The sequence below is a fragment of the Streptomyces corynorhini genome (genome assembly GCF_003346515.1).
Lineage (GTDB): Bacteria > Actinomycetota > Actinomycetes > Streptomycetales > Streptomycetaceae > Streptomyces > Streptomyces corynorhini.
This window is the reverse complement of the sequence record NZ_QQNA01000009.1, coordinates 1-57,671: the sequence shown is the minus strand read 5'-3', so window position 1 is coordinate 57,671 and position 57,671 is coordinate 1. Positions and strand designations below refer to the sequence as shown.

26 protein-coding genes and 1 pseudogene (1 of these 27 running past the window's edge) are annotated in these 57,671 nt (G+C 72.3%); 22 read left to right on the top strand and 5 right to left on the bottom strand.

The features are described 5' to 3' along the window. The 5 genes in view from DVH02_RS01855 to nadC are tightly spaced (at most 27 nt apart) and all read left to right on the top strand, a layout consistent with a single transcriptional unit that may run on beyond the window. Positions 1–375, top strand: the 3' portion of a protein-coding gene (locus tag DVH02_RS01855; RefSeq protein WP_114621888.1) for a hypothetical protein. It extends 684 nt beyond the left edge of the window; only the last 375 of its 1,059 coding nucleotides appear in the window; the start codon falls outside the window, past its left edge; it ends in the stop codon at positions 373–375. Beyond that, complete coding sequence (locus tag DVH02_RS01850) at positions 372–1,316, top strand: ABC transporter ATP-binding protein (RefSeq protein ID WP_114621887.1); 945 nt, start codon at positions 372–374, stop codon at positions 1,314–1,316. Before DVH02_RS01855 ends, DVH02_RS01850 begins: the two co-directional genes overlap by 4 nt. Continuing rightward, positions 1,313–2,125 carry an ABC transporter permease gene (locus tag DVH02_RS01845; protein ID WP_114621886.1) on the top strand — a complete coding sequence of 271 codons (813 nt, stop codon included), beginning with the start codon at positions 1,313–1,315 and terminating at the stop codon, positions 2,123–2,125. Before DVH02_RS01850 ends, DVH02_RS01845 begins: the two co-directional genes overlap by 4 nt. Next, complete coding sequence (locus tag DVH02_RS01840; RefSeq protein ID WP_114621885.1) at positions 2,091–2,984, top strand: ABC transporter permease; 894 nt, start codon at positions 2,091–2,093, stop codon at positions 2,982–2,984. The genes DVH02_RS01845 and DVH02_RS01840 overlap by 35 nt, the downstream gene beginning before the upstream one ends. A gap of 27 nt (positions 2,985–3,011) precedes the next feature. Beyond that, positions 3,012–3,893 carry a carboxylating nicotinate-nucleotide diphosphorylase gene (gene nadC, locus DVH02_RS01835; RefSeq protein ID WP_114621884.1) on the top strand — a complete coding sequence of 294 codons (882 nt, stop codon included), beginning with the start codon at positions 3,012–3,014 and terminating at the stop codon, positions 3,891–3,893. Between the two features lie 143 nt (positions 3,894–4,036). On the opposite strand, the gene DVH02_RS01830 is transcribed toward nadC, so the two are convergent. Together DVH02_RS01830 and DVH02_RS35010 are read right to left on the bottom strand one after the other, a co-directional pair. Beyond that, positions 4,037–4,444, bottom strand: coding sequence for a hotdog domain-containing protein (locus DVH02_RS01830; RefSeq protein ID WP_199566132.1), 408 nt, complete (start codon positions 4,442–4,444; stop codon positions 4,037–4,039). Beyond that, a complete protein-coding gene (locus tag DVH02_RS35010; RefSeq protein ID WP_158575824.1) occupies positions 4,441–4,860 on the bottom strand; it encodes a PaaI family thioesterase in 420 nt (139 codons plus the stop codon). Before DVH02_RS35010 ends, DVH02_RS01830 begins: the two co-directional genes overlap by 4 nt. A 309-nt stretch (positions 4,861–5,169) precedes the next feature. Between DVH02_RS35010 and DVH02_RS01820 the strand changes: the two genes are divergently transcribed. After that, positions 5,170–6,216, top strand: coding sequence for a beta-ketoacyl-ACP synthase III (locus DVH02_RS01820; RefSeq protein ID WP_325051317.1), 1,047 nt, complete (start codon positions 5,170–5,172; stop codon positions 6,214–6,216). Positions 6,217–6,248: 32 nt separating this feature from the next. On the opposite strand, the gene DVH02_RS01815 is transcribed toward DVH02_RS01820, so the two are convergent. Continuing rightward, positions 6,249–6,713: a helix-turn-helix domain-containing protein gene (locus tag DVH02_RS01815; RefSeq protein ID WP_233517983.1), complete on the bottom strand. Its 465-nt coding sequence runs from the start codon at positions 6,711–6,713 to the stop codon at positions 6,249–6,251. A 446-nt stretch (positions 6,714–7,159) separates the two neighbouring features. Here DVH02_RS01815 and DVH02_RS36900 point away from each other — a divergent pair, with 446 nt between their 5' ends. From DVH02_RS36900 to DVH02_RS01785, 5 genes are all read left to right on the top strand, one after another. Beyond that, on the top strand, positions 7,160–7,636 hold the full coding sequence (locus DVH02_RS36900) for a helix-turn-helix domain-containing protein (protein ID WP_325051316.1): 477 nt from the start codon (positions 7,160–7,162) through the stop codon (positions 7,634–7,636). A gap of 75 nt (positions 7,637–7,711) precedes the next feature. After that, on the top strand, positions 7,712–8,242 hold the full coding sequence (locus DVH02_RS01800) for a hypothetical protein (RefSeq protein WP_114621881.1): 531 nt from the start codon (positions 7,712–7,714) through the stop codon (positions 8,240–8,242). Beyond that, complete coding sequence (locus tag DVH02_RS01795; RefSeq protein ID WP_114621880.1) at positions 8,242–9,477, top strand: MAB_1171c family putative transporter; 1,236 nt, start codon at positions 8,242–8,244, stop codon at positions 9,475–9,477. Before DVH02_RS01800 ends, DVH02_RS01795 begins: the two co-directional genes overlap by 1 nt. Positions 9,478–9,637: 160 nt before the next feature. Beyond that, positions 9,638–10,645 carry an NADP-dependent oxidoreductase gene (locus DVH02_RS01790; protein ID WP_114621879.1) on the top strand — a complete coding sequence of 336 codons (1,008 nt, stop codon included), beginning with the start codon at positions 9,638–9,640 and terminating at the stop codon, positions 10,643–10,645. A gap of 523 nt (positions 10,646–11,168) precedes the next feature. Continuing rightward, positions 11,169–12,158 carry a LysR family transcriptional regulator gene (locus DVH02_RS01785; protein WP_114621878.1) on the top strand — a complete coding sequence of 330 codons (990 nt, stop codon included), beginning with the start codon at positions 11,169–11,171 and terminating at the stop codon, positions 12,156–12,158. 342 nt (positions 12,159–12,500) lie between these two features. Here the strand turns inward: DVH02_RS01785 and DVH02_RS01780 are convergent, their stop codons facing one another. Beyond that, positions 12,501–13,328, bottom strand: a complete 828-nt coding sequence (locus tag DVH02_RS01780; RefSeq protein ID WP_114621877.1) for an SAM-dependent methyltransferase — start codon at positions 13,326–13,328, stop codon at positions 12,501–12,503. A gap of 438 nt (positions 13,329–13,766) precedes the next feature. Between DVH02_RS01780 and DVH02_RS01775 the strand changes: the two genes are divergently transcribed. The 11 genes and pseudogenes from DVH02_RS01775 to DVH02_RS01725 all read left to right on the top strand — a co-directional run bounded on the left by DVH02_RS01775 (position 13,767) and on the right by DVH02_RS01725 (position 56,077). Continuing rightward, entirely contained in the window at positions 13,767–21,614 is a 7,848-nt protein-coding gene (locus tag DVH02_RS01775; RefSeq protein ID WP_114621876.1) for a type I polyketide synthase, read from the top strand. Between the two features lie 50 nt (positions 21,615–21,664). Then, on the top strand, positions 21,665–33,496 hold the full coding sequence (locus tag DVH02_RS01770; RefSeq protein ID WP_114621875.1) for a type I polyketide synthase: 11,832 nt from the start codon (positions 21,665–21,667) through the stop codon (positions 33,494–33,496). Between the two features lie 2 nt (positions 33,497–33,498). After that, positions 33,499–38,256, top strand: coding sequence for a type I polyketide synthase (locus tag DVH02_RS01765; RefSeq protein WP_407697579.1), 4,758 nt, complete (start codon positions 33,499–33,501; stop codon positions 38,254–38,256). Then, positions 38,253–43,925, top strand: a complete 5,673-nt coding sequence (locus tag DVH02_RS01760; protein ID WP_114621873.1) for a type I polyketide synthase — start codon at positions 38,253–38,255, stop codon at positions 43,923–43,925. The genes DVH02_RS01765 and DVH02_RS01760 overlap by 4 nt, the downstream gene beginning before the upstream one ends. Before the next feature lie 51 nt (positions 43,926–43,976). After that, positions 43,977–50,210 (top strand): annotated as a pseudogene (locus DVH02_RS01755) (type I polyketide synthase); the annotation flags it as partial. Between the two features lie 10 nt (positions 50,211–50,220). Then, positions 50,221–51,438 carry a cytochrome P450 gene (locus DVH02_RS01750; RefSeq protein WP_233517981.1) on the top strand — a complete coding sequence of 406 codons (1,218 nt, stop codon included), beginning with the start codon at positions 50,221–50,223 and terminating at the stop codon, positions 51,436–51,438. A gap of 49 nt (positions 51,439–51,487) precedes the next feature. Further along, positions 51,488–51,952 (top strand): nuclear transport factor 2 family protein, encoded by a 465-nt coding sequence (locus tag DVH02_RS01745; protein WP_114621871.1) that lies wholly within the window; start codon positions 51,488–51,490, stop codon positions 51,950–51,952. Positions 51,953–52,092: 140 nt separating this feature from the next. Then, a complete protein-coding gene (locus tag DVH02_RS01740) occupies positions 52,093–52,893 on the top strand; it encodes an oxidoreductase (protein WP_114621870.1) in 801 nt (266 codons plus the stop codon). A gap of 204 nt (positions 52,894–53,097) precedes the next feature. Continuing rightward, a complete protein-coding gene (locus tag DVH02_RS01735) occupies positions 53,098–53,646 on the top strand; it encodes a ricin-type beta-trefoil lectin domain protein (protein ID WP_114621869.1) in 549 nt (182 codons plus the stop codon). A 409-nt stretch (positions 53,647–54,055) separates the two neighbouring features. Further along, on the top strand, positions 54,056–54,244 hold the full coding sequence (locus DVH02_RS34680) for a hypothetical protein (RefSeq protein WP_147285982.1): 189 nt from the start codon (positions 54,056–54,058) through the stop codon (positions 54,242–54,244). A gap of 150 nt (positions 54,245–54,394) precedes the next feature. Then, entirely contained in the window at positions 54,395–56,077 is a 1,683-nt protein-coding gene (locus DVH02_RS01725; RefSeq protein WP_233517980.1) for an alpha/beta hydrolase, read from the top strand. Positions 56,078–56,241: 164 nt separating this feature from the next. On the opposite strand, the gene DVH02_RS35005 is transcribed toward DVH02_RS01725, so the two are convergent. After that, positions 56,242–57,671: hypothetical protein (locus DVH02_RS35005; protein WP_158575822.1), on the bottom strand; the 1,430-nt coding region annotated here is incomplete at its 5' end.

Here is a 57,671-nt window from a genome sequence, read left to right as displayed (position 1 = left end):
GAGCGCGCGGAGGCGGTGGTCAGGCGCAGGGCGTCGCTGGCCGTCGCGCTGGTCGCCGTGGCGACGACGGACGGCTGGGACGGCGCCGCGGACATCGAGAGGCTGCGGCCGCGGCGCCTGGGCGGCGGCCCGCTCCAGGATCCCTTCCACAGCCTGATCCGGTTCGCCGACGGATTCGTCCTGGCCGGACCCAACGTCGCCTACGACCTCAACGAGCACATGGCCCGGCTGTGGAGCATGTGCACCGGGGCCACCGTGACGGAGATCCACGGGGAGTTCGCCCAGTGGGTCGACGGCGAGGTGACTCCGCACGAGGTGGGCGAGGCACTGGAGGCGCTCGCCGCCATGGGCGTCGTCGAAACGCCGGGCCGATGAAGGCCGTCGAGGTGGCCGGCCTCGGCCGCGACTTCGTCTCCTCGGGCCACCGTGTCACCGCCCTGGACCGGGTGGACTTCACCGTCGACGAGGGGGAGATCGTCGCGCTGCTGGGCGAGAACGGAGCGGGGAAGACCACCCTGACCAAGATTCTGGCCACCCTGCTCCTGCCCAGCAGAGGCACCGCCCGGGTCTTCGGCATCGACGTCACCGCGCGGCCGGAGGAGGTCCGCCGCCGGCAGTCGGTCGTCTTCGGCGGCGAGCGCGGTTTCTACAACCGGCTCTCCGCACGCGAGAACCTGCGCTTCTTCGCGATGCTCAACGGCGCCTCGCCCCGGGGCCTGCGCAAGGTGGTCGAACGGTCGCTGGAGAGCGTGGGCCTGTCGGACGCCGCCGACCGGGCGGTGCAGACGTACTCCCGCGGCATGCGCCAACGCCTCCACCTCGCGATCGGTTTCGCCACCGACCCCAGCCTCGTACTGCTCGACGAGCCCACCATCGGTCTCGACCCGGTGGAGGCGGCCCGGCTGCGCGCGCAGATCTCCGCACTCCGGGATCGCGGAGTCACCATCCTGCTGACCAGCCATCAGCTGCTGGACGTCGAGGAGCTGGCGGACCGGGTCGTCGCGCTCGACAAGGGCCGCGTCGCGGAGGATCTGCGCCTCGCGGACTTCGCCCGCAAGGCAGGCTTCGCCGCCACGATCAAGGTGAGCGGCAGCGGCGCCCCGCCCGGTCCCGGCACCTACCGGGCGATCAGCCTGCGGAGCCGGGAACACACCGAGGGGGTGTGGACCGTGGAACTCGCGGTCGAGGAGTGGAGCACCACCTCACTGGGGGAGATCGGCGCCCTCCTGGACGGCTGCGCCGTGACCACGTTCGAAGTGACACCCGCCCGCCTGGAGGACTCCTTCCAGCGCCTGTACGGCGTCGGCCGGCCATGAGGAAGGGACCGCGCGACGCCCCGTCGGAGTACCTCGACCGGCTGCGTACGGTGCTGGCGGTGCTCTACGAATCCGCCCGCGTCCAGGCCGTCCTGACCCGCGGCAGCCCGGCTGTGGTCGTCCTCGCCGGGGTGCAGCCCGCGGCCCTGCTGCTGCTCGCCCTGCCGCACGGCGCGCCGCGGAGCGACGCCTCCACGCGCGTCCTCATCTCCGTCCTGGTCACCTGTCTGTGGGGCGGACTCGTCTGGATGGCCGGAGGCATCATCCGGCGGGACATCGTCCAGGGCACCATGTCCCGCAGTGTGGTGGGGGTCCGGGACCCCCGGCTGGTCCTGATCGGCAAGTGCGCGGGCGCGGTGACGTTCACCTGCTGCGTGCTCGCCGTCGTCGGAACGGCGGTGTCCCTGCTGCTCGGGGTGCGCCCGCGGGTGGCCGATCCCGGGCTGCTGCTGGTCGGTCTCGTCGCGGTGGTCTGCTCGGCGATCTCGATGGGCACCCTCCTCAGCTGTGTGTTCGTCCTGACCCGGCACGGCGTGCACATGGGCAACGCGCTGCTGTATCCCGTGTACATCCTCGGCGGCACGCTGATCCCCGGCGAGCTGCTCCCGGCCTGGCTGCGCTGGGTCGCCCTGCTGGTGCCCCTGCGCTGGGCCAAGGAGTACATGGTGGCCGCCGCGCTCGGGTCACCCACCGGAGCGGCCCTGTGGGCCACCGCGGCGCTGACGGCCGTCCACCTCCTCGCGGGTCTGATGCTGTTCCGGAAGGTGGTGGACCGTGCCCGAGCACGCGGCACACTCGAATTCACCTAGGGCCTTCCGTCCGGACCGGGCCGGACCCCGCGAGCCCGGCACGATCCAACCGGAAGGCCCCCGGCGCGACGGCGTGGACCGGCTCCCCGAGGCGCGGGAACTGCTGCGGTTCTCCTGGCAGTTGTACCGGGTCGAGGACACTCCCCGGGTACTCGTGTTCTCCAAAATCCCCAGAGCCGTGCTCCAGGCGGTGTTCTACGTCCTGCTGGGCGGTCTCGCGTCGGGGAGCGCCGGCCTCGGCACGCGGGCGAGTTTCGTCGGAGTGTCGGCCTTCGTCATGTGTCTGTCCACCGTGGTCGGCGCGAGCGGTGCCCCGCCGCTGGACCGGGACGAGCGCACCCTCACTCCGCTGCTCGCGGGCCGTATCCCGCCCCTGCGGGTCTTCCTCGCCAAGTGCTGGCCGTACGCGGCCGAGGGATGGCTCATCTCCCTGTTCACCATCGTCGTCGTGGGGTTCCTCTTCACCGGGCCGGGCACGGTGGCCGAACTGCTCGCGCGGTCGTGGATGTACGCGGTCATGGCGCTCACCAGCACCTGCGCGGGCGCCGCCGTCGGCGTGATGGCCATCATGGGCAGGTCGGAGCTGCTGCTCGGCAACGCCATGCTCTACCTGATCCTCGTGCTCAGCGGGGCGGTGCCGACCGGGGCCGCCGACCTGGAGTGGGCGCACTGGGCGGGCCGGCTGCTGCCCCTGACCAACGGCATCGAGGCCCTGCGCCGCTCGCTCTCCGGACAGCCCTTCCTCTGGCAGCTGCTGGCCGAACTCGGTGTCGGGCTGGCGTGGTTGGCGCTCACGGCCGTTCTCGCGCGGATCTGGGCACGTCGCACACGCACGCACGGTCACACCGAGAGCGGCTGACCGGGACCCCGAGTGGAGGAAGACAGCATGCCTACGACATGGGACAAGGACGTGGCCGCCAGGGCCGTCGCGGCCGCGCTGGCCGAGGACGCCACCGGCGACGACATCACCACACGCTGGAGCGTTCCCGAGAACCGGTGGCTGCGCGCCGAGATCTTCACCAGGCGGCGCGGAGTGGCCGCCGGAGTGCCGCTGGTGGCCGAGGTCTACGCGCAGGTCGATCCCCGGGTACAGGTGACACCGCGGGTCCCGGACGGCGCGCGTCTCCTCTCCGGTGATGTGCTGCTCAGCCTCGAAGGACCGGCCAGGAGCCTGATCAGCGGGGAGCGCACCGCGCTGAACTTCCTCCAGCGCATGTCGGGGATCGCCACCCTGACCGCCGCGTACGTCGAGGCCCTGGGCGGGGCGCCGGTACGCGTCCTCGACAGCCGCAAGACGGCCCCCGGGCTGCGCGCCCTGGACAAGTACGCCGTCACCGCGGGCGGCGGGCACAACCACCGGCTCGACCTGTCCGCCATGGTGCTGCTGAAGGAGAACCACATCGCCGCCGCCGGTGGGCTCGGCGCCGCGGTACGCGCCGTACGCGCGGGCGCGGCCGAGGAAGGCAGGGACGTCGTCATCGAGACCGAGGTGCGCGACGTGCGGGAAGCGAAGGAAGCCCTGGAGAACGCCGTTCCCTGGATCATGCTCGACAACATGTCACCGCAGGAGGTCGCCGAGGTCGTGCGTATGCGCGCGGAACACGGCGATGCCGGGGACACTCTGCTGGAGGCGTCGGGCACCATCACTCTCGCCCGGGTGAGCACGTACGCGCGCACCGGCGTCGACGCGATCTCGGTCGGGGCGCTCACCCACAGCGCACCGGCGCTGGACCTGAGCATGCTCGTCCGGGAAGTGCTGACGCCGTGAGCGGAGAGGACGGAACCCGGCGGTCCACCGGCCCGCTCCGCGGCGGGATCGCCGCCAGGGCCGGGTGTCCTGGACCCTCCCGTAGGACCGGGGCCGCCGACGAGGTCCTCGGCGCAGCCGCCGCACCGCCGGTTCCGGCGCGGTCACCGGTGCCGGATCAGTCCCGTACTGTCCCCCCGAAGGACCGTCTCGCCGTCCTGGTTGCGGATCTCGATGTCGAATTCGACGCCGGTACCGGACCGGGCCTCGTACAGGGCCCGCACGGTCACTTCGGCCGTGATGGTGTCCCCCGACCAGACCGGCCTGAGGAACTCCCATCCCATACGCCGGGCGATGAAGTCCAGCCGGCCGCCGACCTTGGTGGCCAGGGAGGCGGTGAGCAGGCCGTGGGCCATCGCCCGGCCGCCGCCCGGCAGGTGGTGTCGTCCCCGGTCACCGGCGAGTTCGGCGAACGCGGAGATGTCCTCGTCGGTGATGGTGCGCCGCTCACGCATCACCTGGCCGACCGTCAGGCTCGTGGGTGTCTCCTGGTCACCGGTCGTCCAGGTCATCGCCGCGACTCCGCACCGTCCAGGAGGCCGGTCCCGGGCGTCGCCGGCCGCTGCTTGCTCCGCACCAGACAGCTGCTCTTCCCGACCGCGCAGAGCTTGCCCTCCGAGTCCACGACCCGGCAGCTCGCCAGACCGCGGTTGCGCCCCAGGTGCACGACCTCCGCGTCGACGGTCACCAGCCCCGAGGCATCCCGCACCGGACGGAGGAAGTCCACGTTCAGATCGAGGGTCACGATGTCCTTGTCCTCCGGGACGGCGGACAGGATCGAACAGCCGAGCGCCGTATCGATGAGGGTCGACAGGATGCCACCGGCCAGAAGTCCGAGATGGTTCGTGAAGAAGTTCTTGACCGGCATCGTGAACTGGACGGTGCCGGGGTCCGCTTTGACGACCTCGATACCCAGCACTTGAGCCACGGGCGGTGCGATGATATCGCCGGAGATCAGCCCACGCAGATAGGTCAAGCCGGTCGCTTCGGCCTGAGTGGCAAAAAGTGGTCCCTGGTCCTGCCATTCGATGTGAGCAGTATGTGTGCCAGAGACTTGGGCTTCTGACATTTTTCTCCTCGATGCGAGTGCCCGACGTGAGGGCGTCAGTCTTACAGCACCCTCGCAGTGGCGCAACAGACCTCCAGGCAGGGAGCGTTGCACTGCGGTGCCGTAAATAGGCCAAAGGTCCCGGTAGTCACATCCTTGACAGCGAGCGGCCGCGGCGCGTTTCATGAAATGACACCCGGGCGAGTCTATTACGCGATTGGATTGATGGCGTCAATGGCCACTGAAATTCGATCCACCCCCAGCCGGTTCGCCCGCCCTCTCGGGATCGGCTCGTATCGCCCGGGGCGCGTGGTGAGCAATGACGAGATATGCAGACTCATCGACTCCGACAGCAAGTGGATCGAGACGAGATCGGGCATTGTCACCCGCCACTTCGCCGACGAGGACGAGTCCATTCCCGTGATGGGGGCGAGGGCGGCGGAAAAGGCGCTCAGCGCGGCGGGCCTGACGCCCGCGGACGTCTCCTGCGTCATTCTCGCCACGATGTCCTATCTCCACCAGGCCCCGCCCGCCGCGGCGGTCTGCGCCTTCGAACTGGGCGCGAACCGGGCCGCCACCTTCGACCTCGGCGCGGCCTGCGCCGGCTTCTCCCACGGCCTGGCGCTCGCCAGCGGACTGGTGGCCTCGCGGCAGGCGGAACACGTCCTGGTGATCGGGGCGGAGCGGATGAGCGACATCGTCAACCCGCGCGACCGCTCGACGGCCTTCATATTCGGGGACGGAGCCGGGGCGGCCGTCGTGGGACCTTCGGAGGAGCCCGGCATCGGGCGCGCGGTCTGGGGAACCGACACCGGACATCTGCACGCCATCGAGCAGAGCACGTCCTTCGCCGAGCTGCGACGTGATCCCCAAGCTCCCTGGCCCTACCTGGAGATGGCCGGGCCCGAGGTCTTCAGGTGGGCCATCGGCACGATCGCCGACGTGTGCGACCGCGCGCTGCGGGCGGCGGGGGTCACGGCGCGGGACATCGAGGCGTTCGTCCCCCATCAGGCCAATATGCGCATCATCGACGCCGCGGTGAAGGCGATGAACCTGCCGTCATCGGTCGAGGTGGCTCGGACCGTCGCGCAGGACGGCAACGTGTCCGCCGCCTCGATCCCGCTGGCGCTCGACTCCCTGATCTCGGCCGGCCGCGTCAGGCGCGGGGCACTGGTGCTGACCGCCGGCTTCGGCTCGGGTCTCAGCTACTCCGCCCAGGTGATCACGGCTCCCTGACCTCCTGGGCGGACGCACGAGCCGAGGCGCGGTCAGCCGTCCCGCTCCGGAGCGCCGTCGGGGGACTCCCCCGGGCCGAGACCTTCCATCTCCCTGAGCTGATCCAGTATGGCCTGCGCGAATTCGAGCCCCTTCGGGGAAAGGCCCACCGCTCTCATCGCCACGCTGGTCACTCCCGCGCGCTCCAGGGACTTCAGGTCCTGCTGGGTCAGACCGGCATCACGCCACGCGGCCAGCTCTACGAGTTTCTTATCGGTGAGTTCCGCCGACTCGTCGTCCAGAAAATAAGCGACCTGGACGCCGAAGAATCGGGCGAGGGCCTCAAGGTGATGGACCCGCGGGTTCGCGCGCTCGCCTTTGCGCAGATAAGCGATGTATTGTTTCGAGATGTCTCCGCCCGAATCCCTGACAGAACGGGCGACTTCCTCGTTGCTGAACGGGCCACGACCACGCGGGTGGACAGTCTCGAACAAGCGGTTCAGCCGCTCAGCCAGCACCCCTGGTGGATTTATCCCCATTTAGCCCTACTCCCCTGGACTCTCCACCGACAACTGGCGTTGCACCGTTGGACGTTGGTGACCACAGCAGTTGACGGCACTATCGTGACGATGTAATATTCCTGAGGGCTGACACGAGCCTTTCAATGGCGCTTGACAGGTAACCCTCCCAAAGGTTACTACAAAGCCTCTGCCCCCCTCAATGCCAATGACGGCATATTTCCATAAGCACCCACGGAAGCTCCACGGTTCGACCGGAGATTCGAGCACCACCCCGGGGCCGCGCGGCCAATGGCCTGCTCTCACGCCGTACGCGCGGGAATATTTCACCCTGCCTTCCCGTTCCTGACCGTCCGACAAATGCCGGTCAGGAGTCAAAGGAGAGGTGTTTGAGAGCGGACACGGTGCAGAGACAGACCACGGACAGCACGGCGGAGGATCGTCACGTGATTCCGGAAACGCTCGAAGATGGATGGATAACGAAACTTACCGTCAGGGAAATGGGCGTTCTGCGCCTACTGGCGGAAGGATTGAGCAACCGCCACTTAGCCCGCAGTCTCGGGATCTCCGAGAAGACGGTCAAGAACCACCTCAGCGGCATCTACCTCAAGATCGGCGCGGCCGACCGGACCCAGGCCGCCCTCTACGCCCAGCGCCTCGGCCTGACCCGCGGACGCGACGCTCCCCCGCCCGTGAAGCCTAGTCTCACGGCGCGAGAAATGGGCGTACTTCGCTTACTCACCGGCGGATTGAGCAACCGCCGCATCGCCCGCAGTCTCGGGATCTCCGAGAAGACGGTGAAGAACCACCTCAGCGGCATCTACCTCAAGATCGGCGCGGCCGACCGGACCCAGGCCGCCCTCTACGCCCAGCGCCTCGGCCTGAGTGCCCGACCCACGCGGGCTCCGGAACCGTGCCTGTAGATATGCGATCTTCCTAAGATGCGTTTCCCTGACACATGATGGGCTCACGGGGGTGTGTCTCGCGGGAGGGTAACGATGAAAAAACGCCAGATACGTCGAGAATGCACCGATCTGATCGAGAGCCTGAACCTGACGGTCCCCTTCTCCCTGGAGGCCCTTTGCCAGCAGATCTCAGAGCGCCGAGGTCGACAAATCCGTATGGCGCCTCTGGCGTTTCCCGCCAGCGGGCCGGCCGGACTGCTCGTCTCCACTGCCGCGACGGACTTTGTCTTCTATGAGGCGAACACCACGACGACCCATCAAACCCACGTGATCGTCCATGAATTCGGGCACCTCCTCTGGGGGCACTTATCCGGACCCGGCGCCGACGACCCGAGCAGCGCACTCGTACCGGACGAGATCACCCCGGCCCTCATCCAGCACATGCTCGGGCGCACCCAGTACGGCCAGCCCGAGGAGTACGCGGCCGAGTACTTCGCCACCCAAGTCCTCCGTCTGGTCAGCGGTTCGGAGTTCAACGCCCCCTCCGTCCCCCCCGACATGAGCGACCTCGTGAAGAGGCTTGAGCGTTCGCTCCATCCCGGCGCCGGGAAGCGGAGGTGGTAATGACCCTCCATCAGGTCTTCAGTGTCACCCACACACTGTCGGGTGCACTCTGTCTGATCGCGTTCGCCTACAAGTGGGGCGATCTCAAGAGGGACCCGGGCAATCTGGCGCTGCGCGCGCTGTGTTCCGCACGCCTGTTCAACGGGCTCGCCTATCTGATGCTGGCGCCCGCGACCTACGTGCGCATCGGCGAGTTCACCGGGAGCGCCAACCTGGGCACACTGCTGGGACAGGGGCTCATCGTGCTGGCCGCGCTGTCCTCACACATCATGGTGCTCAGCTGGTTCTGCTCGCCCGAGAAGGCCAGGCAGCGCCTCCCGTATGTGGCCCTGTTCTACCTCGTGGCGCTCACCGCCATGGTCGCCCTCTTCTTCTCCGCCTCCCTGCCCGGTTCGCACCCCATCGACTTCGAGGTCCATTTCACCAATCAGGGCGCCTCTGATGCCTACTTGGTCGTCTTTCTCGTCACCTATGGTCTGAATCTCGCGAACACGGCACTGCACACCTGGCCGTCCTCGCTCGCCATCGACCGGCCCTGGCTGTCCCAGTCCCTGCGCCTGTCCGCGCTCGGGTCCGTCTTCGTCCTGGGCTTCATCCTGGGCAAGCTCGTCGGCATCGTGGGGCGCTGGTCGGGGACGACCGCCCTGGACTCGGCGGCCACCCTGTGGAGCCCGCTGATGGCCAGCGCCGGCTCCCTGGTGCTGGTCACCGGGTACACCCTGCCGGAGTGGGGTGCCGCCGCCTCCTCGTGGCGGGGGCGCTACCGGTCCTACCGCACCCTGTATCCCCTGTGGTTCGCGCTCTGCCGGGCCGTCCCCGGTATCGCCCTGTTCGAGCCCCGGTCCCCGCGCAGGTCCCTGTGGCTCAGGGAGCCCGAGACCCGGCTCTACCGCATGGTCATCGAGATCCGCGACGGCCAGCGGGTGCTGCGGCCCTACGTGTGTGACCGGTGCGAGGAGAGGCTGCGTCGCGAACTCCAGGGGCGCGGGTACGGCGCGAACACCGACCCCCTCATGGAGGCGTACGTCCTGTCGCTGGCGATGGAGCGCAAGAAGGCGGGGCTGGAGCCCTCCGACTACACCGCCGGTTCCGGCTCGCGCCAGTCGGGAACCGAGTTCACGGACGAGCTGGCGTGGCTCGAAAGAGTCGCGGAGGTCTACGCCTGTCTGCCGTCCGGCCGATTACCCTCCCCGGCGCCCTGCTCGTGCACGGCACCGGTCCCCTCGCCCGGGTGAGGCGGCGCACGCCGCGCGGGTACGCCCCGGCCGTGTCGCCGGCCCCTCCCTCCGGACGTCTGGCATGATCAAAAATCGGTTCGGCCGTGGTGTGGAAACGGCTCCGAAGCCGCTTCCACACCACGGACGTATGTCACGTGCACAAGGAGAACGGCAGCGCATGACCCGCACCGCGCAGGAATGGCATCTGGCCGCACGTCCGGTGGGTCGCCCGGTGACAGGAGACTTCCGGCTCGTGGACGGTGAACTGCCGGCTCCCGGCGAGGGCGAGGTGCTGGTCCGCAACACCTTCCTCTCCCTGGACCCGTACATGCGGGCCCTGATGGGCTCGGACCTGCCCGACATGCCGGTCTACCGGCTGGGCCGCGCGATGACCGGTGGGGCCGTCGGCGAGGTGGCGGAGTCCAGGGCGGCGGGGCTGGCACCGGGGGACCTGGTCCTCAGCGATCTCGGGTGGCGCACCGCCGCGGTCGCGCCCGGCTCCGCCTTCACCAAGCTGCGGCGCGTCGGTGGGGTACCGGACTCCGCGTTCCTGGGCGTTCTCGGTATGCCGGGGCTGAGCGCCTACGCGGGTCTGACCGACGTCGCGAAGCTGCGCGAGGGCCAGACCGTGTTCGTCTCCGGTGCGGCCGGTGCCGTGGGCAGTCTCGCCGGTCAGATCGCCGGGCTGCTCGGCGCGAAGGCGGTCATCGGCAGTGCCGGGTCGGCGGAGAAGGTGGAGTACCTGGTCGACGAGCTGGGATTCACCTCCGCCTTCAACTACAAGGACGGTGAGGTGCGCACCTTGCTCCGACGAGCCGCGCCGACCGGCATCGAGGTGTACTTCGACAACGTCGGCGGCGAACACCTGGAAGCCGCCATCCACGCGCTGAACAACGGCGGGCGCGCGGCGCTCTGCGGGGCCGTCTCCGGATACAACGACCAACTGTCCGCGCCGGGACCGCGCAACATGATCGAACTGATCAGGAAGCGGCTGACACTGCGCGGGTTCGAGGTGGCCGATCACGCGCATCTGCGGCCGCGCTTCGCCGACGAGGTGGGCCGGTGGCTGGCCGAGGGCAAGATCCGCTTCCGGGAGACCGTCGGGGAGGGCATCGGCAACGCGGTGGACTCCTTCGTGGGTCTGCTCGACGGCCGGAACATCGGAAAGATGGTGGTCCGTGTCTGACGGTCGCGCGGGGCGTCGCGGGGCGTGCCCCTGAGAGGGCCTCGGATAGTTTCACAAGATTTAACGTGCGATGAGAGGCACTCAAGCCAGACTGAAATGGCATAAAGCCGGGACGCGACGCCATGGGCCGGCTGTGAATGGGCGGGAGAATCGCGCTGCAATGGACGTACACATACGACTCCGACAAGGATGCCGGGAGAGCGGGACCGGGCCGCGCCACCCGGGTGGGTTTCGGCCGTCGGCCGAAACCAGCTTTTTCCGTACGGCCGAGAAGACCGAGGACACGTACGCCGCGCGCCGCTCGCCCGGCAGGGGACCGCGCCTCGCGCCGCATACGACCCGGTATCACCGCGAGATCGACGCGCCGCCGCTCTTCCGATGTATTCCTGACGAAAGATCCCGGGGCCCTGCTCACCGTGGACCGCGCTCCCCCACACCGGACTCGCGTCACCGCGAGCCGGAACGCTGAGATCCATCGGACCCTCCACATCCCATCGCTCCACTGACCCCACGGAGTCCTCGCATGCCCTCTTCAGACACGCAGGGAACGAACAGCACGGCACAGCGCGGACAGCAGGCGACGAACGACACCATGGACGAAGGGGGCCCCGGGCCGCTGAACCCGGTCTGGCTCCGCACCTTCGTCGAGGTCTACCGGGCGGGCTCGTTCGGAAAGGCGGCCCGCCGACTGCGGATCTCGCAGCCCGCGGTCACCCAGCAGATCCGGGTGCTGGAACAGAGGGCGGGCGTACGGCTGTTCGTGCGGCACGCCACGGGGTCCAAGCCGACACCGGCCGCCGACCAGCTCGCCCGCGACGCCGAAGGGCCGGTGGCCGCACTGGACTTCGTGCTGGAGCAGCACTTCGGCATCGGCGACCAGACCCGGCGGCTGCGGCTGGGCGCCCCGAGCGACCTGATCAGTGACCGGATCCTGCCCGTACTCGCGAGCATGCTCAAGGACCGGGTCGAGTTATGCACCACGCTCGCCCAGTCCGACAAGCTTCTTTCCCAACTCGTCTCGGGACAGCTGGACATCGTCGTCGCCCGGACCCGACCGCGTCTCAAGGGAATCACCGCGCTGCCCCTGTACGACGAGGAATGCAGCCTCGTCGCCTCCCCGGACCTCGCACGCACCATTCCCGAGGGCCTGCTCACCTACGACACTCCGCATGTGCTGGCCGATTATCCCCTCGTCGCCTTCTCGGAATCCCTGCCGCTCATCGACCACTACTGGTGGTCGGTGTTCCACGCCTCCTCGCCCGCGGCGCCCGATGTGGTGGTGCCCGACCATCGTGCGGTGCTCGCCGCTGTCAGAGCGTCGGTGGGCATCACCGTGGTTCCCACCTACCTCTGCGCCGACGACTTCGCGCGCGGCACACTGGTACACCTCCTGAAACCCGAGATACCACCGATCACCACCACCTACCTGGCGACGCGCGAGGGTGACATCACCCGTCCCCAGGTGTCCGCCGCGCACAGCAAGCTCCTTGAGTGCGGCCGTACCTGGAACTGACTCCCCGGTCCGGGTACGGCCCCCGCCGCCCGGACCGGCCCCCCACCGCTCCCGGACGGAGACCGTCGTCGCGCGCCGCGCGCCGACCGGGTCCGTCGGCTGAACGGCGCCGGCTCGACACCGGCCGGCGCTGTCCGGTGGAACTCGCGGTCCGTGGAGTGGCCACCGCTCGTGGTGTCCTCGTGGCGTCCTCGTGGTGTGGGTCCCTCGGGTGGCCCGTAGGTCGTCACCCGCCTCGTGGACTCCTTAGAGGCCCCGGGGTCGATCGGCGCGGGGTCGGGTTCCGGCCGCGGTGTGCCGTGCGCCGGCGCCGCGACCGGCTGCCGTTGTCTTCCGGCGGGCTCAGGGCCGACGGGCGGCGATCAGCCCGTATCCGATCTGCGGGAGGTCACCGAAGCGCTCGATGATGTCGGCCGCCTCGGACAGTTCCTCGCTGAAGGCGCCGTCGGCCGTGTCCTTCGTCCGCCGGATGACCTCGGCCGCCAGGGTGTGGCTGCGCCGGACGTTCTCGCCGATGTCGAGCGTCTCGACGATCTCCAGTCCGGCCTTGACCATGTGCGCGGTGTACTCCTCGGCGTCGCCGATGGGCGGAATCTGGAAGAGCCTGCGGTTGTCCGCGACGATCTGGGCTTCCCGCGGGCTCAGTTCACCGTGCTGGTAGGGGTTCGCGACCACCAGGAGGCCGCCGGGACGCAGGACGCGGGCCGCCTCGGCGACGGCGGTGGCGCGGTCGGACATGTGCAGGAAGGACTCGATGGCGTACACGCGGTCGAACCGCGCCTCGTCGAAGGGGAGGGCCATGCCGTCGGCCCGGCGGAACGCGACCTGCCCGTTGCCCTCGCCCACCTCGGGCAGCGCACCGGCCACCTCGACCTGCTGGGCGCTGATGGTGACACCGGTGACGTGCACGGACCACTTGCCCGCGATACGGGTCGCGGGTTTGCCGCTGCCGCAGCCGATGTCCAGCACCCGGTGGCCCGCGGACAGCGCGAGCCGCTCGGCGACCATATCGGTCAGCGTGTCGGTGGCCTCCTCGACCGAGGAATCGTCGTCGTTGTCGCGCCAATAGCCGAGGTGAATATTGCCCCCCATCACTTCGGAGAGGAGATCGGTCGACTGGTCATACATGTTCCCCACATCCGCCGAGGTGGGTATGTGCTGGTCGGCCATCTCTGATACACCCTTCCCAACTCCCTGCCGATGCCTCCGCACCGACCGAACCGGCACGCTACAAACCACCAACTCCCTTTGTCAACGGAGCACATAGAATTTCAGCGGCATCCGTTCTCGCGCCATGGTGAAAATCCACCGTATCTCGATCTCCTCATAGGCCAGGTTATCGGCCGCATGCCGAAAGATATTGGACAGTGCGGCAGGCATCAAGGTCTACTGACGTCGCGAGACCTCACCGACAACGACCGGTCCGCGCCCTGTCGGTCCCGGCCAGGTGGTCAGCGGGGGCCGCGCAGGGCCGGTGAATGGCCCGGATCTCGCACACAGCGACCCCTCACACATGGCGGTCTTGTTCTCGATATCGCAATGCAGTCACATTCTGACCTGCGACACGTACCTCGCTGCTCGTCCCGCCGTCGGCCGTTGGGGAGTTTCATGAGTACCGCCCGGACGTTCCCGCACGAATCAGCTCACATACCTGACGAACCGATCGCGGTGGTCGGCCTGTCCTGTCGTTTTCCCGGCGCCCCGAATCCGGCGGCATATTGGGGGCTCCTGCGCAACGGGGAAAGCGCCGTACGTGAAGCCCTGCCGGCACGGCGGCACCATTCCACCGGCTCGGCCGGATTCCTGGACCACGTCGACCTGTTCGATCCCGATTTCTTTGACATCTCGCCCCGCGAGGCGACCGCCATGGACCCGCAGCAGCGGCTGGCCCTCGAACTGAGCTGGGAGGCCCTGGAGGACGCCGGGACCGTCCCTGCCGACCTGAGGGACCGTGAGGTCGGCGTCTTCGTCGGCGCCATGTGGGACGACTACTCCGCGGTCACACACCGGCTCGGGGCCGGATCGGCGGGGCGGCACAGCATGACCGGCCTCCACCGCGGCGTCATCGCCAACCGCGTGTCGTACACCTTCGATCTGCGCGGCCCGAGCATGGTGCTCGACACCGGACAGTCCTCCTCGCTCGTGGCCGTCCACACGGCTGTCGAGAGCTTGCGGCGCGGCGAGTCGGCTCTCGCGCTGGCGGGCGGGGTGAACCTCATGCTCGCCCCCGAGAGCACGCTCCACTCGGAGCGGTTCGGCGGGCTCTCCCCGGACGGGCAGTGCTTCACCTTCGACGCCCGCGCCAACGGATACGTCCGTGGCGAGGGCGCCGGTTTCGTCGTCCTCAAGCCGCTCTCCCGGGCCCTCGGCGACGGCGACCACGTCTACTGCGTCATCGAGAGCACCGCGATGAACAACGACGGCGCGGGCGAGGGGCTGACCGTGCCGACCTCCCGCGGGCAGCAGGAGGTCCTGCGCTCGGCGTACGGGAGGGCCGGTGTCGATCCGGCCACCGTGCAGTACGTGGAGCTGCACGGCACCGGTACGAAGGCGGGTGACCCGATCGAGTCCGCCGCCCTCGGCGCGGTGCTCGGTGCCGACCGCCGGGCCGGGGACGCGCCGCTGCTGGTGGGGTCGGTGAAGACCAATATCGGGCACCTGGAGGCCGCCGCCGGTGTCGCCGGTCTCATCAAGACGGCGCTGAGCATCGAGCACCGGGAGATTCCGCCGAGCCTGAACTTCGTCACGCCGAACCCGCTCATCCCCTTGGCCGAGTGGAACCTGCGCGTGCAGACCGAGCCGGGCCCGTGGCCGCGTCCTGACGGCCTCCTCCTGGCCGGTGTCAGCGCTTTCGGCATGGGCGGCACGAACTGTCATGTGGTGCTCTCCGACGCTCACCGGGCGCCGGTCCCCGCGAGTGACGGGCCGCCGGCAGGGAGCCCGTCGGCGGGCAGCCCCGCGCTCCTGCCGTGGGTGGTCTCCGGTCGATCGCGCGCCGCGCTCCGCGCGCAGGCCGGACTCCTCCACGAGCGGCTCGCCGCCGACCCGGCGCAGGACCCGGCGAGTGTCGGGGTCTCGCTCTCCCGGCACCGCACCGCCTTCGAGGAACGCGCGGTCGTCCTGGGCGGTGACCGCGGTGCCCTCCTGGGCGGTCTTGAGGCGCTCGTCCGGGACGCGCCCGCCCCGAACCTGGTGCGCGGATCCGCCCGCGGGGCGGGTGGGACGGCCTTCCTGTTCACCGGGCAGGGCAGCCAGCGCCCGGGGATGGGGCGTCAACTGTACGCCCGCGTTCCGGTGTTCGCCGAGGCCCTGGACGAGGTGGCCGCCCAGTTCGAGGGCCGGCTCTCCCACCGGCTCCAGGATGTGATCTTCGCGGAGCCCGGTACGCCCGAGGCCGCGCTCCTGGACCGGACCGACTTCACCCAGGTCTCGCTCTTCGCGCTGGAGGTCGCGCTCTTCAGTCTGGTGCGGCGGTGCGGACCGCGCCCCGACTTCCTGCTCGGCCACTCCGTCGGCGAACTGGTGGCCGCCCAGGTGTCGGGGGTGCTGTCCCTGGCGGACGCCTGCACCCTGGTCGAGGCGCGCGGGCGGCTGATGCGGCGGGCCACCGGGGGCGGCGCCATGATCGCCCTCCAGGCCGACGAGCGCGAGGTGCGCGCGGCGCTGCCGGGCCCGGACGGCCCGGTCTCCGTCGCCGCCGTCAACGGACCGCTGGCCACCGTGATCTCCGGTGACCGGGAGGCCGCCGAGCGGGTCGCCGAGGAATTCGCGGCCCGGGGCCGCAAGACCAAGCGGCTCACGGTCAGCCACGCCTTCCACTCACCGCACATGGACGGCGTGCTGGAGGAGTTCCGCTCCGTCGCCGCCCGGCTGACCTACCACGCTCCCGCGATCCCGGTGGTCTCCAACGTCACGGGCGCGCTCGCCACGGCCGAGGAACTCGGCTCACCCGACTACTGGACCCGGCACATCCGTACCGCCGTACGGTTCCTCGACGGGGTCCGCCTGCTGCGGGCCGAAGGCGTCACCAGCTACCTGGAACTCGGCCCCGGCGGACTGGCCGCGATGGCCAGGGAAGGGCTCGCGGACGGGAACACGCCGACCGGCGCCGCGGTCGTCCCCCTGTTGCGGGACCGGCAGCCCGAGGACCGTACGGTCACCACCGCGCTCGCCGAGGTGTTCGTACGCGGGGCGCGGGTGGACTGGCAGGCGCTGACCGGTTGGACCGGCGAGCGGACCGGTCTGCCGACATACGCCTTCCAGCGTCGGCCGTTCTGGCTGGCGGACGCCGACGGGGCGGCCGGCACCGGAGCCGGGGAGCCGCGGACCACGGACGACGCCTCCCCCGCCGTGGAGGACGCCACGGACGACGCCTCCCCCGCCGTGGGGACGGCCGCTACGCCGCAGGCGCGCGTCCACGGAGCGGCGGCGGATCTCCACGAGGTGGTGGGGGCGAGCGTGGCGTCGGTGCTCGGGCACCTCTCGTCCGACACCGTCGAGATGGACCGCACGTTCAAGGAGCTGGGTTTCGACTCGCTCACCGCGGTGGAGTTCCGCGACCGGGTGGCCGAGGCCACCGGTCTGGAGCGCCTGGCGCCGACTCTGATCTACAACCACCCGACGCCCGAGGAGCTGGTGCGCTTCCTGCGGGGCGAACTGTCCGGCGAGCAGCCCGCCTCCGAGGGGCCCCGGCGGAGGGCGGCGGCGGGGGACGAGCCGATCGCGATCGTGGGCATGGGCTGCCGTTTCCCCGGGGGCGTGAGTTCACCGGAGGACCTGTGGCGCCTCGTCTCCGAGGGCCGGGACGCCATTTCCGGGTTCCCCTCCGACCGCGGCTGGAGCACGGAGGCGCTCAGCGACCCGGAGAACCCGGAGGTCCGGTACGCGCGGGAGGGCGGATTCCTCTACGACGCCGCCGCGTTCGACGCGGAGTTCTTCGGGATCAGTCCACGCGAGGCCCTCGCCATGGACCCGCAGCAGCGACTTCTGCTGGAGACCGGGTGGGAGGCGCTGGAGCGGGCGGGAATCGTCCCCACCTCCCTGCGGGGGCGCCAGGTAGGGGTGTTCGCGGGCGCGACGGCCCAGGACTACGGGCCCCGGCTGGGCGAGCCAGGACAGGGGGCCCAGGGCTATCTGCTGACCGGCAACACCGCCAGTGTCATCTCGGGCCGGCTGTCGTACACCCTCGGCCTGGAGGGACCGGCCGTCACCGTGGACACTGCCTGTTCCTCCTCGCTCACGGCGCTGCATCTCGCGTGCGGGTCCCTGCGGCGCGGCGAGTGCGCGATGGCGCTGGCCGGTGGCGTGACCGTGATGGCGACGCCCGGCATGTTCGTGGAGTTCGCCCGGCAGCGCGGGCTGGCGCCCGACGGCCGTTGCAAGCCCTTCGCCGGGGCCGCCGACGGGACCGGCTGGAGCGAGGGGGTGGGGATGGTGGTGCTGGAGCGTCTGTCGGACGCCCAGCGGCACGGACACCAGGTGCTGGCGGTCGTCCGCGGCTCCGCCGTCAACCAGGACGGGGCCAGCAACGGCCTGACCGCCCCGAACGGGCCCTCGCAGGAGCGGGTGATCCGGCAGGCGCTGAGCGACGCCGGGCTGTCCGCTCAGGACATCGACGCCGTGGAGGCACACGGCACGGGCACGAGGCTGGGCGATCCGATCGAGGCGCAGGCGCTCGTGGCCACGTACGGGCAGGGCCGGGACGGCGCGGCGCCGTTGTGGCTCGGCTCGGTCAAGTCGAACATCGGTCACACCCAGGCGGCGGCGGGGATCGCCGCGGTCATCAAGATGGTGATGGCGCTGCGGCACGGGCGGCTCCCCGCCAGCCTGCACATCGACGAGCCGACGCCGCATGTGGACTGGTCGGCGGGTTCGGTGGCGCTGCTGACCGACGCGGTGGAGTGGCCGGAGGGCGAGCGGGTACGCCGGGCGGGCGTCTCCTCGTTCGGCATCAGTGGGACGAACGTCCACGCCATCCTCGAACAGGCCCCGGCCGCCGGACCGGCCGCCGTCGCGACGCGGGAGCCGCAGGGCCCCGAGGACAGGGCCGCTCCGCGGGCGGCGGCCGTACCGTGGCTCCTGTCGGCGAAGACCCCCGAGGCCCTGCGCGACCAGGCGATGGGGCTGCGGGCGCGTCTCGACGGCCGCGACGGCCTCGCCCCGGCCGACGTGGGTCTGTCGCTGGCCACCACGCGGGCCGTCTTCGAGCACCGCGCCGTGCTGACGGGCGCGGACCGGAGCGAACTGCTGGCCGCCCTGGACGCGCTGGTGCGGGACGCCCCGTCCGACCGCGCGGTCCGCGGCCGGGCGGAGAGCGGCACCCGGACCGTGTTCGTCTTCCCTGGGCAGGGGGCGCAGTGGGCGGGCATGGCCGTGGAACTCCTCGATTCCTCGGCCGTGTTCCGCGCGCGGATGGAGGAGTGCGACGCGGCGCTGGGCGCCGTGGTGGACTGGTCGCTCCTGGAGGTGTTGCGCGAGGCCCCCGGGGCGCCGACGCTGCGGCGGGTCGACGTCGTACAGCCCGCGCTGTTCGCGGTGATGGTGTCGCTGGCCCGGCTCTGGGAGTCCTACGGGGTGCGTCCCTCCGCCGTGGTCGGGCACAGCCAGGGCGAGATCGCCGCGGCCTGTGTGGCCGGAGGGCTCTCCCTCGCGGACGCCGCGAAGATCGTCGCGCTGCGCAGCCTGGCCCTGACCGCGGTTTCCGGTCTGGGCGGCATGGTGTCGGTGTCGCTGTCCGTGGAGCGGATACGGCAACTGCCGTGCTGGGACGCGCGTCTCGACATCGCGGTGATCAACGGGCCGTCCTCGGTGGTGGTCTCCGGGGAGCAGCGGGCGCTGGAGGAACTGCTGGCGGCGTGCGCCGCCGAGGGCGTGCGGGCCAAGCAGATACCGGTGAGCTACGCGGCGCACTCCGCGCAGGTCGAGGCCATCCGCGAACGCCTGCTGGAGGTCCTGGACGAGGTGGAACCGCGCTCGGGCGACGTCCCCTTCTATTCGACGGTGACCGGGGAGCTGCTGGACACCCGTGAGCTGAACGCCGAGTACTGGTACCGCAATCTGCGCGAACCGGTCGAGTTCGAGCGGACCATGGGGACGGTCCTGAAGAAGGGCCGGACGCTGCTGGTCGAGATCAGCCCGCATCCGGTGCTGGGGGTCGGCGCGCAGGAGGCGCTGGAGACCTTCGGCGGGTCGGGCGCCGTGGTCGGCTCGCTGTACCGGGGGGACGGCGGTCCCGGGCGGTTCCTGACCTCCCTCGCGCAGGCGTTCGTTCTCGGAGCGCCGGTGGACTGGCGGGCGGCCTTCGCCGGGTCCGGCGCCGCGCCGACCGATCTGCCGACGTACGCCTTCCAGCGGCGACGGTACTGGCTGACGCCCGAGGCGGCTCCCGAGGCGGCTCCCGCGACGGCGGGGAACGGCGCGGACGAGCGGTTCTGGGACGTGGTGGAGCGCGGGGACGCGCGGGAACTGGCCGCCGAGGTCGGCCTCGGTGAGCCGGAGGCCGTGCGGGCGTTGTTGCCGGCGCTGGCCGCGTGGCGCCGTCGCCAGCGCGAGGAGGCCGCCGTCGGCTCCTGGCACTACCGGACCGCGTGGCAGTCCTTGCCGAAGGCGGGGGCGGGCTCGCTGTCCGGCCGGTGGCTCGTGGTGGTCCGCGAGGGCGCCGAGCGGGAGCAGCCGGCCGCGGCCGTGCTGGAGGTGCTGGACAGGAGCGGCGCGGACGTGGTCGCGCTGGCCGTGCCGCCGGGGCTGGGACGGCGGGAGCTGGCCGGGCGGTTGCGGTCCGCGTCGCCAGGCGACGGCGGTCCGGCCGGTGTACTGGCGCTCCCGGCGCCGGACGCGGGGCGGGTGCCCTCGGCGGCCGGGCACTGCGCGGACGTGACGCTCGTCCAGGCACTCGGCGACAACGGCTGGTCCGCGCGGCTGTGGTGCGTGACCCGGGGCGCCGTCACCGTAGGAGCCGGTGACCCGGTGACCGCGCCCGCGCAGACGCAGGTCTGGGGGCTCGGGCGGGTCGCCGCGGTGGAGCACCCCGAGCGGTGGGGCGGTCTCGTCGATCTGCCCGCGGAGGCGGACGCCAGGGCGCTCGGGCAGTTGCCGGGCGTACTGGCCGGTGTGTACGGAGGGGACGGCGAGAACCAACTCGCGGTGCGCGTCGAGGGAGTGTTCGGACGCAGGCTGCTGCGCGCGCCGGAGGCGGCCACCGGGCGGCCGTGGGTGCCCCGGGGCACCGTGCTGATCACCGGTGGCACCGGAGCGCTCGGCGGTCACACCGCGCGCTGGCTGGCCGGTAACGGCGCCGAGCACCTCGTGCTGGTCAGCCGCAGCGGTCGCGACGCCGTCGGCGCAGCCGTGCTGGAGAGCGAACTGGCCGCACTCGGCGCCCGGGTCACCACGGTGGCCTGCGACGTCACCGACCGCGAGGCGCTGGCCGGGCTGCTGGCCGGGCTCGACGCCGACGGCAGCCCGCTCAGGGCGGTCGTCCACGCGGCCGGGAGCATCGAGAAGGCTCCGCTCGACTCGCTGACGCCGTCGCGGTTCGCGGCCGTGCTGGGAGCGAAGGCGGACGCGGCGCACCATCTGCACGAACTCACCCAGGACCGGGATCTGGACGCCTTCGTGATGTACTCCTCCGTCTCCGCGCTGTGGGGAGGCTCGGGCTACGGCGGCTACTCGGCCGCCAACGCCTACCAGGACGGTCTCGCGGAGTACCGCAGGGGGCGGGGGCTCCGTGCGACCTCCGTGATCTGGGGTCCGTGGGCCGAGGACGGGATGACCTCGCGCGACGGCATGGAGCGGGAGCTGGCCCGTCAGGGGCTGCGTCTGCTGGCCCCTGACCGCGCGATCGAGGCCCTGCGGTCGCGCGTCGGGGACGACCCCTCGCCGGTCGTCGCCGACGTGGACTGGGAGACGTTCTACGCGGGCTTCTCCTCGACGACCCCGAGCCGGCTGTTCCACGAGGTACCGGAGGTGCGGCGGGCTCTCCTGGAGACGCCGTCCCGGACCGGCGCGGCGGACGCGGCGCCCGCCGAGACCCTCGCACGACAACTCGGCGCGCTGCCCGCCCGCAAGCGCCGGGCGGCGACGTCCCGGATCGTCGCCGCCCAGGTGGCGGCCGTACTCGGGCACGCCGACGCGGGCCGGATCGGGGACCGTTCGCCGTTCAAGGAGCTGGGCGTCGACTCGGTGATCGCGGTGGAGCTGCGCAACCGGCTCCAGGACAGGACCGGCCTGAGTCTGCCCGTGACCGTGGTCTTCAACCACCCGTCGCTGGAGAGGCTGGTCGACTTCCTCATCGCCACCGCGCTCCCGGAGAGCGGGATCGAGAGCGGCCGGGAGGACCACGCGGAATCGGCAGGCGAAAGAGAAATGAAACGCGAGAGGGACACGCATGAGGCAGAGCAGAAGATAAACGAGATGGACGCCGAAGAATTGGTGCGGCTCGTACTCGGCGAAGATTAGGAACACACCGAAAAGAACGCACTCCCGAGGCAATCTATCTGTGAGGACCCATGGCCACGTCGCCGGATAAGATCGTCGATGCCCTGCGCACGTCTATGAAGGAGACGGAGCGGCTGCGGCAGCAGAACCAGGAGCTGGTCGCCGCCGGGCACGAGCCGGTGGCCATCGTCGGGATGGGCTGTCACCTCCCCGGCGGCGTGCGGACCCCGGATCAGTTCTGGCAGCTCGTCTCCTCGGGCGGCGTCGCCGTCTCCGGTTTTCCGACGGACCGCGGCTGGGACCTCGACGCCTTGTTCGACGCGGACCCGGACCGTCCGGGAACCGTGTACACGAGGCACGGCGGTTTCCTCGACGATGTGGCCGGATTCGACGCGGAGTTCTTCGGGATAAGCCCTCGCGAGGCGGTGGCGATGGACCCGCAGCAGCGTCTTCTGCTGCACACCTCGTGGGAAACGCTGGAGCGGGCCGGAATCGACCCGGCGACGCTGCACGGAAGCCGGACGGGCGTCTACATAGGAACGGCTTTCCAGGATTACGCGACCCGGGTACGGCCGGCCGATCTCAAGGAATACGAAGGGTATTTCCTGACCTCGGGGGCGGCGAGCGTGCTGTCCGGCCGTATCGCGTACACCCTCGGTCTCGAAGGCCCCGCGGTCACCTTCGACACGGCGTGCTCGGCGTCGCTGGTGGCGATCCACGCGGCGTGCCAGGCGCTGCGCCGCGACGAGTGCTCCCTCGCGCTGGCCGGCGGCGTCACCGTGATGACGACCCCCGCTCAGCTGCAGGGCTTCAGCAGGCAGCGGGGGCTGTCCGCGGACGGGCTGTGCCGGTCGTTCGCGGCGGCGGCGGACGGCACGGGCCTTTCCGAAGGCGTCGGCGTCCTGCTCCTGGAGCGGCTCTCCGACGCCCGGCGGCTCGGTCACCGCGTGCTGGCCGTGGTCCGCGGGAGCGCGACGAACCAGGACGGCGCGAGCAATGGCCTGTCCGCGCCGAACGGGCCCGCGCAGGAACGGGTGATCCGTCAGGCCCTGTCCGACGCCCGGCTCGCCCCCTCCGAGGTGGACGCGGTCGAGGCGCACGGCACCGCGACCACCCTGGGCGACCCGATCGAGGCGCAGGCCCTGCTGGCCACCTACGGCCGCGACCGCGACGATCGGCTGTGGCTGGGCTCGGTGAAGTCCAACGTGGGGCACACCCAGGCGGCGGCCGGGGTGGTCGGCGTCATCAAGATGGTGCTGGCGATGCGGCACGGCGTGCTGCCGCGGACCCTGCACGTCGACGAGCCGACCCCGCACGTGGACTGGTCCTCGGGCCGGGTGGAGCTGCTGACGCGCGCGACCGAGTGGCCGGAGACCGGCCGTCCGCGCCGCGCCGGGGTGTCGTCCTTCGGGATCAGCGGCACCAACGCGCACGTGATCCTGGAGCAGGCGCCGACGGGCGACACTCCCCGGGCCCTCGCCGCGACACCGCCCGAGGTGATCCCCTGGGTCCTGTCCGCGCGGGGGCAGGACGCCCTGCGCGACCAGGCGCGCAACCTGCTGTCCTGGCTGGATGACCACGACTCGCTCACCGCGGCGGACGTCGGGCACGCGCTGGCCACCACCCGTTCGGTCTTCTCGCACGCCGCCGCCGTCGTCGCGGGGAGCGGCGAGGAGTTGGTCCAGGGGCTGACGGCGCTGGCCGAGGACCGGCCCGATCCGCGGGTGACGCTCCGCGGGGCGGCCCGCGGGAAGCTCGGGTTCCTGTTCACCGGCCAGGGCAGCCAACGCGTGGGAACGGGGCGCGAGCTGTACCGGAGCCACCCGGTCTTCGCGCGGGCCCTGGACGCGGTGTTCGCCGCCCTGGACCCGCATCTGGACCGGCCGCTTCGTGAGGTGATGTTCGAGGCGGAGGGCACCGGGGGTGCGCTGGACCGGACCGAGTACACCCAGCCCGCCCTGTTCGCGCTGGAGGTCGCGCTCTTCCGGCTGTTCGCGCACTGGGGGGTACGCCCGGACCAGGTGGCGGGCCACTCCATCGGCGAGGTGGCCGCCGCCCACGTCGCCGGTGTCCTGTCCCTGCCGGACGCGGCGACCCTGGTGGCGGCGCGCGGCAGGCTGATGCAGGCCCTGCCAGAAGGCGGTGCCATGACCGCCGTACAGGCCACCGAGGAAGAGGTGGCGCCGCTGGTGGCGGAGCGCGCCGACCGGATCGGCCTGGCCGCGGTGAACGGCCCGGCCTCCCTGGTGGTCTCCGGCGAGGCGGCGGCCGTGCGCGAGGTCGGCGCCCACTTCGCCGCCCTGGGCCGCAAGACCAAGGAACTCACGGTCAGTCACGCCTTTCACTCACCGCTGGTCGACGCCATGCTGCCGGAGTTCCGCCGTGTCGTCTCCGCGCTGTCCTTCCACGCCCCCGACATCGCCGTCGTGTCCACGCTCACCAGCGAGGAGGTCACGGCGGAGGAGATCCGGACACCGGAGTACTGGGTGCGTCACGTCCGCGGGACCGTACGGTTCGCGGACGCCCTGCGCGTCATGGAGGCCGAGGGCGTCCACACCTTCCTGGAACTGGGGCCCGACGGCGTGCTGTCGGCCATGGGCAGGGACACGCTCAGCGGGGCGGCCGATGTGACCCCGGCGCTGCGCGCGGACCGGGCCGAACAGCTCTGTGTCACCACCGCGCTGGCCGGGCTGCACGGCCGGGGCGTCGCGGTGGACTGGAACGCCTTCTACGACGTGTCCGGGGGGCAGCCGGCGGAGCTGCCCAGCTACCCCTTCCGGCTCGGCCGCCACTGGCTGAACGCCCCGGCGTCCTCGGAGGTCGTCGGCTCCGCGGGCCTGAGCGCGGGCGGCCACCCCCTGCTCGGCGCGCGGGTCTCCCTGGCGGACGAGGACGAACTCGTCTTCACCGGACGGCTCTCGACGAGCGCGCACGCCTGGATCGCCGACCACAAGGTGTTCGACAGGACCGTGCTCCCCGGTACCGCCTACCTCGAACTGGCGCTGCACGCGGGCGAACGGGTCGGGCTCGACCGGGTGGAGGAGCTGACGTTCCACACCCCGCTGGTCCTGCCGGAACGGGAGGCCGTCACCCTGCAGATGCGCGTGGGGGCGGCGGCCGAGTCCGGGCAGCGGACGCTGAACCTGCACTCGCGTGCGGACGGCGGTGCGGACGGCGAACCGTGGACCCTGCACGCCACCGGGGTGCTCGCCGCGGCCACCGCGTCCGCGGCCGGGAACCTGGCCACCTGGCCGCCGAGCGGCGCCCGGCCGCTGGACGTCGGCGGGCTCTACCCGCTGATGGCGGAGACGGGCCTGGACTACGGGCCGGTGTTCCAGGGGCTGCGGGCCGCCTGGCGGCGCGGTGACGAACTGTTCGTGGAGGCGTGCCTGCCGGGCGACGCGGCAGCCGAGGACTTCGGTGTGCATCCCGCGCTGCTGGACTCGGCCCTGCACGGCGTCGCGCTGGATGTCGTCCTGCCCGGCTGGGACCGGGCCCGGCTGCCCTTCGCCTGGCGCGGGGTCACCCGGTACGCCACCGGCGCGCCGGTCCTGCGCGTGCGGCTGGCCCCGGTCGGTGAGGACGCGGTCTCGGTGATGGCCACCGACGAGACGGGCGAGCCCGTGCTGTCGGCCGAGGCGCTCGTCCTGCGCCCGGCCGGTCGCGACCGGATCGGCGCGGCCGGATCCGCCGCCCACGACCGGCTCTTCCAGCTGAGCTGGGAGACGCTCGCCCCGGCGGCCGCGGACACGACGGCCCCGTCGTCCTGGGCGGTCGTGGCCGCCGAGGACGACGTGCCGCTGTCGCGTCTCGCCGTCGCACCCCGCGCCGTCCACCGGGACCTGGACTCGCTCGGCCGGGCGACGGCGGCCGGCCAGGAGGCCCCCGACGCGGTGCTCGTCCCCTGCCACGCGGGCACGCTCGCGGCCGCCGACCGCCCCGACGCGGTCCGCGCCGCCGCCCACCGGGTGCTCGGCGTCGTGCAGGCGTGGCTGGCCGACGAACGCTTCGCCGGCCGCAGGCTGGTCCTCCTCACCCGGCGGGCCGTCGCGGTGGGCACGGAGGACGTGCTCGATCTCGCGCACAGCGCCGTCTGGGGGCTGGTGCGCAGCGCCCAGTCGGAGAACCCCGGCCGTTTCGTCCTGGTCGACCTGGACGGCGAGGAGGACTCCTACCGTCTGCTCGCCGCGGCCCTCGCCTCCGGTGAGCCGCAACTGGCCGTGCGGGCGGGCGCGCTCAGGGTGCCCCGGATGACACGCCCGCGCCGGGAACGGGCCCTGCCGGTGCCCTCGACCCCCGCCTGGCGGCTGGGCGTCGGCAGCGGCGGGACCCTCGACCACCTCGCCCTGGCGGCGCACCCCGAGGCGACCGGGCCGCTGGCCCCCGGCCAGGTACGGGTGGCGGTGCGGGCCGCCGGCCTGAACTTCCGTGACGCCCTCAACGCGCTGGGCATGTATCCAGGAGAGCCGGGTCCGCTCGGTGTGGAGGGCGCCGGTGTCGTCGGCGAAGTGGGCCCCGGGGTCACCTCGGTGGCCCCGGGCGACCGGGTGCTGGGCATGATCTTCGGCGGGATCGGTCCGGTGGCCGTGACCGACGAGCGGCTGCTCGCCCGGGTTCCGGACGGCTGGTCCTTCGCGGCGGCGGCCTCCGTTCCCGCCGTATTCCTGACCGCCTACTACGCGCTGACCGAGCTGGCGGATCTGCGGCCCGGCCAGTCGGTGCTGGTGCACGCCGCGACCGGCGGCGTCGGTACGGCCGCCGTCCAGCTGGCCCGGCATCTGGGCGCCGAGGTGTACGCGACGGCCGGGCCCGCGAAATGGGGCGCGCTGCGGGCGATGGGCCTGGACGAGGCGCACATCGCCTCCTCCAGGACGCTGGAGTTCGAGGAGAAGTTCCGGCGGACCAGCGTGGGGCGGGGCGTGGACGTCGTCCTCGACTCGCTGGCCGGTGAGTTCGTCGACGCGTCCCTGCGGCTGCTGTCCCCCGGCGGCCGGTTCCTGGAGATGGGCAAGACCGACGTACGGGACGCCGCGGTGGTCGCGGCCGAGCACGACGGCGCGGCCTACCGGGCGTTCGACCTCGTCGACGCCGGGCCCGACCGCATCCGGACGATGCTGGACGAGGTGCTCGGCCTGTTCGGGCGTGACGTGCTGCGCCTGCCGCCGCTGACCACCTGGGACGTGCGCCACGCGGCCGAGGCCTTCCGGTTCGTCAGCCAGGCACGCCACATCGGCAAGGTGGTGCTCACCGTGCCCTCCGGTCTCGATCCCGAGGGCACGGTCCTCGTCACGGGCGGCACCGGGGCCCTCGGCTCCGCCGTGGCCCGCCGACTGGTGGAGCGGCACGGTGTGAAGCACCTGACGCTGGCCGCCCGCCGGGGTGCCGAGGCCCCCGGCGCGGACGCCCTGGTGGCCGAACTCACGGCGCGGGGCGCCGTCGTGACCCTCGCCGCCTGCGACGTCACCGACCGCGCGGCGCTGCGGCGACTGCTCGACTCCGTGCCGGCCGCCCATCCGCTGACCGGCGTCGTCCACACGGCCGGGGTGCTCGACGACGGCGTGCTGGCCGCGCTCACCCCCGGGCGGCTGGACACCGTACTGCGCCCCAAGGCGGACGCCGCGCTGCTCCTCGACGAGTTCACCCGGGACGCGGATCTGTCGGCGTTCGTCCTCTTCTCCTCGACCGCGGGTGTGCTCGGCGGCGCGGGGCAGGCGAACTACGCCGCGGGCAATACCGTCCTGGACTCCCTGGCCGCTCACCGCGCGGCCGTGGGGCTGCCCGCACTGTCCCTGGCCTGGGGGCCGTGGGCGGACTCCGGGAGCATGCTCGGCGGGCTGGGCGACGTGGACCTGGCGCGGCTGGGCCGCACCGGCCTGGTGCCCCTCTCGGACGCGGAGGGCCTGGATCTCTTCGACGCCGCTCTCGCCTCGGGCGAGGCGGCCCTCATCCCGGCCAGGGTCGACGGATCCGCCCTGCGCCGGATACCGGCCGAGGAGACGCCGCCCGTGCTCCGCGGGCTCGTCAGAGCGCCGAAGCGGCGGGCGGGCCGGGGTGCGGCGAGGCCCGCGGCGGCCGCGGCGCTGCGCGAGCGGCTGGCGGCCCGTACCGGTGCCGAGCGGGAAGAGATCGTCCTCGACCTGGTGCGTACGCACGCGGCGGCGGTACTGGGCCACGCCGACGGGGCGACGGTCGTCTCCGGCCTCACGTTCAAGGAGCTGGGTTTCGACTCGCTGACCGCGGTCGAGCTGCGCAACCGGCTGGCCGGGGCCGTCGGCGCACCGCTCTCGTCCACCCTGATCTTCGACCACCCGACGCCCACGGCGCTGGCCCGGCATCTGGAGACCGAACTGCTGGGCGCCGCGCCGGTGGAGGCGGGAGCCGCGGCCACCCCCGCCGCGCGGCCGGTGGACGACGATCCCGTCGCCATCGTGTCGATGAGCTGCCGCTATCCCGGGGGCATCGCGACACCGGAGGACCTGTGGCGGCTCGTCATCGACGAGTCCGACGTGGTGTCCCCGTTCCCGGACGACCGCGGCTGGGACGTGGAGAGCCTGTACGACCCGGACGCGACCCGGCCGGGGACCACGTACGTACGGGTGGGCGGCTTCCTCGACGACGCCGCGCGGTTCGACGCGGAGCTGTTCGGGATCAGTCCGCGTGAGGCGCTGGCCATGGACCCCCAGCAGCGGCTGCTGCTGGAGACCTCCTGGGAGGTGCTGGAGCGGGCCGAGATCGACCCGACGTCGCTGAAGGGCAGCTCGGTCGGGGTGTTCATCGGCGCCGCTTCGCAGGGCTATCCCTCGGACCCGCGGCAGACACCCGACGATCTGGGCGGCTATCTGCTGACCGGCAGTACGGCGAGTGTCATGTCCGGCCGGATCGCCTACGTCTTCGGCGTGGAGGGGCCCGCGGTGACCATCGACACCGCCTGTTCCTCCTCCTTGGTCGCGCTGCACATGGCGGCGCAGGCCCTGCGGCAGGGCGAGTGCTCGCTCGCCGTGGCGGGAGGAGCCGCCGTCATGGCCGCGCCCGACATCTTCCTGGAGTTCAGCCGTCAGCGCGGGCTGTCCCCGGACGGCCGCTGCAAGGCGTTCGCCGCGTCGGCGGACGGCACCGGCTGGGGTGAGGGCATCGGCACGATCCTGCTGGAGCGTCTGTCGGACGCGCGGCGCAACGGACACCCCGTCCTGGCCCTCGTCCGGGGCTCCGCGATCAACTCCGACGGAGCCAGCAACGGCCTGACCGCGCCCAACGGCCCTTCCCAGCAGCGGGTGATCCGGCAGGCGTTGGCCAACGCCCGGCTGTCGGGCGGCGACGTCGACGTGGTGGAGGCGCACGGCACGGGCACCAAGCTCGGTGACCCCATCGAGGCGCAGGCCCTGGCGGCGACGTACGGGCGCGATCGGGAGAAGGACCGTCCGCTGCGGCTGGGCTCGGTGAAGTCCAACATCGGCCACACCCAGGCGGCCGCGGGAATGGCCGGCGTGATCAAGATGGTGACGGCGATGCGGCACGGAACACTCCCCCGCACCCTGCACGTCGACCGGCCCACTCCGGAGATCGAGTGGGCGGACAGCGGGCTGTCCCTGCTGACCGAGACCGTCCGGTGGCCCGAGACCGGGCAGCCCCGGCGCGCCGCCGTCTCGTCCTTCGGCATCAGCGGCACCAACGCCCACGTGATCATCGAGCAGGCGCCGCCCCCGGCCGCCGGGCCCGGCCCGGCGCCGGACGCGGTCGCCCCCCTGCCCGTCGTGCCCTGGACGCTGTCGGGCAAGAGCGCCGGGGCGCTGCGCGCCCAGGCGGACCGGCTGCTCTCCCGTCTCCGCGAGAGGCCCGGATTCGAGGTGGAGGGGATCGGCCGGTCCCTGGCCACGACCCGCGCCACGCTCGATCACCGTGCCGTGATCCTGGGCGACGGGGCCGAGGCCATGCTGGCCGGTCTCACCGCGCTGGCCGGGGACCGCGACCTGGACTCCGTCGTACGGGGGCGGGAACGCGGCCGGGGCAGGACCGTGTTCGTCTTCTCCGGGCAGGGCTCGCAGTGGCCGGGGATGGCCGCGGAACTCCTCGACGGATCCGAGGTGTTCGCCGCCCGGATACGGGAGTGCGAGGCGGCCCTCGCGCCCTTCGTCGACTGGTCCTTGACGGCTCTGCTGCGGCGGGCCGACGACGCTCCCTCGCTGGACCGGGTGGATGTCGTCCAGCCCGCCCTGTTCTCCGTCATGGTGTCGCTGGCGGCCCTGTGGCAGTCCCTCGGCGTACGGCCGAACGCGGTGATGGGTCACAGCCAGGGGGAGATCGCCGCCGCGTGCGTGGCCGGGGCCCTGTCCCTCGACGACGCGGCCAGGACCGTGGCACTGCGCAGCAAGGCGCTGGCCGCGATGTCCGGCGAGGGCGGCATGATGTCCGTGGCGCTGGGCGAGGACGACATCTCCCGGCTGGTGACACGCTGGGAAGGCCGGCTGTCGGTCGCCTCGGTGAACGGCGCCTCGTCCACGGTCGTCTCCGGCGACCCGGACGCGCTCCAGGAACTGGAGAGGCGCTGCAAGCTCGACGGGACACGGACCAGGACGCTCCCGGTGGACTACGCCTCGCACTCACCGCAGGTCGAGCGGGTACGGGAGCGGCTGCTGCGGGAGCTGGCGCCGATCGCCCCGCGGCCCGCCGAGGTCCCCTTCTACTCGACGGTCACCGGCACGGAGCTGGACACGACCGCGCTGGACGCCGACTACTGGTACCGCAACCTCCGCGAGACCGTCCATCTGGAGCGCGTCACCCGGCTGCTCCTGGAGCGCGGATTCGACGTCTTCGTCGAGGCCAGCCCGCACCCCGTGCTGACCATGGCGATCCAGGAGACCATGGAGGCCGCGAACGCGCCCGACGGGCAGGCGGTCGGTTCGCTGCGCCGCGGCGACGGAGGTCTCGGGCGCTTCCTCACCTCGGCCGCGGAACTGCACACCCGTGGTCTGCCGGTGGACTGGCCGGCGCTCTTCCGGGGGCCGCGCGGCGGCGCCGGTGAGCTGCCGACCTACCCGTTCGGCGGCGAGCGGTACTGGCTGGAGCGCTCCGGCGGTCCGGGGGACATGGCCTCGGCCGGTCTGGGGCCGGCCCACCACCCGCTGCTCGGCGCCGTGGTGGCGCTGCCCGGCTCGGCGGGCACGATCCTGGCCGGACGGCTGTCGACGCGGGCCCAGCCGTGGCTCGCCGACCACACGGTGCTGGACACGGTGCTCCTGCCCGGCACCGCACTGGCCGAACTGGCGCTGCGCGCCGCCGAGGAGACCGGCTGTGACACGGTCGAGGAGCTGACGCTCCTGGAGCCGCTGGTCCTCGACGGTGACGGTGGCGTACAGCTGCGCGTGACGGTCGAGGAAGGGGACGAGGCCGGGCGTCGCTCCGTCGAGGTGCACTCGCGGCCCGAGGCCGCGCCCGAGGACGCGCCGTGGGCACGGCACGCCGTGGGTGTGCTCGGCACGGGGCCGTCCGCTCCGCCGGACGCTCCGCGCGACGCGACGACACCGTGGCCGCCCCCGGACGCGGAACCGGTGGCCCTGGACGACGGGTACACGGCGCTGGCGGCGGCAGGACTCGGCTACGGACCGGCCTTCCAGGGGCTGCGCACCGTCCTGCGGCACGGTCAGGACCTCTTCGCCGAGGTGAGTCTCCCGGACGCGGAACAGGCCCGGCACTACGGAGTGCACCCGGCCCTCTTCGACGCCGCGCTGCACGCGATCGTCCTGGGCGGGCTGGTGGGCGAGGTCACCGAACCGCTGCTGCCGTACGCCTGGAAGGGGGTGCGCCTGCACGCCCCGGGGGCCGCTTCGCTACGGGTACGGCTGTCGCCTGCCGGGCCGAGGACGGTGTCGCTCACGGCGACCGACGCCTCCGGCGCTCCGGTGCTCTCGGTCGATTCGCTGATGGTGCGGCCGGTATCGCCGGGCGGCATCGAGAACGCCCGCGGCGGGCACCACCGTTCGCTCTTCCGGGTCACCGGTGAGCGGCTGGCGCTACCGGCGTCGGCCGCGCCGGTCGCGGGGACCTGGGCCGTACTGGGCCCGGAAGCGGCGCCGTTGGGCGGCGCCCCGCAGGCGACCGGGGTGCGGTGCGAGCGGTACGGGGACCTGGCCGCGCTGGCCGAGGCGCTCGCCTCGGGAGCCGAGCCGCCCGAGGTGGTCCTGGTGCCCTTCGCGAGCGGCACCCGGCACGGCACGGATCCGGCCGGATCCGTGCGGTCGGCCACCCACCGCGCGCTGGCGCGGATCCGGGCCTGGCTCGCCGACGAGCGGTTCGCCGCCTCGCGGCTGGTCTTCGTCACCCGCCACGCCGTGGCCGCCACCGCCGACGACGGGGCGCCGCGCGACCTGACCCACGCTCCGCTGTGGGGACTGGTGCGCTCCGCCCAGTCGGAGCATCCGGGGCAGTTCTGCCTGCTGGACACGGACGACGACGAGGCGTCGCGCCGGGTGCTGGCGGCGGCCGTGGCGTCCGGCGAACCCCAACTCGTCCTGCGCCGGGGCCTGGCGCTCGCCCCGCGGCTCAGCCGCGTCCCGTCCGTGCCGCAGGAGGCGGCCGACCGGCCGCTCGCCGCCGAGGGCACCGTCCTGATCACCGGCGGGACCGGCGGCCTCGGCGCGCTGCTCGCCCGCCATCTGGTGGCCCGGCACGGCGTGAGGGGACTGCTGCTCACCAGCCGCGGCGGCCCCGCGGCGGCGGGCGCGGCCGAGCTGGAGGCGGAACTCGTCGCCCTGGGCGCCCGGGTCACGGTGGCGGCGTGTGACGTGGCCGACCGGGAGGCCCTGGCCTCGCTGCTGGGCCGGGTCCCGGCGGAGCATCCGCTGACGGCGGTGGTGCACGCCGCCGGGGCGCTGGACGACACGGTGCTGACCTCGCTGACCCCCGAGCGCGTGGACACGGTGCTGCGGCCCAAGGTGGACGGGGCGCTGAACCTGCACGAACTGACCCGGGACGCCGGACTCGCGGCCTTCGTGCTCTTCTCCTCGGCCGCCGGGGTGCTGGGCACCGCGGGACAGGGCGGCTACGCGGCGGCGAACACCTTCCTGGACGCCCTCGCGCACGACCGGCGGGCCGCCGGTCTGCCCGGCACCTCCCTGGCGTGGGGGCTGTGGGAGCGGCGCAGTGGTCTCACCGACGGTCTGTCGGACCAGGATCTGCGCCGGATGGCGCGGTCGGGGGTCGGGCGGCTTCCCACCGACGAGGGTCTGGCGCTGTTCGACGCGGCTCTGCGGGCGCCGGAGGCGCTGCTGGTGCCGATGAGGCTGGACATCGCGGCGGTCTCGGCCGCGAGCGAGGCCGCTCCGCTGCCGTCGGTGCTGCGCGCCCTGGTCAGGGCCGGGCGGCGGCGCGGCGGCTCCGGAACGGCGTCGGGACCGGTCCAGCCGTTCGGGGAGCGGGTGGCCGCGCTGCCGCCCGAGGAGCGGGACCGGTCGTTCCTGCGGCTGGTGCGGGAGCAGGCGGCGACCGTGCTGGGGCTCGCCTCCGCGGAGGCCGTACAGGACAGCCGGGGATTCCTCCAGATGGGATTCGACTCCCTGACAGCGGTCGAGCTGCGCGGCCGGCTGAGCACGGCCACCGGCCTGCGCCTGCCCTCGACGCTGGTCTTCGATCACCCCACCCCCGCGGAGACGGCCCGCTACCTGCGGGAGCGGCTCTTCCCCGAGAGCCGGCCGCTCACCGGTCAGGAGGCGCGGGAACAGGAGTTCCGCGAGGCGCTGGCCACGATTCCGATCGCACGTCTGCGCCAGTCCGGCCTGCTGGCGGATCTGCTCAGGCTCGCCGGTGTCGACGAGGACCCGCGCGACACGACGGACGGCGAGCAGCCCGGCTTCGACGACATGAACGTCGACGATCTCGTGAGATCGGCCTTCGGCGGGGACAAGTCCTGATCTTGGATTCGATGGCAGGAGGGGCCATGGCCACATCGTCCGAAGCGGTTGTCGAAGCACTACGGGCTTCGTTGAAGGAGAACGAGAGGCTGAGGAACGCGGCGCGGGCCGCGGTCGAGCCGGTGGCCATTGTCGCGATGAGCTGCCGGTACCCGGCCGGCGCGAACTCGCCCGAGCGGTTGTGGGACCTGGTGGTGGACGGCGGCGACGCGGTGTCGGGGTTCCCCGGCGACCGTGGCTGGGATCTGACGTCGCTGTTCGCCGCCGACCCGGAACAGCGGGGCACCTCGTACACGAGGGAAGGCGGATTCCTCTACGACGCAGCGGAGTTCGACGCGGGATTCTTCGGTATCTCGCCGCGCGAGGCCCTCGCCATGGACCCCCAGCAGCGGCTGCTGCTGGAGACCTCCTGGGAGGCGGTCGAACGGGCCGGGATCGACCCGCTGTCCCTGCGGGGCAGCAGGACGGGCGTGTTCGCCGGAGTGATGTACCACGACTACGGCGCCCGGCCCGGCCTGCCGACCGAGGAGGTGGAGGGCTACCTCGGCACAGGGAGCGCGGGCAGCGTCGCCTCCGGCCGGATCGCGTACACCCTGGGCCTGGAGGGTCCGGCCGTCACGGTGGACACGGCGTGCTCGTCCTCGCTCGTGGCGCTGCACCTGGCGGTGCAGGCGCTGCGGCGCGGCGAGTGCTCCCTGGCCCTGGCGGGCGGGGTGACGGTCATGTCGACCCCGTCCACGTTCGTGGAGTTCAGCCGCCAGCGGGGGCTGGCCCCGGACGGCCGCTGCAAGTCCTTCGCCGACTCCGCGGACGGCGCCGGGTGGAGCGAGGGCGCCGGGGTGCTGCTGCTGGAGCGGCTCTCCGACGCGCGGCGCGGCGGCCGTCGCATCCTTGCCGTGGTGCGGGGCAGCGCGGTGAACCAGGACGGCGCGAGCAGCGGGCTGACCGCGCCGAACGGGCCCGCGCAGCAGCGGGTGATCCGTCAGGCCCTCGACGACGCCGCGCTGTCGGCCACGGACATCGACGTGATCGAGGGACACGGCACCGGAACGCCGCTCGGCGACCCGATGGAGGCCCAGGCGATCCTGGCGGCCTTCGAGGGGGAGCGCGAACGCCCCCTCTGGCTCGGCTCGGTGAAGTCGAACATCGGTCACACCCAGGCGGCCTCGGGCGTCGCCGGGGTGATCAAGATGGTGATGGCGCTGCGGCACGGCGTGCTGCCGGGGACCCTGCACGTCGACAAGCCGTCGACCCAGGTGGACTGGTCGGCCGGGACGGTGGAGCTGCTGACCGGGACCCGGCGGTGGCCGGACCCGGGACGGCCGCGTCGCGCCGGGGTGTCCTCCTTCGGGATCAGCGGGACCAACTCCCATGTGGTCCTGGAGGAGGCCCCGGCGGACGACCGGGAGCGGCCCGCGCCCGCGCCCGGGGGCCCGCTGCCGTGGCTCGTGTCGGGCCGGAGCGGGGCCGCGCTGCGGGAGCAGGCCGAGCGGCTGCTCCGGTATCTGGAGGGGGAACCGGGCCCGCGCCTCACCGATGTCGCGTTCTCCCTGGCCACGACGCGCTCGGCGTTCGAGCACCGCGCCGTCGTCGTGGCCGGGGACCGCGCCGAACTGGCGCGCGGTCTGCGTCGGCTCGCCGCCGGGGAGCTGCCCGCCGAGGGGGCGCGCGGCGAGGTCCGCGAGGGCGCTCTCGCGTTCCTGTTCACCGGGCAGGGCGCGCAGCGCGTCGGCATGGGACGTGAACTGTACGAGCGGTACCCGGTGTTCGCCGGGGCCTTCGACGACGCGTGCGCCGCACTGGACCGGCATCTCGACCGGCCGCTGCGCGACGTGGTCTTCGGGGCAGCGGGGACCGACGGCCTGCTCGACGGGACGGCGATGACACAGCCCGCGCTGTTCGCGGTCGAGGTCGCGCTCCACCGGCTGGTGGAGTCCTGGGGCGTACGGCCGGATTTCGTGTCCGGCCATTCCGTCGGCGAGCTGACCGCCGCGCATGTCGCGGGGGTGCTGTCCCTCGCGGACGCGGCCGTCCTCGTCGCCGCCCGTGGACGTCTGATGCGGGCGCTGCCGGAGGGCGGGGCGATGACCGCGGTGCAGGCCACCGAGGAGGAGGTCGCGCCGCTCCTGGCGGAGCGGGCAGGCCGGGCCGGTCTCGCGGCGGTGAACGGTCCGTCCGCCGTGGTGGTCGCCGGTGACGAGGACGCGGTGGGCGAGGTGGCCTCGTACTTCTCGGAGCGGGGCCGGAACACGAAACGGCTGCGGGTCAGCCACGCGTTCCACTCGCACCGTATGGACCCGATGGTGGCGGAGTTCGCCGAGGTCGTGCGGGGCGTGTCCCTGAACGCCCCGCGCATCGCGGTGGTGTCCGCGCTGACGGGCGCCGTGGTGACGCCGGAGGAGCTGTGCGAGCCGGAGTACTGGGCGCGGCACGCGCGGGACACCGTCAGGTTCCTCGACGCGGTACGGACACTGGAGGCCGAGGGCGTCACCGCTTTCCTGGAACTCGGCCCGGACGCCGTGCTCGCGGCGATGGGCCAGGAGTGTGTCCTCGGCGACGACGCCGTGTTCGCCGCGGCCTCGCACCGGGACCGGCCGGAGCGCACCGCCCTGCTGGCGGCGCTGGGCGGGCTGCATGTGCGGGGCACCGAGGTGGACTGGGCCGGTGTCCTCGACGGCGGCGACGGGCGGTGGGTGCCGCTGCCGACCTACGCCTTCCAGCGCGAGCGGTTCTGGCTGGCGGCCGAGGACGGCGCCGAACGGTCCCTGGCCCGGGTGGACGAGCACCGCTACCGCGTCGACTGGGCGGCCCTGCCGGATCCCGGCGCGGCCCCGCTGTCCGGCAGGTGGCTGGTGGTCTCGGCGGCGGGCGCGGAGGGACCGGCGGCGGAGACCGCGGCGGCCTGCCGACGGGCCGGAGCCGCCGAGGTCGTCCGGCTCACCGTCGACACCGGGACCGGAACCGACCGGGCCCTTCTCGGCCGCCGCCTGCGCGAGGCACTCGGCGAGGGGCCCCCGGTGGGAGCGGTGGTGTCCGTACTGGCCTCGGACGAACGGCCGTTGCCTGACGGGCCCGCGCTGAGCGGCGGGCTCGCGATGACGGTGGTGCTGGGGCAGGCGCTGGGCGACGCCGGAGTCGACGCGCCGCTGTGGTGTCTCACCCAGCAGGCGGTGGCCGTCGGTCCCGAGCCGGTCCGCAATCCGGCACAGGCCGCCGTGTGGGGGCTGGGGCGGGTCGCCGCGCTCGAATGGCCGCGTCGGTGGGGCGGACTGGTCGACCTGCCGGGAGAGGTGGACGAGACGGCACTCTCCCGTCTTGTGAGCATCTTCGCGAACCCGAACGGGGAGAGCCAACTGGCTTTGCGCGCGAGCGGAGTTCACGGCTGCCGCCTGGTGCGCTCCCCGCTGGCGCAGGCACCGGTGCGGCGTGCCTGGCAGCCCACGGGCACCGCGCTGGTGACCGGGGGAACGGGCGCGCTCGGCGCGCATGTGGCCCGCTGGCTGGCCGGGCAGGGCGTCCCGCACCTGGTGCTGCTCAGCCGTCGCGGGCGCGACGCCCCCGGCGTGGCCGCACTGGAGGCCGAACTCACCGGGATGGGCAGCGAGGTGACCGTCGCCGCGTGCGACCTCACCGACCGCGAGGACCTGCGCCGGGTCGTCGACGCCCTGCCCGAGGAGCGGCCGGTCACCACCGTCGTGCACGCGGCGGGCGCGAATCACGGCGAGAAGCCGCTCGCGCGCTGCGATCTGACGGAGATCGCCGAGGTGATGTCCGGCAAGCTCGAAGGCGCCAGGAACCTGGACGCCGTCTTCGACGGATCGGCGCCGGGCAGATCACCCGACGCGTTCGTCCTCTTCTCCTCGGGGGCCGGGGTGTGGGGCAGCACCGGGCAGGCGGCGTACGCCGCGGCCAACGCGTTCCTGGACGCCCTGGCCAGTGCCCGCCGGGCGGGCGGACAGGCCGCGACATCGGTGGCGTGGGGTGCCTGGGGCGGCGGCGGGATGGCCGGCGCCGAAGGGGCGGGCGAGTCGCTGCGCGAGCGCGGCGTCCCGCTGATGGCCCCGGAGACCGCTCTCGCGGGCCTGCGGGCGACGCTCGACCGCGACGAGACCACGTCCGCGTTCGCCGCCGTCGACTGGAGCCGGTTCGCTCCCGTGTACAGCATGTCGCGCTCGCGCGCGCTGCTGGACGACCTGCCCGACGCGCGGCGCGCTCTGCGCGTGGAGAGCGGGAGCGGACCGGAACGGGCCGGTTCCCTGCGGGAGGAGCTGACCCGCCTGACGGCGGACGAGCAGGAGCGGCTGCTCCTGGACCTGGTGCTCGCCCAGGCGGCGGACGCCCTGGGCCACCGTACGCGGGACGCCGTCCGCGCCACGTCGGCGTTCAAGGATCTCGGATTCGACTCGATGGCCTCGCTGACCCTGCGCAACCGGCTCAACGAGGCCACCGGCCTCGCCCTGCCGACCACCGTGGTGTACGACCACGCGACGCCGGTCGCTCTGGCCCGGCAGCTGCGCGCCGAGGTCCTCCCCCAGGGCGGGTCAGGCGCGGTGTTCGCCGAGGTGGACCGGCTGGAGACGGCGGTCGAGGCCATGGGGCCGGGCGACGAGGCCCGCGGCCGTGTCGTCGCGCGGCTGCGGACGCTGCTGTGGAAGTGGGACCAGCCCGATCCGACCGCTGGTGAACCGGATGACGCTCTGACGTCGGCGACCGACGACGAGATATTCCGCATCGTCAACAAGGAGCTGGGAATCTCGTGACCACGGCAGAGGACAGACTGCGCGAGTACCTGAAACTCGTCACCACCGAACTGCGTCAGACCCGGGCGCGTCTGGACCAGACCGAACAGCAGGAGTACGAGCCCCTCGCGATCGTGGGCATGGGCTGCCGTTTCCCCGGCGGCGTCGAGTCCCCGGAAGGGCTGTGGAGCCTGGTCGCCGACGGGGCCGACACGGTCGGCGGCCTCCCCCGCGACCGCGACTGGGACCTGGAGGGCCTGTACGACCCGGAGCCGGGGCGGCCGGGGAAGAGCTATGTCCGCACCGGTGCCTTCCTCGACGACGCGGCGGGCTTCGACGCGGAGTTCTTCGGGATCAGTCCGCGCGAGGCGCTCGCCATGGACCCGCAGCAGCGGCTGTGGCTGGAGATCACCTGGGAGGCGCTGGAGCGGGCGGGCATCGACCCGCTGTCCCTGCGGGAGAGCAGGTCCGGGGTCTTCGTCGGGCTGACCCACCAGGGGTACGCGTTCCCCTCGCGGGTCGACACCGGCGACGAGGTGGCCGGTTACCGGCTGACCGGCAGCACCGCGGCCGTGGCCGCCGGACGCACCTCCTACGTCCTCGGACTGACGGGCCCCGCGGTGACGATCGACACCGCTTGCTCCTCCTCGCTGGTCGCCCTGCACCAGGCGAGTCGCGCGCTGCGTGCCGGTGAGTGCTCCCTGGCCCTGGCGGGCGGGGTGACGGTGATGTCCACCCCGAACGCCTTCGTGGAGTTCTCCCGGCAGCGCGGGCTGGCGGCGGACGGCCGGTGCAAGTCCTTCGCGGGGGCGGCGGACGGCACCGGCTGGGGCGAGGGCGCCGGAGTCCTCGTACTGGAACGGCTGTCGGACGCGCGGCGCAACGGCCACCCGGTCCTGGCCCTCGTCCGCGGCTCCGCCGTCAACCACGGCGGCGCGGGGAACGGGCTGACCGCGCCCAACGGCCCGTCCCAGCAGCGGCTGATCGAGGAGACGCTGGCCAGTGCCCGGCTGTCGCCCGCCGACGTGGACGCGGTCGAGGCGCACGGGACCGGGACCACCCTGGGCGACCCGATCGAGGCACGGGCGCTGCTGGCGGCGTACGGGCAGGGGCGGCCGGAGGACCGGCCGCTGTGGCTGGGCTCGGTGAAGTCCAACATCGCGCACACCCAGGCGGCCTCCGGGGTGGCCGGGGTGATCAAGATGGTGATGGCGATGCGGCACGGCCTACTGCCCAGGACCCTGCACGTCGACGAGCCCACCCCCCACGTGGACTGGTCCAGCGGCGCCGTCCGCCTCCTCACCGAGGACCGGCCGTGGCCCGGCACCGAGAACGACCGGCCACGCCGCGCCGGAGTCTCCTCCTTCGGAGTCAGCGGCACCAACGCCCACGTCATCCTCGAACAGGCACCCAGGGACGGTACGGACAGCGAAGCGGACGCACCGGACGGGCCGTCGGACACGGTCGCCGCGTCGGCGCTCCCGTGGACGGTGTCCGGGGTGAGCCCGGGGGCCCTGCGCGAACAGGCGGCGCGGTTGGGCGCGTACGCCGACGCCCACCCGGAGGTGAGCGACGCCGACATCGGTCTGTCCCTCGCGACGACCCGCTCCGTGTTCCCCTACCGCGCCGTCGTGCTCGGCTCGGGCAGGGACGAACTCGTACGGGGCCTCGCGGCCCTGTCCCGGGGCGAGGAGAACCCCCGGGTGGTCCCCGCCGCCCCGTCGGCCGGCGGGCGGGGCGCCGCCGCGGCCGGGGGGCGGCGGAAAACGGTGTTCGTCTACCCGGGGCAGGGTTCGCAGTTCGCCGGGATGGCGGCGGGCCTGCTGGACTCCTCTCCGGTGTTCCGCGAGGCGATGGAGGAGTGCGCGGCGGCCCTGGCGCCGCACGTGGACTGGTCGCTGCCCGACGTGCTGCGGGCGCGGGACGACAGCTGGCTGGCGCGCGTGGACATCGTGCAGCCCGCGCTGTTCGCGGTGATGGTGTCGCTGACGGCCCTGTGGCGTTCGGTGGGGGTGACACCGGACACGGTGGTGGGCCACTCCCAGGGCGAGATCGCCGCGGCGTGCGTGGCGGGTGTCCTGTCGCTGGAGGACGCGGCCCGCGTGGTGGCCGTACGCAGCAGGGCGTTGCGGGCCCTGGCCGGCCGAGGCGGCATGGTCACGGTCGCGCTCGGTGCGGAGCGGGCCGCGTCCCTCGTCGCGTCCTGCGGTGACGGTCTGTCGGTGGCGGCGGTCAACAGCCCCTCCTCGGTGGTGGTGTCGGGCGAGGTGGAGGCCCTCGACGGTCTGCTGGCCAGGTGCGCCGACGAAGGGGTGCGGGCACGCCGCATCCCGGTGGACTACGCCTCGCACTCCCCCCAGGTCGAGGAGATACGCGAGGAACTGCTGGACGCGCTCGCCGGCATCTCGCCCGCCCCTGCCCGGGTGCGTTTCTGTTCGACGGTGACCGGCGGCCTCCTGGAGGCCGCGGATCTGCGGGCGGACTACTGGTACCGCAATCTGCGGCTGCCCGTGCGGCTGGCCGAGGCGACCCGGGAGCTGGCGTCGGGCGGCGCGGACGTCTTCCTGGAGATCAGCCCGCACCCGGTTCTCACCGTGCCGGTGCAGGAGACGATGGAGGACGCCGGGGCGGACGGCGCCCTGGTGACCGGTACGCTGCGCCGCGACGACAGCGGGCAGGACGGCTTCCTGCGGGCGGCGGGCACGCTGCACACCCACGGTGTTCCGGTCGACTGGGCGCCGTTGTTCGCGCGCGGCGGGGCGCGGCGGGTGGACCTGCCCACGTACGCCTTCCAGCGGCAGAGCTACTGGCTGCGCGACCGCGGCGGGGAGGCGGACCTCTCGGCGGCGGGCCTCACCGCGGCCGGCCACCCCCTCGTGGCGGCGGCCGTCGCCACGGCGACCGGGGACGGTCTGGTGCTCAGCGGACGCGTCTCGGTCGGCGGGCAGCCGTGGCTCGCCGACCACACCGTGCACGGCACGATCCTGCTGCCCGGCACGGCGTTTCTGGAACTGGCCACGCACGCCGGGCAGTTGCTGGGAGCCGGGCAGGTGCGGGAGCTGACCGTCCAGGCTCCGCTGGTTCTCCCCGAGGACGGCGAGCTGACCCTTCAGGTGCTGGCCGACAGCCGTGGCGAGGCGGAGGGCTGGGCCGTCAGCGTGCATTCCAGGACCAGCGACGACGAGCCGTGGACGCGGCACGCGACCGGTGTGCTCGTCGAGGACGAGCCCGCGGACGCGCCGGAGACCGGGCCGTGGCCGCCGCCCGGGGCGGTCGGCGTCGACGTGAGCGGCCACTACGCCCGGCTGGCCGACCAGGGGTACGGGTACGGGCCCGCCTTCCAGGGACTGCGTGCCGCCTGGCGGCTGGGGGACGTGATCTACGCGGAGGTGCGGCTGCGCGAGGAACACGGCGCGGAGGCGGCCGCCTTCGGCCTGCATCCCGCGCTGCTGGACGCCGCCCTGCAGACCGTCGCCCTGCTCGGCGCGGGACCCGACGACGAACAGGCGGACCGGCGGGGCGTCCGGCTCCCCTTCGCGTGGAACAACGTCTCGCTGCACGCGGTGGGCGCCTCGGCGCTGCGGGTCCGGCTGTCCCCCGAGGGAACGGACGGCGTCACCCTCACCCTCGCCGACCCGGCCGGGAACCCGGTGGCCTCGGTGGGGTCACTGGCCCTGCGGCCCGTCGACCCCGCGCGGCTGGCCCGCCCCCGCGCGGCCCGGGACAACGGCCTGTTCCGGCTCGACTGGCCCGCCGCGCCCGCCGCGCCCGCCGCGCCCGCCGACCGGTCCGCGGCGCACGGCGGTTGGGCCCTCGTGGGCCCCGGCGCCGCCGTCGAGGACCCGGCGGAACCGGGCGGCCGGGTGGCGCACCACCACGATCTGGAGGCGCTGCGCGAGAGCCTCGGCTCGGGCGGGCCCGTGCCCGAGACCGTGGTGCTGTTCTGCGCCACGTCCGCCACGTCCGCCGCGACCGCCACGTCCGCCGCGACCGCCGACGACGCTGGTGCCGAAGCGGTCCACACCAGCGCGCGGCGGGCGCTGAACGCGGTGCAGACCCACCTCTCGGACGGCCGACTCGCCTCCTCGCGCCTGGTCCTGGTGACGCGGCACGCGGTGGCGGCGCGGGACGGGGACGTGCCGGACAGTGCGCAGGCGGCGGTCTGGGGGCTGGTGCGGACCGCTCAGACCGAGCATCCCGACCGTTTCGTCCTGGTGGACACGGACACCGCGCGCCCCTCGGCGCGGCAGCTGTCCGACGCGCTGGCCACCGGGGAGCCCCAGGTCGCCGTACGGGACGGCAGGGCCCTGCTGCCCCGGCTGGCCAGGGCCGGGGACCCCGGTGAACAGCCGGGCACGGAGCGGCCGTTCACCGGCGGAACCGTGCTCGTCACCGGCGGCACCGGAATGCTGGGCGGTCTGGTCGCCCGTCACCTGGTGACCGGGCACGGGGCGAACCGGCTGCTGCTGGTGGGCCGTCGCGGCCCCGAGGCCCCGGGCGCGGCGGAGCTGGTGTCCGAGCTGTCCGCGCTGGGCGCCGACGCGGAGGTCACCGCCTGCGATGTGGGCGACCGGGAGGCCCTGGCCGCGGTCCTGGAGCGGATACCGGCGAGCGCGCCGCTGACCGCCGTCGTGCATGCCGCAGGGGTATTGGACGACGCGGTGGTGAGCGCCATGACCCCCGAGAGCCTGGACCGTGTCGTCCGTACGAAAGTGGACGCGGCGGAACACCTCGGCTCCTTGACGCGGGGGCTGGACCTGGCCGCGTTCGTGCTCTTCTCCTCGGCGTCGGGGATTCTCGGAACGGCAGGACAGGGGGCGTACGCCGCGGCGAACGCGGCCCTGGACGCGCTGGCGCTGCGCCGCCGCGCCACCGGCCTGCCCGCCGTATCGCTGGCCTGGGGCTTCTGGGAGCAGGAGAGCGGGATGACCGGTCACCTCACCGAGGCGGACCTGGCCAGGATCGCGCGTTCCGGGATGCGCCCGCTGTCGTCGCGGGAGGGCCTGCGCCTGTTCGACCTGGCCCTGGCCGGGGGTGAGGCGGTAGCGGCGCCCATGGGAATCGATGTCGCCGCGCTGCGGGCGGGGGCCGGTTCCGGCACGGCCGCGCCGGTACTGCGCGCCCTGGCGGCCCCCGCCGTACGCAGGGCGGCGGCCCCCGCGGACCTCGGCGCGGGTACCGGTCCGCCGACCGCTGTCGAGGGGCTGGAGGCCCTGTCCGAGACCGAACGTGAGAGGACGTTGCTGGAGCTGGTCTGCACCGAGGTGGCGCGGGTGCTGGGACACCGTTCCCCGGACGCCGTCGCGGACACCCGCGGTTTCCTGGAGATGGGGTTCGACTCGCTGACCGCGATCGAGCTGCGCAACCGGCTCGCCGCCGCCTCCGGGCTGCGGCTGCCCGCCACGCTCGTCTTCGACCACCCCACGCCGCGAGCCGTCGCCTGTCACCTCGGCACCCTGCTGGTCCCGGCCGGGGACGGGGACGCGGAGACGGTTGTCGCCGGACTGGACCGGCTGGCGCGGGGGTTGCGTGCCACGCGGCCGGGCGAGGAGATCCGGGAACGGGCCGTGGCACAGCTGTCGGAACTGCTGGCCGAACTGACCGGAGCCGGTGAAGCCGCGAGCGGCGTCCCGTTGGACACCGCGAGCGACGACGAACTCTTCGCGCTGGTGGACAACCGTTTCCAGTGATGCCTCGACGCGCCATCGGGCCGACTGTCCGGAAGGAGTGGAACCATGACGGATGAGAGCAAACTCCGCGAGTACCTCAAGCGGGCGATCGCGGAGGGGCAGCAGACCCGACAGCGTCTGGAGGAGGTGGAGGCAGCCGCCCGTGAGCCGATCGCGGTGGTCGGCATGGCCTGCCGCTTCCCCGGCGGCGCCAAGAGCCCAGAGGACCTGTGGCGGTTGGTCGCCGAGGGCCGCGACACACTGTCGGGGCTGCCGACCGACCGCGGCTGGGATCTCGACCGGCTGCTGGGCTCCGACGCCGACGGGCCGGGGAAGTCGCACGCGGGAGTGGGCGGATTCCTCTACGACTCCGCGGAGTTCGACCCCGAGTTCTTCGGGATCAGCCCGCGCGAGGCGCTCGCCATGGACCCGCAGCAGCGCCTGCTGCTGGAGGTCGCCTGGGAGGGTTTCGAGCGGGCACGCCTGGCGCCGGACCGTCTGCGCGGCAGCCGGACGGGCGTCTTCCTCGGGGTGATGTACAGCGACTACGGCGGGCGCTTCCAGCAGGCGCCCGAGGCGCTGGAGGGGTATCTCGGCAACGGCAGCGCCGGCAGCGTCGCGTCCGGCCGCCTGTCCTACACCTTCGGGCTGGAGGGACCCGCGGTGACCGTGGACACCGCCTGTTCCTCCTCGCTGGTGGCGCTGCACCTGGCGGCCCAGTCACTGCGTTCCGGTGAGTCCTCCCTGGCCCTGGCGGGCGGGGTGACGGTGATGTCCACCCCCGGGGTGTTCGTGGAGTTCTCCCGGCAGGGCGGACTGGCGGCGGACGGCCGGTGCAAGTCCTTCGCCGGGGCGGCGGACGGCACCGGCTGGGGCGAGGGCGCCGGAGTCCTCGTACTGGAACGGCTGTCGGACGCGCGGCGCGACGGCCACCCGGTCCTGGCCCTCGTCCGCGGCTCCGCCGTCAACCAGGACGGCGCGAGCAGCGGCCTGACCGCGCCCAACGGCCCGTCCCAGCAGCGGGTGATCCGGCAGGCCCTGGCCCAGTCCCGGCTCTCCCCCGGCGAGGTGGACGCCGTCGAGGCGCACGGAACCGGGACCAGGCTCGGCGACCCGATCGAGGCGCAGGCGGTGCTCGCGACGTACGGCCGGGACCGCCCGGAGGACCGGCCGCTGTGGCTGGGCTCGGTGAAGTCCAACATCGGCCACACCCAGGCGGCGGCGGGCGTCGCCGGGGTGATCAAGATGGTGATGGCGATGCGGCACGGCCTCCTGCCCAGGACCCTGCACGTCGACGAGCCCACCCCCCACGTGGACTGGTCCAGCGGCGCCGTCCGCCTCCTCACCGAGGACCGGCCGTGGCCCGGCACCGAGAACGACCGGCCACGCCGCGCCGGAGTCTCCTCCTTCGGAGTCAGCGGCACCAACGCCCACGTCATCCTCGAACAGGCACCCCCCGAGGAGGAGCCGCCCACGGATACGCGGGGCGACGCCGACGACGGTCTCGTCCTTCCGTGGGTGCTGTCCGCCAAGGGCGCGCAGGCGCTCCGGGACCAGGCCCGCGATCTGCTGGAGCACCTGGACGAGCGGCCACGGGCACGGCTGGTCGACCTCTCCTGGTCGCTGACCCGGCGGGCCACGCTCGACCATCGCGCCGTGGTGGTCGGCCGGGACCGGGACCAGGTGCGCCGCGCGCTGGACGCCCTGGCGGGCGACCGGAGCGCGCCGGGCCTGGTGCGCGGGGTGAGCCGGGCGTCCAAGCTCGCCCTCCTCTTCACCGGCCAGGGAAGCCAGCGCCGGGAGATGGGCCAGGCCCTCTACGCGGCGTTCCCCGTGTTCGCCGACGCGCTGGACAGGGTGTCGGAGCAGGTGGACGCGCATCTGGACCGTCCGCTGAAGGAAGTCGTCCACGGCGATCGCGGGCCGGACGGTCTGCTCGACAGGACCGCGTACGCCCAGCCCGCGCTGTTCGCCTTCGAAGTGGCGCTGTTCCGGCTGCTGGAGCACTGGGGCGTGCGGCCGGACTTCCTCGCCGGCCATTCGGTCGGGGAGCTGGCCGCGGCACACGCCGCGGGCGTCCTGTCCCTGGAGGACGCCGCGTTCCTGGTGACGGAACGCGGCCGGCTGATGCAGGACATGCCCTCCGGCGGGGCGATGGTGGCCGTCCAGGCGAGCGAGGACGAGGTGCTGTCGCTGCTCGTGGACGTGCCGGGCGAGGCCGCCTGCGCGGCGGTCAACGGACCCTCGTCGGTCGTGGTCAGCGGTGCGGAGACGGCCGTCGAGGAGATCGCGCGGCGGTTCGCGGCGCGCGGGCGCAAGACGCGGCGGCTCCAGGTGAGCCACGCCTTCCACTCCGCGCACATGGACGGGATGCTGGAGGACTTCCGCGAGGTCGCCGGGGGGCTGGACTTCCGGCCGCCGCTGATCCCGCTGGTGTCGACCCTGACCGGGAAGCGGCTGACGGAGCGGGAGCTGCGGTCCCCCGACTACTGGGCCCGGCACGCGCGGGGCACGGTGCGCTTCCTGGACGCCGTCCGGACCCTCGAAGCCCAGGGGGTCGGCGGGTTCCTGGAGGTGGGGCCCGACGCGGCGCTCACCCCGATGGCCGAGAGCTGTCTGTCCGAGGGCGGCGCGGTCGTCGCCGCGGCCCTGCGGGCGGGCAGGCCGGACGCGCAGACGCTGGTCACGGCCGTGTCCCGGCTGCACGCGCACGGCGCGCAGGTCGACTGGGGCACGTACTTCTCCGCGACGGCGCCCCGGCCGGTGGACCTGCCCACCTATCCGTTCCAGCGGCGGCGCCTGTGGCTCGACGCGGAGTCCGAGGGGACGGCGGCGCGGCCCCGGGCGGCCGGGCTGGGCGCGGTGGAACACCCGGTGCTCAACGGCGCCGTCGGGCTGCCGGGCGGCGAGGAGATCCTGTTCACCGGCCGTCTCTCGGCGGCGGACCACCCCTGGCTCGCCGATCACACGGTCCTCGGCGCGCCGGTCGTGCCGGGAGCGGCGCTGGTGGACCTGGCGCTGTCCGCGGGCCGGGAGGTCGGTCTGCCGGGGGTGGAGGAACTCACCCTGGAGGCCCCGCTGGTCCTCGCCGAGGACGGCGCCGTGCGGGTCCAGGTGCTGGTGGGCGCGCCGGATGGGTCAGGACGCCGCCCGGTGAGTGTCAGCTCCCAGGCGGAGGAGGCTCCCACGCTGGAGGCCCCGACGCGGCACGCGCTCGGCTTCCTGCGCTCCGCGGGCGATGAGGAGCCGCCGTCGCTCGCCGTGTGGCCCCCGGAGGGCGCCGCCGAGGCCGACGTGTCCGGTCTCTACGCGGAGCTGGCCGCCGCGGGCCTGGGCTACGGGCCGGTGTTCCGGGGGCTGCGGGCGGCCTGGCGGCGCGGTGAGGAGGTCTTCGCCGAGGTGTCGTTGCCGCCCGAACATCCGGCTGCGGGCGGTGGGTTCGGCCTGCACCCGGCGCTGCTGGACGCCGCGCTGCACGGCATCGGCCTGGGCGGCCTGATCGACGGCGGGGGCGGTGCCACCGTGCCGTTCGCGTGGAGCGGGGTGACGCCGCGCGGTGCGGGCGCGTCCGCGCTGCGTGTCCGACTGGCACCGGCCGGTTCCGGCGGTGTGGCGGTGGAGGCCGCCGACGAGACGGGACGGCCGGTGATCTCCGTAGGGGCGGTCGCGCTGCGGCCCATGTCGCGGGAGCGGATCCGGGCCGCGAGCGGTGCCCGGCGCGACGCGCTGTTCCGGGTCGACTGGCCGCGGGCCCAGGGGGACGGGACGGCCGCGGCGCGGCACTGCGCGGTCGTGGGCGCGGACGGCGACGCGGTGGCGGCCGCGCTGGAATCCGCCGGTGTCCGGGTCGGCCGGTTCGGGCAACTGCCGGAGCTGGGCGCCGCGGTGACCTCCGGCGAGCCGGTACCCGAGGTGGTGGTACTGGCCGTGGGCCTGCGGCCCGGGGCCGGGGATCTCGCCGCCTCGGGGCGCCGCGCGGTCCACGAGGCACTGGCCGCGGCCCGGTTCTGGCTGGCCGAGCCCCGCTTCGCGGGGGTACGCCTGGCCTTCCTGACCGGTGGCGCGGTGGCCACCCGTGCCGGGGAGGACGTCCCCGCACCCGCGCAGGCCCCCGTGTGGGGACTGGTGCGGTCCGCGCAGACGGAGCACCCCGGGCGGTTCGCGCTGATCGACGTGGACGGGCGGGAGGCGTCGCTCCGGGCTCTGGCCGGTGCCCTCCGCACGGGCGAGGAGCAGGTGGCGATCCGCGCGGGGAAGCTCTCCGTGCCGCGCCTCGTTCGCGTGCCGGTTCCCGGCACCACGCAGGGTACGGCTCTGGGCCCGGAGAGCACCGTACTGGTGACCGGTGGCACCGGGGGGCTCGGACGGCAGGTCGCCCGGCGGCTGGCCGAACGCCACGGGGCGCGGCACCTGCTGCTCGCGAGCCGTCGCGGTCAAGCGGCCGAGGGCACCGCCGAGTTGGCCGCGGAACTGGCGGAACTCGGCGCGCGGGTCACGTTCGCCGCCTGCGACGTGGCCGACCGCGACGCGCTGGCCCGGCTCCTCGCGGACATCCCGGCCGCGCATCCGCTGAGCACGGTGGTGCACACGGCGGGGGTGATCGACGACGGGGTGCTCACGTCGCTGACCCCCGGGCGTGTGGACACCGTCCTGCGGGCCAAGCTGGACTCCGCCGTCCATCTGCACGAGCTGACCCGGGACACCGGCCTCACGGGCTTCGTGCTGTTCTCCTCGGCGGCCGGTGTGCTGGGCGCGGCCGGTCAGGGCAACTACGCGGCGGCGAACGCGTTCCTCGACGCTCTGGCACAGCACCGCAGGGCCGCGGGGCTGCCCGCGGTCTCGATGGCCTGGGGACCGTGGGAGCAACACGGCGGAGGGATGACGGACGCCCTGGACAGGAACCAGCTCGCCCGGCTCGCCCGCTCGGGGGCGGTCGCCCTCTCCTCGGAGGAGGGGCTGGCGCTGTTCGACGCGGCTCTGGGAAGCGAGGAGCCGGCTCTCGTACCGATGCGCTTCGACACCGCCGTACTGCGGGGCGCGGCGGGACCCGAGGACGTACCCCCCGTACTGCGGGGGCTGGCGCCCGCCGCGCGACAGGCGTCGGCGTCGGCACCGGCCGGGAGGCGGCTGGCCGATCTCGGCGGGGAGGAGCGCGGCGAGGCCCTGCGGGAGCTGGTCCTGGCGCGCGCGGCGGACGTGCTGGGCCATGCCACGGCCGAGGAGCTGGACGGCTCACGGCCGTTCCTGGAGTCGGGATTCGACTCGCTGACGGCGGTGGAACTGCGCAACGCGCTGAACGAGGCGACCGGCCTGCGGCTGCCGGCCACGGTCGTGTTCGACAGCGGTACACCGGTGGAGCTGGCCGAGCGGCTCGACACACTGCTGGGCGCCGCACGGCCCGGTCGGGAAGAGGCGCCGCCCGCGGCGGTGGACACGATCGACGTCCTGTACCGGCAGGCTTGCCAGCAGGGCAGGATCGGCGAGGCGAACGAGTTCCTGATGGTGGCCTCCACGCTCCGGCCCGCGTTCACCGTGAGCGAGGAAGCGCGGCTCAGGGAGCCGATCCGCCTGGCGAGCGGCCCCGAGCGGCCCGCCCTGATCTGCTTCCCCAGTGTCGGGGCGTCGTCGAGCCCCCTCCAGTACGCGCACTTCTCCGCGGCCCTGGCCGGTGCCCGCGACGTGTCGGCGATCCAGGTGCCCGGTTTCGTCGAGGGCGAGCTGCCGCCGGCCGACTTCGACGTCATGGTGGAGTCGCAGGCGCGGGCGGTGTCGCGGTGCGCGGACGGTGCCGCGTACGCCCTGGCCGGTTACTCCTCCGGCGGCTGGCTGGCCAACGCGGTGGCGGCACGTCTGGAGCGTCTGGGCCACGGCCCCTCGGCCGTGGTGCTGCTGGACACGTACTTCCTCGACAGTGGGCTTCCGCTGATCCAACCGGCCCTGACCCAGGGCATGTTCAGCAGGGAAGAGGTGTTCGGCAGGATCGACCACACCCGCTGGACGGCGATGGGCACGTATCTGCGCCTGTTCGCCGACTTCACACCGGCCGCCACCCGGGCGCCCACCCTCATGATCAAGGCCACCGGCTCGCTGCCCGGAATGGACACCTCCGCAGGGGCCCCGGCCGACAGCGGGGAACGCACTCTGCCGTTTCCCATGGCGGTCGAGGAGGTGCCCGGCAACCACTTCAGCATCGTGGAGGCCGACGCCGGGTCGGCCGCGCGAGCGGTGCACGACTGGCTCGCCGCTCGATTCCCAGCCACCCGGCCACCGGAGCCGGGGACCGACCTTCCGTCCACTCCGCAATGAGAGGAACGACATGACCGAGCAAACGATGACGGCCGGCAAGGAGCTGCACGAGTACCCGATGCAGCGTGGCTGCCCCTACCACCCGCCGACCGAGTACAACGAGCTGAGCGAGGAGGCCCCGCTGTCCCGGGTACGGCTCTACGACGGCCGGATCGCCTGGCTGGTGACCCAGCACAAAGAGACGCGCGCGATGTTCGCCGACGCCAAGCTCTTCTCCTCCGACCACGACAACCCCGCCTTCCCGATCCTCGCCGAGCGGGAGAAGAACTTCCCGGAGTTCACCCAGGAGCTGTTCGGCCTCGACGGGGAGCTGCACCAGAAGCGCCGCCGGATGCTGCTGCCGCGCTTCACCCTCAAGCAGGTGGAGCGGCTGCGCCCGATGATCCAGGCGGTGGCCGACGAACTCATCGACGATCTGCTGCGGCACGGGGGGCCCGTCGACATGGTGACGGTGCTGGGCCGGCCGCTGCCGTCGCGGGTGATCTGCAAGATGCTCGGCATCTCCTACGAGGAGCACGAACTCTTCGAGGTGCACGCGCAGGGCATCATGCAGGCCGCCGACCTGGACCAGGCCGTCAAGGCCGGGCGGGAACTGCTCGACTACCTGGTCCAGGTGGTGGACGCGAAGCAGCAGGACCTCGCCGACGATCTGCTGAGCACGCTCATCACCACGCAGCTGAACACCGGTGGGCTGACGTCGATCGAGGTGTCGAAGCTGATGGTCGCCCTGCTGATCGGCGGCCAGGAGACCACCACGAGCATGATCGGGCTGGGCACCCTGACCCTGCTGGAACACCCGGACCAGCTCGCGCTGATCCGCGAGAACCCGGAGCTGCTCCCCGGGGCGGTGGAGGAGCTGATGCGCTACCTGTCCATCGCGGACCTCACGACACTGCGGGTGGCCACCACCGATGTGGAGGTGGCCGGGCAGACCATCAAGAAGGGCGACGGCGTCATCCTCTCGACCGCCGCGGCCAACCGCGACACCCGTGCCTTCGACCAGCCGGACGACTTCGACATCCGCCGCTCCTCCCAGGGCCACCTGGCCTTCGGCCACGGCCCGCACCGGTGCCTGGGCGAGAACCTGGCCAGGGCCGAGCTGGAGATCCTCTTCAGCACGCTCTTCAAGCGCATACCCACACTGCGGCTGGCGGTCCCGCTGGACCAGGTCTCCATGAAGGTGGGCATGACCCTGGAAGGTCTCCACGACCTCCCCGTCACCTGGTAGGCGCGCGACCTCCCCGTCCGTTCTCTCCCGACCCGGCAAGGAGCCACGCATGGACGACCGTTACGCGATCATCGAGATCTGCGACCGCATGGGCTGGCACAGCGACCGCCGCGAATGGGACCGGGCCACAACCCTGTTCTCCCACAAGGTCCTGCTGGACTACACCAGCCTGCTCGGCGGGTCGCCGACCACGGTGACCCCCAAGGAGATCGTCGATTCCTGGATCGCGGTACTCGGCGGCTACGACACCTCCCAGCACCTGATGACCAGTCACCTGGTGACCCTGGAAGGTGATGCGGCGGAGTGCACCACCTCCTTCCAGGCGACCCACCGGCTGGACAATCCGATGGGCTCGCCGCTGTGGCGCATCGGCGGGACCTACCGCTTCCACCTGGTGCGGTCCACGGCCGGCTGGAAGATCGACGAGCTGGCGATGAACATTCTGTGGACGGAGGGAAACAGGAACATCCTGGACATCGCCGCCGAGCGGCAGGCCGCGAAGGCGACGAGCTGAACGCCGGCGGCCTCCGGTCGCCGACAGCACGGAGAACGGTCGTACCCGTTCGTTCCGCACCCGGGGAGCGCGGCATGTCCGAGGCCGCGCTCCCCGGCCGGTCCGATCGCACAGAGCACCGACGAAGACAGGAAGGCATCATGGCCCAGGAGAAAAGCTCACCGGCGGACGCACGGGGGAAGCGCGCCCTCGTGACGGGCGGCACCCGCGGCATCGGACTGGCGATCGTGGAACGGCTGGTCGCCGAGGGAGCGACCGTGGTGACCTCCGCGCGCAAGGAGGCGCCAGGACTCCCGGACTCGGTACGGCTGGTGACCGCCGACGCGAGCACCCCGGACGGCGTTCAGCACCTGGCGGACACGGCTCTCGACCTGCTCGGGGGTGTGGACATCCTGGTCAACAACGCGGGCGGGGCGAGCAGTGGCGGGATGCCGCACCTCGGCGGCTACGCCACGATTCCCGACGAGGACTGGGTCGAGGCGCTGAAGACCAACTACCTCGCCGCGGTGCGACTGGACCGCGCCGTGCTTCCCTCGATGATCGAGCAGGGCAGCGGGGTGATCATCGAGATGGCGTCCACGACCGCGTACCGGCCGGTGGGCGCCCTGCTGCACTACGGCGCGGCGAAGGCGGCGCTCGTGCATTACGCGAAGGGACTGGCGACCTCGGTCGCCCCGCACGGCATCCGCGTCAACACCGTGCTGCCCGGACTGGTCAGGACACCGGCCATGGACATGGTCGCGTACAACATCACCGGAGAGACCGGGCAGGACGGCGATGACGTCGTCAACATGATGATCGAGATGGAGGGCGCCCCGATGAAGGGCGTCAGCGAACCGGAGGATGTCGCCGACCTCGTGTCCTTCCTGGCCTCGGACCGCGCCTCGCGCATAGTCGGAGCCAGCTACGTGCTCGACGGGGGCGCGCTCCCCCAGGTGTGAGGGCGGAGCCCTGTCCGGAGCACACCGCGGACAGGGCTCACCGGGCGTTGTCAGGGGCATCGGAAAGGTCTGTTCGACGACGGGGCGCAGTGCCGCGCACGGGGACCACGACCACGAAAAGGCCCGGTGCGGCGGCGGGAGCGACCGACCGGTGGTGGGCCGGGGCAACGGCCGCCGTTGCCAAGCCTTCCGCTCCAGTCCGGGGTGACGCCCCGGAGGAAATTCCTCGTCAGCCATGTCACGTTCAAGCAGCTCGGTTCCGTCGTGCTGGTGACCACCACGACGAAGGGAATCAGCATGCGAGCCTCGGCGAAAATCGCGGCCATGTGCGCCTCGGCAGTTCTCACTGTCGGCGCCGCCGCCACGGCGGCTCCCGCGCAGGCGGCGGTGAGCGGGTTCAGCATCCGCAACGCGGCGACCGGCAAGTGTCTCACCGCCCCGGACTACAACCACTACCTCGACCTGGTCACGTGCGACAAGAACCACGCGAACCAGCGCTGGGCCAACGTCGGTTTCCAGTTCCAGAACCGCTTCCCCGCTCTCGGTAATTGGTGCATGACCGGCCAGGCTCATGAACAGCGCGTATACCTGCGCGGCTGTTCCAGCGCGGAGACCAACTGGTCCGTGGCATCCCTGAGGGACAACGCGCAGACTCCGATCAGCAATTCCACCTGCGGTTACCTCAAGTGGAGCAACGGCGCCGTGGCCTGTGGTGCCCGCAGCAGCACCATGACCTGGGTCATCGACTACTGAGGCGTGTTGTGGGAGCGGCGACGTCCGCCCGTAGGACGGACGGGCCCGGCGGCGTCCGGCGCGTGCGATCACCGTGCGGAGGATCAACCCCATCACTGGATGTGCTGGAGCGATCCCGACAACGCTGCGAGCACGCGTGCCAGGCGTCGCCGGGCGGCCGGGGCTCTCTCAACAGGCACGCCCGGTCACGGCCGCTGGTCCCGCCTCCGGCCACCGCCTCCCTCCCGCTCCATACGCCGTCGGCCCGAAGACCCTCAAATGATCTTGAACATCAAACGACTCCGCTGGAAGGGGAGTTGATTGTCCCGTTGGGGGAAGCCGGTGTGCTGGAACAGCTTGGCTGTACCAACCGACAAGAGTGAGCTGATGACGCATGACCGACCTCGATCGCCCAACGACACAACTCGACGTGAGGCGAGCTTCGGCCGACGGCACCCAGCAGCCCCGGCAGCCCCAGCAGCCCCGGCGTAAAAATGTGCTGGAACAGTGGGGCGGCACGTCCGGAATGATCTACATGACACTCCCGGTCGTCGCCTTCGTCGTCGCCAACTCGCTGCTCGGTCTCGACGGCGCGAGAAGCCACTCCTCCGCGCGGTGACAGGCCCCGCCATTGTCGTCGACCAGGGTGACGTACCCGCTGTGGCGGAAGAAGAACCACAGCACGTCGCCGATGAGTCGGCTACCACCGCCTAAGCCGAGGCAGTCGAGACGCATGGCGACCTCGTCAAGGGCGCCCCGGTACCGCTCGGTGGACGATCGCTTCGTCGGTGCTCGCCGCGAGCTTCGTACTGCCACTCCCCACTGCGCACAGTCGAGAAGTGGCCGACGTCTCAGAGACCTTGCGGTGGGAGCGCGGTGGCACTGGGCGGACTGCCTCGACGGCCACGGCCTGGTTCGACCACCACAGCACCACGAACTGACCCGCATCCAGCCCATTTCAGAGAGATTCACCATGAAAAAGCCTGTGATAACAGCACTCGCTGTCGCTCTGCTTGCCCCTCTGTCCTCGGGCTGTTCATCGGCCGACGCGGACGACGAACCGCTCAGCTGGAAGAAGTGCCCCAAAGAGGTCCATGCGGCAGGAGTCGAGTGCACCACGGTCGAGGTTCCCCTCGACTACGAAAATCCGGACGGCAAGGTCATCGAGATCGCCGTCTCCCGTCTGGCGAGCAAGAACCCCGACAAGCGCCGTGGCGTACTGGTGACCAACAGCGGCGGCCCCGGCGGGCAGACACTGACCATGCCCGCCACCCTGCGGGAGATGGGGGTGCCCAAGAGCGTCCTTGACAGCTATGACGTGATCGGGATCGACCCGCGGGGCGTGGGCCACAGCACGCCGGTGACCTGTGGGCTGAAGCTGACGGACCATCCGAGCAACATCCCCACCTACGCCCGTGGCGAGGCGGACGTCGCCGCCGAGGCCAAGCGTGTCGAGGCCGTTGCCAAGAAGTGCGCGACGTCCCGGACCGCCGACCTCCTGCCGCACATCACCACGGCCAACACGGCGCGCGACATGGACCGGGTTCGCGAAGCGCTCGGCGAGTCCAAGATCTCGTACTACGGCATCTCCTACGGCACCTATCTGGGCTCCGTCTACACCACGATGTTCCCCAAGAAGACCGACCGTGTCTTCATCGACAGCGTGACCGGCCCCGGCGGCTGGGATGCCTCGTTCGTACGGAAATTCGGGGAGGGTTTCCAAAACCGGTTCCCCGACTTCGCCGAGTTCGCCGCCGCGCAGGACAAGAATTACGGCCTGGGAAAGACGCCTGAAGAAGTGGAGGCGACGTACTTCGACATCGCCGAGAAGCTGGACACGAAACCGAGCCCGGAGGGCTACAACGGCCAGATCTTCCGACAGGTGACGTTCGACCACTTCTACTACGACAAGAAGCTGCCGGAACTCGCCGAGATCTGGAAGGCGCTCGACACCGGAAAGCCGGTGCCCAAGCCCGATACCGGCGCGGAGGGCGAGGGGGCGGCCGCGCCGTCCGACATCCCGGCGGACAACTACTTGGCCAGCCAGATGCACGTGATCTGCAACGACTCCAAGTGGCCCGAGGACGTTTCCCAGTACGCGCGGAACGTCGAGGAAGACCGGAAGCGTTACCCCATGTTCGGCGCGGCCGGAGCCAACATCACGCCCTGTGCGTTCTGGCCGTCCGAACCGGCTGAGAAGCCCGTGAAGATCACCGACCGGGGCCCCTCGAACATCCTCATGCTCCAAAACCTCCGCGACAACGCGACTCCGCTGAGCAGCGCCCGCGAAATGCGCGAGGCGCTCGGTGACCGGGCACGGATGGTAACGGCCGATCAGGGCGGACATCTCGCGTATCTGTTCCTCGACAACAAGTGCGCCAACGACATCGTCACCACGTTCCTCGTCACCGGCGAACGCCCTGGGGAAGACATCGCGTGCAAGGCGAACTGACACGGGTGACGGGAGTTCTCCGTACCGCCGCGGTCCACCGTACCGCTGGGGTCCACCGTCATTCGCCTCTCACATCTCGCCTGCACCGAGAAGACTCCAGTCACCGGTGAGCGAAAGGACCGTGTCGCACTCGGGAGAGAAAACGGACCAACTGGACGACCGCACTAAGCGGTTCCGTCCTGCTTGGCGGTGTCGCAAGCGGGAGGGTCTTCCCTCGACACGTCAACCCTCAACAGGTCATCGGGGCTGACTTCCGTGGGCTTCTCACTGGTGAGACCAACGGGCCTCCACAGAAATCCTCCCGACATGTAGCTGTGTTTGTCGCTCAGCGCCTTGAAGCGAACCGTGAATTGTTCCCCCATGCGGATGGGGCCAACGAGTTCATGCCAATAGGTTGTGGCAATCCTGTCGGTGAATCCGGTGACTTCACGAACTCTGGCACCAACGATTTCGATAGATCCATACTCGTAGATGCTTCCGGACCGCAAGTAGCCGATGACGAGACCATCGGTTGGGGCAGTAAAGCTCCGGACGAGGCCGCCCGATCCGTTCGAGAACGAGCAGAGCTGATGATCCGATCCGATGATTCTCGCTTTTCCTTTGAATTCTGCCAGCCCGTTGGAAACGAGCGATCCGCCCACCCGGAAGGAGTCGGAGACGCAGACATCGCATTCGCGTAGGAAATCTGTCGAACTGTTGATGCTCAGATGTTCACCAACTGGACCCCGCAGCTCGCGGATGCGGACGATTCTGTCCTTTCCGGTAGCGTACACGTCACCGTTTGCCTCCACGGCTCCATTGACTGTGAGTGAGCCATCGACCGTCATGGTCTTCCGGGCGGTCACCGCACCGGCCAGGTCGACACCATACGCTTTCTCGATGTAGTGGATCCCGTTGCTGTTGATGGTGAGAGGACCGCCATGGGGGCCGAGCAGTTCGCGGATGCGGACGATCTTGCCTCCCCCGGTCGCATGCACGTCATCGTTGGCATAGAGCTTTCCGTTGACCGTTAGTCCGGTGAGGCGGGGGTTGTTGACGGCGACCGTGGCGGTGAGCGTGTGGGTTGTCTCCCCGAGGCGGTAGTGGAGGTGGAAGGTGGTGTCGCGCGTGACGGTCCCCTTCCAGGTGAAGTTGGTGATGTTGGTTTCGGTCTGTCCCGTGGCGGGTGTCGCGCCCGTGCCGTGGGCGATGCTGTACGTGAGGGTCTGGGGGCCGGTCCAGTGCAGCGTCACCGTGTTTCCCGCGTTCACCTCAGGTGTGGTCGCGGCGAAGTCGCTGACGTTCTGTGCCGGTACAGCCGGGCGCGGGAATTTCGTCACGGAGCATTCGTCGCGGCGCATGCTGTACGAGCCGGGTGTGGTTGCGGTCATTTCCGCGATGTCGATCGTGGCGGTGCCGGGGCGCGTGTTGATGTGCAGGCCCTTCAGCGTGAGCTGGACGCCGGCGGGACCCACTGTGCCGCCGGAGCTGGAGGGCGGCACGGCGAGGAAGGCGCTTTTCGCCGACTCCCAGGTAACCGTCCAGTTGTCGGGACTGCTCCCCTGCCCTCCCTGCACGTTGACCAGGTCGTGGGCTCCGGTGCCGTACGGCACCG

Excerpts from the sequence above, each read along its gene's own strand:
- DVH02_RS01820 (WP_325051317.1), top strand. The coding sequence starts at position 5,170 with ATGACACCCGGGCGAGTCTATTACGCGATTGGATTGATGGCGTCAATG.
- DVH02_RS01780 (WP_114621877.1), bottom strand. The coding sequence starts at position 13,328 with ATGGCCGACCAGCACATACCCACCTCGGCGGATGTGGGGAACATGTAT.
- DVH02_RS01785 (WP_114621878.1), top strand. The coding sequence starts at position 11,169 with ATGCCCTCTTCAGACACGCAGGGAACGAACAGCACGGCACAGCGCGGA.
- DVH02_RS01740 (WP_114621870.1), top strand. The coding sequence starts at position 52,093 with ATGGCCCAGGAGAAAAGCTCACCGGCGGACGCACGGGGGAAGCGCGCC.
- DVH02_RS01800 (WP_114621881.1), top strand. The coding sequence starts at position 7,712 with ATGAAAAAACGCCAGATACGTCGAGAATGCACCGATCTGATCGAGAGC.
- DVH02_RS01850 (WP_114621887.1), top strand. The coding sequence starts at position 372 with ATGAAGGCCGTCGAGGTGGCCGGCCTCGGCCGCGACTTCGTCTCCTCG.
- DVH02_RS01795 (WP_114621880.1), top strand. The coding sequence starts at position 8,242 with ATGACCCTCCATCAGGTCTTCAGTGTCACCCACACACTGTCGGGTGCA.
- DVH02_RS01770 (WP_114621875.1), top strand. The coding sequence starts at position 21,665 with ATGGCCACGTCGCCGGATAAGATCGTCGATGCCCTGCGCACGTCTATG.
- DVH02_RS01745 (WP_114621871.1), top strand. The coding sequence starts at position 51,488 with ATGGACGACCGTTACGCGATCATCGAGATCTGCGACCGCATGGGCTGG.
- DVH02_RS01775 (WP_114621876.1), top strand. The coding sequence starts at position 13,767 with ATGAGTACCGCCCGGACGTTCCCGCACGAATCAGCTCACATACCTGAC.
- DVH02_RS01830 (WP_199566132.1), bottom strand. The coding sequence starts at position 4,444 with ATGACCTGGACGACCGGTGACCAGGAGACACCCACGAGCCTGACGGTC.
- DVH02_RS01790 (WP_114621879.1), top strand. The coding sequence starts at position 9,638 with ATGACCCGCACCGCGCAGGAATGGCATCTGGCCGCACGTCCGGTGGGT.
- DVH02_RS01845 (WP_114621886.1), top strand. The coding sequence starts at position 1,313 with ATGAGGAAGGGACCGCGCGACGCCCCGTCGGAGTACCTCGACCGGCTG.
- nadC (WP_114621884.1), top strand. The coding sequence starts at position 3,012 with ATGCCTACGACATGGGACAAGGACGTGGCCGCCAGGGCCGTCGCGGCC.
- DVH02_RS01750 (WP_233517981.1), top strand. The coding sequence starts at position 50,221 with ATGACCGAGCAAACGATGACGGCCGGCAAGGAGCTGCACGAGTACCCG.